Origin of the sequence: Confluentibacter citreus (assembly GCF_002807055.1) — a bacterium.
GTDB lineage: Bacteria > Bacteroidota > Bacteroidia > Flavobacteriales > Flavobacteriaceae > Confluentibacter > Confluentibacter citreus.
Map to the genome: position 1 here is coordinate 57672 of NZ_NIXN01000004.1, position 57671 is coordinate 115342.

Consider the following 57671-nt stretch of genomic DNA (forward strand, 5'->3'; position numbering starts at 1 on the left):
CTATAAATTGAATTATAAATAAACTGAGATTGTCAACATGACCATTGTAAAGACGGTTAAAATAATAACTAAGGGCATTACAAATTTTAACCATTTATCAAAACCAACTTTTACAATTGCTAATGTCGCTAAAATTAACCCTGTAGGACTTATAAAGGCAAACAATCCCATGCCGTATTGATAAGCATTTACAATGGCTTCCCTGCCAATACCAACACCGTCAGCCAACGGAGACATAATAGGCATGGTTAACACGGCCATCCCAGAGGAGGATGGAATAAAAAAGGACAATCCACCATAAATATAAAGCATAGAATTAATAAAAATACCTTTGTTCATGCCGCTTGTTGCATTGCTTGCGTAATATAATAAGGTATCACTAATTTGTCCATCCACCATTAATATAGTGACGCCTCGGGCGATTCCAATAATTATAGCGACACCTAGTAAATCACTCGCGCCTTTTACAAAAGTTTCGACGAATTTATATTCATCTATTTTGGCAATAAAGCCTATTATAATGACTCCGACAAAAAAGACGGTTGTCATTTCCAGAAACCACCACTCTAGTTGAGATACACCATAAATCATAACAACAAAACACATGATAAAGGTGAATAAAATCATTCTTAATCGGTTGGTTAATCGTATTACAGAATGTGTTGAGTTTCCAAAATGTTTTTCAATCTCCTCTTTCTGACTGAAAATTATAGATTTAGAAGGATCCTTTTTAACACGTTGTGCGTAGCGAAGAATGTATAATATACAAATAAGAGTTCCTAAAACCAACATAACTATTCTGCCAGTTAATCCAACAGTCCAATTAATACCAGCTGCATCAGAAGCGATGATCGCACTAAATGGGTTTGTTGTGGAAAAGGTCGTGCCTACTGAAGATCCCACATAAATACACGCCAATGGTACCATGGCATCATATTTTGCAGCCAGAAATATAGGAATGAGAATGGGATAAAAAGCAATGGTTTCTTCAGCAAGACCAAAAGTGGTTCCTCCAATAGCTATTAATGTTGTAACAAAAATAATGAGTAAATATTCCTTTCCTTTTAATACGTTTGCTAACCATGCAATTCCAGATTCAAAAGCTCCAGTAATATTCATAATGCCTATAAGTCCACCAATGAACAAGACAAGAAAAATAATATCCGCCGCTTCAATAATGCCTTTAATAGGGGATTTTATAAATGCAACAATGCCTTGGGGTTTATCATCCACTTTATGATAGGTATTTGGAATGCTAATAGGTTTCCAAATATCTCCGCTAGTGAATTTTTCTATAGGAATTTTAATGTTTAGGGCATTTAGTGTTTCTTGGGTAGCAGCTAAAGTTTCTATTTTATCTAAGCCGGTTCGAGTAAATGTGTTTTCATCTTTATTATAGGCCAAAGAATCAAATTTTCCAGAAGGAATGAACCATGTAAGAATGGCTACGAGACCAGCAATAATAAAAAGTATGGTTTGTGCTGTTGGGAATTTTAATTTTTTCAATCTCTATAAGTTTTAATATGACTAAAGATAGTGTTATTTTTATTTCGATTATTAAGTTAATTAAAATGAAAGTAGACATACACGACAGCTGGAAACCGTATTTACAAGACGAATTTGAGAAACCTTATTTTAAAGATTTGGTAAATTTTGTTAAGAATGAGTATACAATTAATCAATGTTTTCCTCCTGGAAAACAAATATTCAACGCCTTTAATTATTGTCCGTTTGAAAATGTTAAAGTTGTTATTATTGGGCAAGATCCCTATCATGGCTACGGGCAGGCAAACGGACTTTGTTTTTCTGTAAATGAAGGTGTGAGTCATCCGCCATCGCTCATTAATATTTTTAAGGAAATAGAACAAGATTTAGGAATTGCTTATCCAAAAAGCGGTAATTTAATGCGTTGGGCCGAGCAAGGGGTGTTACTGTTGAATGCAGCATTAACTGTTAGAGCTGATTTGGCTGGAAGTCATCAAAATAAAGGGTGGGAGACTTTTACGGATTCAGTTATAAAAATAATAAACGACAAAAAGGAAGGAATAATATTTTTGTTATGGGGTGGTTATGCGAAACAAAAAGTCAAATACATTAATGATAATAAGCACAAAATTCTAGCATCAGGACACCCTTCTCCATTAAGCGCCAATAGAGGATACTGGTTTGGGAACAAACATTTTAGTAAGACTAACTACCTGTTGGGGCAAGTCTTTCAGAAACCGATTCAGTGGTAAGATCTGTGTTTAAAATCACAGTTTTCTTAATTTCTTGTTTTTGCTTTGTGATTTTATTACAACTAAATTTTAGTAATAATAAATTAAGGAGAACCAAAATTGAGAGGGTTACTGTAATTGAAAATAACATAGGCGTTGGGGTTAAATCTTCGACAAAATACAACTATTATGGGTAAAAACAAAATTTTAAACAAAAATAAGCTATATTATACTACAAACCAATACTTATTTGTAAGTATTTTTATTTTTTTTACATTATCAATAATTTAACGTACTATCTGAGGTTTTAAATGTTTTTAACAATTAAAATTAAGAATATGGTTTTTATCTGTTCTTTTTTAAGAAACTAAGTTTTTCCGTTTCAGGCCTTAATATTTTTGACAAATTTGTATTGAAAACAAAATATAGTTTATTTTTGAACAAACTAAAAAAATGGAGCAAGTCAACTGGATAATCGTTAAGGAATATGAAGACATCACATATAAAAAGTGTAATGGTGTTGCTCGTATTGCATTTAACCGACCAAATGTACGCAATGCTTTTAGACCAAAAACCACTAGCGAATTGTACGATGCATTTTATGATGCCGGTGAAGATGTTAATATTGGTGTTATTTTGCTTTCTGCTGAAGGTCCTTCTACTAAAGATGGAGTTTGGAGTTTTTGCTCTGGAGGTGACCAAAAGGCTAGGGGGCATCAAGGTTATGTGGGAGAAGATGGATACCATCGATTAAATATTCTTGAAGTTCAACGTTTAATTCGCTTCATGCCAAAGGTTGTTATAGCTGTAGTGCCTGGTTGGGCTGTTGGTGGTGGACATAGCTTACATGTGGTTTGCGATTTAACGTTAGCTAGTAAAGAACATGCTATTTTTAAACAAACAGATGCCGATGTTACTAGTTTTGATGGAGGATATGGTTCTGCATATCTCGCCAAAATGGTTGGACAAAAAAAAGCTAGGGAAATATTCTTTTTAGGAAGAAATTATTCTGCTCAAGAGGCTTTCGACATGGGTATGGTAAATGCTGTCATCCCTCATGATGAACTTGAAGTAACAGCTTATCAATGGGCCGAAGAAATATTAGCAAAATCTCCAACGTCTATTAAAATGCTTAAGTTTGCTATGAATCTTACAGATGATGGGATGGTCGGTCAACAAGTATTCGCAGGTGAAGCAACCCGTTTGGCTTATATGACCGATGAAGCAAAGGAAGGACGAAATGCTTTTTTAGAAAAGCGTAAGCCTAACTTTGAAAAAAAATGGATTCCTTAAATGAAAAATATTAAGCTATGGATTTCTAGTATGCGTCTTAGAACGCTACCATTATCTGTTTCAGGCATTATTTTAGCTTCTTTTTTAGCAGAATACAATGGATTTTTTAAATGGGACATATTTATATTTGCCATTTTAACAACCATAAGTTTTCAAATTTTATCAAATCTGGCCAATGATTATGGAGATGGTATTAAAGGAACAGATAATAACGATAGATTAGGCCCCGAACGCGCCATACAGAGTGGTAGCATTTCACCAGAAAATATGTTCAGTGCCATAAAAATTTCCATATTAATTTCCATTGTACTTGCCTTTATGCTTATTTTTTTGGCATTTGGGGTAAAGCATTTTTTATTGACCGTCATTTTCTTTTTACTGGGAATTGCTTCTATAGTGGCAGCAATTCGTTATACTGTCGGCAGCAATGCTTATGGATATAATGGGTTAGGAGATGTGTTTGTATTTCTTTTTTTCGGATTGGTAAGTGTTATTGGTTGTTATGTGTTGTATTCTAAACAAATTGACCATGTGGTATTTTTGCCAGCCTGTGTTATTGGGCTTTTAAGCGTCGCTGTTTTAAATCTTAATAATATGCGAGATATTGTCTCTGATAAAAAGTCTAACAAAATTACTTTAGCGGTTAGACTAGGGGCTAAAAGCGCCAAAACATATCATTTGACGTTAATTGCATTAGCTATTTTATTAGCAACACTTTTTGGAATATTATATTATACATCTATTTATAATTTAATTTTTATAATAGCCTACATACCATTAATCAAGCATTTTATTAAAGTATATAAAAATGAAGATCCGCAGGTGTTGGATGGTGAATTAAAAAAACTGGCACTAACAACATTTCTTTTGGCTATTCTTATGGGGATAGGTCATTTGTTATAGTTTTTTTGTATTTTTCTTTTTCTAAATTTTATTTTTTAAATAATGAAACACCCTAGAGAATTACATTCACATATGAGGATTGTTATTCTTGGTGTTCCTCCCGATAGCCATTGGGAGGATCAAATTAAGACAGTAAATATAAACAGATGAAAATAACATTTTACGGACATTCTAGTTTGGGCATCGAAGTAAATGATGTTACTATACTAGTAGATCCTTTTATAACAGGAAATCCTAAGGCAGCGCATATAAATATAAATCAGTTAGAAGCTGATTATATATTTGTGACCCATGCGCATCAAGATCATCTTTTAGATGTCGAAAATATAGCCAAACGAACAGGAGCAATAGTGGTCTCTAATTTTGAAATTGTTACCCATTTTGAAAAACTAGGTATTGAAGGACACCCTATGAATCATGGTGGGCAATGGGATTTTGAGTTTGGTAATGTAAAATACGTCACTGCCATACATTCATCATCATTTCCAGATGGCTCTTATGGGGGGCAACCTGGGGGATTTGTGATTGAAGGCGAACATAAAAATATATACATCGCTGGCGATACAGCCTTAACGTTTGATATGAAACTAATCGCCCTACAAACGAAGTTAGATCTAGCCATTTTACCAATAGGCGATAACTTTACTATGGGAATTAATGATGCCATATTGGCAAGCGATTTTGTGCAATGCGATAAAGTTTTAGGTTGCCACTTTGATACGTTTGGATATATAGAAATTAATCATGACGAGGCAAAGCAAACGTTTTTTGAAAAAGGAAAAGACTTGATGCTTTTAGAGATTGGAGAAAGTATTGAGTTATAAATGATAACAGCATCCTACAAAAAATACATTTTAAATTTTAAACAACCTAGTGGAACGTCTCGTGGAATTTTAAAAACCAAGGAAACCTGGTTTATAACGCTTCAAGAAGGAACAAAACAAGGCATTGGTGAATGTGGTGTTTTTAGAGGTTTGTCTATTGATGACAGACCAGATTACCAAGCGAAATTAGAATGGGCTTGCCAAAATATCCATTTAGGTTTAGATGTTCTTTTAAATGAATTAGTAGCATTTCCAAGTATTCAATTTGGTTTAGAAACAGCTTTTAAATCATTCCTTTCAGAAGATAAATTTGAAATATTTCCTTCCGAATTTACAAAAAGTAACGATTCCATTTCAATAAATGGATTGATTTGGATGGGTTCGGAAGCTTTTATGAAACAACAAATCAAAGAAAAAATAGAAGCTGGTTTTACTTGTATAAAAATGAAAATTGGCGCTATCGATTTTCAAGCAGAAATCAATCTTTTAAAATCCATAAGAAAAGAGTATACTTTAAAAGATATTGAATTACGTGTGGATGCCAATGGAGCTTTTTCATATTCCGAAGCATTGGAAAAATTAAAAGTATTATCAGAATTCTATTTACATTCCATAGAACAACCCATAAAACAAGGTCAGATTGAACATATGTCACTTTTGTGTGAACAAACGCCATTGCCCATTGCCCTAGATGAAGAATTAATTGGAATATTTGATGTAACACAAAAGGACATGTTGATACAAACCATAAAACCTCAATATATTATTTTAAAACCCAGTTTGGTTGGTGGTTTTAAAGGTAGTAATGAATGGGTTGACATAGCGGAGAAAAAAGATATAGGATGGTGGATAACCAGTGCCCTTGAAAGTAACGTTGGGCTAAATGCCATTGCTCAATATACTTATACTAAACAGAATAGTATGCCACAAGGACTTGGAACGGGTAGTTTATTTACAAATAATTTTGATTCGCCTCTTCTGGTTAAAAATGGTACATTGCACTACGATAACTCAAAAAAATGGACATTTAATTTATAAGAATATGTATATAGAACAAGCGTTTAAGGTGTTGCATGAATGGTGGCGTTATTTTGTAGGACTTATAATTGTGATATTAGCGGTTATAGCAGGTCAAATCCCATTCGCAGTAGCTGTTTTTATGAAATCATATGAAACGGGAGAAAGCTTGCAGGGCTTAGACAATTCAAAAGTAATGTCATTATTAGAACCAAATTTGAATCTTCTTTTAATGCTTTTGTCATTTGCTGTCGGTTTGGTCGCATTGCTTTTTGTTGCTAAATTTTTGCATAATCAAACGGTTGTACAATTAACAACAGCTAGAAGTAAAATTGACTGGAAACGCTTTTGGTTTTCGTTTTTTTTATGGGGAATTATATCAAGTGGCTTTATATGGTTCGATTACTTCATGTCTCCAGAGGATTATATATTGAATTTTAAATTAGTTCCATTTTTAATTCTTTTGTTAATAGTTGTCATTTTTATTCCATTACAAACCAGTTTTGAAGAATATTTATTTAGAGGGTATTTAATGCAGGGTATTGGAGTAGTTGCTAAGAACAGATGGGTGCCTTTACTAGTAACATCATTGGCTTTTGGCCTATTGCATATAGCCAACCCCGAAGTTGATAAATTGGGATACAGTATCATGATTTTTTATATTGGAACTGGCTTGTTTTTGGGAATTATGACTTTGATGGATGATGGTATGGAGCTTTCTCTTGGATTTCATGCTGCAAATAATTTTTTTGCTGCCCTTTTAGTGAGTGCCGATTGGACTGCCTTACAAACACACTCTGTTTTAAAGGACATTTCTGAACCGTCCCAAGCCATTTTAACCGAAATGATTTTACCTGTTTTTGTGGTTTTTCCTATTTTACTTTTCATTATGTCCAAAAAATATGGTTGGAAAAATTGGAAAAATAAATTATTTGGAAGTATTTTAGACCCTGAAAAAGAAACCTTAAAAAGTATAGGAAACCATGATGAAAATACCACCAACCTTTGATAAAGTACATTTAAAATTTAAGCTCAATTCTGGCAATTACCAGTTTGATGATTTGTATGATGTAGCTTATAGTTTTATCAAAGAAGGCGAGTATTATGAGGAGGTTTTCGGTCATTTTTTAATGGATTGGCTGGATAAAAAGGATTATATAATCATAAAAACGTCTGGTTCTACTGGTAAGCAGAAAACTATTGAGGTAAAAAAGCAAGCCATGGTAAACTCTGCCATTGCTACTGGTGATTTTTTCAATTTAAAACCAGGAAACAAAGCGTTACATTGTTTGCCGTCAAATTATATTTCCGGTAAAATGATGTTAATAAGGGCGATGATTTTAGGTTTAGAATTAGATATCGTTAATCCAACCTCCGAGCCCGTTTTTTTAAAAAATAAAAAATACGATTTTTGTGCCATGACTCCCATGCAATTGAGAAACACGCTCGATAGAACCCATAATATCGAGACGATTATTGTAGGTGGATCAAAGGTTACTAATTCTTTAAAAGAAGCCATAGCTAATCATCCTGCTAAAATTTTTGAGACTTATGGCATGACAGAAACCGTAAGCCATTTTGCTTTAAAGCAATTGAATAATTTTACAGACGAGCAGCGCAACAAACAACAACATTTTAAACTATTGCCAGGTATAACCATCTCTCAAGATGATAGAAATTGTTTAGTTGTAGAGGTGCCTTATATTTCTCAAGATAAGATAGTCACTAATGATATTGTTGAAATACATTCCGAAACTGAATTTGAATGGATAGGGCGTTATGACAATGTGGTTAATACAGGTGGCGTTAAAGTATTTCCAGAGCAAATAGAAAACAAACTAGCAGGCATCATAGACAAGCGATATATTATAGCTTCTGAGCCAGATGAGGTTTTGGGCGAAAAATTGATTTTGGTTGTTGAAGATAAAACCAATCAATTAGATCCATCCGTTTTTGATGGCCTTGAAAAATTCGAAAGACCAAAAGTTGTTTATAATCTAGAAAAATTCAACGAAACTGGTTTTGGTAAAATTCAGCGTAAAAAAACATTAGCCTTGTTAAATCTATAAAGTTTCGATAGCTAAATTATAATCATACTGTAAATCTTCATGTAAAGAAGCAACAATCTTTTTAACCAGAAGTATTTGTCTTTTGTAGATATTTTCCAGTTGTAAACTATTCTTGATACTGGGTTTAAAGTCTTTCATCTTTTCACAGAAATAAAGTAATAATTCCACTTCAGTCTCTTTTTTTTGGGAATACCGAATGTGTTTTTTTGTCTGCGTTAAAATTTTTCTAATGCTTTTTCTTATGTAGAAGTAACTATTTATGTTTATTTCTGAAAATCCATCATCCATAGATTTTTTTATACTTTCAATGTAAGCATATTCATCAGATGATTGAAACAAAAGATAGGAGAGAAGTTCTTTGTTTTCTTTTTTGAATCTTGATAAACGAAGGCAAATCTCTTGTAATTCATTAGAAGAAAGATGGTTTAGTTCTTGCTTAATATCTTTCAAGGGAATTGCCTTCATTATTTGTTTCCTATTCTTTTATTTACTTTTTATCTACAGAATATTTACCAGCACCAGCTAGAAAAATGGCGACAAAACAAATTAAGAACAGTAGTGCTTTCTCTTTAATATCAATGGTATCATTAGCATGAACAACAAATGCAGCAACAGCCATCGTGATTATAGCAGGGATCGCGGCTATTTTTGTTTTAAAACCAATGATTATGAATATTGGAGCAATAACTTCGCCTATTAAAGCGAATATTAACGATAAGGTAGCACCAACACCAATGGGGTCTGCAAATTGAATAGGGCTGGCAAATAACATGTTAATTTTAGGAATGCCATGTGTAAGCATTAAGCCGGCAGCTCCTACTCGTATAATTAATAAGGCTAAGTCGGGAAAATTTTTTTTCATATGGTTGTAGAGTTAATAATGTTAAAAATACACAAAACTTTTTAATGTGGACAGAAATTAAATAAAGCTGTGTTATCTTAATTTCGGAAAATTTTCAGGATTCGTCTCATGCATCACCTGGTAAACAGCTTCAAAAATGTCTTCAGCTGAGGGCTTAGAGAAATAATCGCCATCATCTCCAAAGGCTGGTCTGTGTGCTTTGGCAGTTAATGTTTTGGGTTGGCTGTCTAAATATTGATAGGCATTTTGGTTGTTTAAAATTTCATTCAATATATAAGCAGATGCTCCTCCAGGTACATCTTCATCTATTACCATCACTCTATTTGTTTTAGCTATACTTTTTACGATGTCGTGATGAATATCAAAAGGAATCAAAGATTGTATATCTATAACTTCGGCATCTATGCCAATAGTCAATAAATCTTTAGCAGTTTGTTCTACTATCCTAAGGGTGGAACCATAAGAAACCAATGTAATATCATTACCCTCTTTAATGGTTTCGACAACACCAATAGGCGTTTTGAAATTACCTAAGTTAGTAGGTTTGTTTTCTTTAAGCCTATACCCATTTAAGCATTCAACGACCAAAGCAGGATCATCACTTTGCAATAATGTATTATAAAAGCCTGCGGCTTTGGTCATGTTTCTTGGCACAAGAACATAAAGACCTCTAATCAAATTTAAAATACCTCCCATTTGAGAACCGGAATGCCAAATGCCTTCCAGTCTATGCCCACGAGTTCTTATGATTAATGGCGCTTTTTGGCGTCCTTTAGTTCTGTAATGGAGTGACGCTAAATCATCACTAATAATTTGTAAAGCATACAAAACATAATCCAAATACTGAATCTCTGCAATTGGACGGAGCCCTCTTAAGGCTAATCCAATACCTTGACCTATAATGGTTGCTTCCCTAATTCCAGTATCAGTAACACGGTGTTCACCATATTTTTCTTGTAAACCTTCCAAACCTTGATTAACATCACCTATTTTTCCCGTGTCTTCACCAAATATCAGTACTTCAGGGTATTTTTTTAATAGAGCATCAAAATTATCCCTGATAATAATCCTAGCATCAACCTGTTCGGATTCATTATTATAAGTTGGTTTTATTTCGGTTACGTTTAAAGCAGATTTATTGGTTTCACAATATAAATGGGAACTAAATTTAGGCTGTGCAAATTCAAAATAATTATTTATCCAAGTGTTAAGTTGTTGTTTTTCAATTGTGTTTTCTCCAATCGTATATCGCAAAGCCTTTCTGGCATTAGACAGTAAATCTTTTCTAGTTGGTTCGTTAATTGAAATCAATACATCTTTAATTTTTGATATCAATACACCATTAGCACTACTGGCAGCTACAGTTTTAAGCAGGGAAATAAGTTCTTGTTGTTCTTTTTGAATGGGTCTTAAAAAAACCTCCCAAGCATTTTTTCTACCTTCCTTAACATCTCTTTTTATAATTCTTTCAATACTTGTTAGGGTTTCGTTGGTGGCAATCCCACTATCAATAATCCATTCTCGCATCTTTTTATTGCAATCGTATTCCGCTTCCCATGCCAACCTATCTCTATCTTTATAGCGTTCATGAGATCCAGACGTAGAATGGCCTTGTGGCTGAGTTAATTCTTGCACATGAATAAGAACTGGAACATGTTCGTTTCTTGCTATTACCGAAGCTTCTTGAAATGTTTCAATACAATTCGCATAATCCCAACCTTTAACTCTTAATATCTCAAAGCCATTATTTTTTTTATCGCGTTGGAAACCTTTCAATATTTCAGAAATATTTTCTTTAGTAGTTTGATATTTAGCATGAACAGAAATACCATACTCGTCATCCCAAACACTTATTACCATTGGCACTTGTAGCACGCCTGCGGCATTTATGGTTTCAAAAAACAAGCCTTCACTGGTACTTGCATTTCCAATGGTTCCCCAAGCGACTTCATTGCCGTTTACAGAAAAATTGGACTGATTGATATCTTTTAAGTTCTTATATATTTTTGAAGCTTGAGCCAAGCCCAGTAAACGTGGCATTTGTGCAGCGGTAGGTGAAATATCGGCACTTGAGTTGTATTGTTTGGTTAAGTCTTTCCAATTGCCATTGTCATCAATGCTATGGGTTACAAAATGACCTCCCATTTGACGACCTGCAGACATAGGTTCTAACTCTAAATTGGTATTTGCATATAATCCAGCAAAAAGTTGCTCTACCGATAACTCGCCAATCGCCATCATAAAGGTTTGGTCCCTATAATAGCCAGAACGCCAATCACCTTTTTTAAAGGCTTTTGCCATGGCTAATTGGGGGACTTCTTTACCGTCACCAAAAATGCCGAATTTAGCTTTGCCCGTTAATACTTCCCTTCTTCCAAGTAAGCTACATTCCCTACTAGTTACGGCTATTTTGTAATCATTTAAAACTTCTGTTTTAAAATCTTCAAATGAAATATTACTTTTTAAATCTGGAACAGTATCCATAGAGCTAGAGTTTCGCTTCTGCGAATTTAACTAATTTTTATGGTACTAACAATTCAAAATACCAAGCTCATTATATATTCTTTAAAAAAAGTATTGAAATACATGAGTTACATGAAATAATTTATAAAAAAGATTGTTTTAGTTAAAAAACATTAAAAATTTAACAGTTTTAATACCAGCGCCTTCTAAATAATCCTAATAAAGATTGGGGATCTACAGTAAACTTAAACCTGATTTTTTGAGAATAATGAGGCTGTGCTAATTCCCAGCCTAAATTGGAATAAACAGGGAAATAAATTTCAAAATAATCGGTTACTAAATTGATTCTAATGCCCGAGTCATAAACAAATTTAGGGCTGCTGAATTTGTTTTTAACAATACCCAAGTCGCCATAAGCTAAAATATATTTCCAAAGTGTGGTACTTGTGTTTATTGTTGAAATCCATTGGTTTGCAAAAGATGGATCTAACTTCGATTTAAATCCTCCTTCGGCATCTATGTATTGTTGGCTAAAAATTCCAGTAGATTCAGATCGCCCTAGATAATTATAATCAAACAAATAATCTGTAGGTCTATCTAATGCGAAACTAAAATAGTTTGAGTTGGCATCATTTTTATTCATTAAAAATGCTCCTGTGAAAAAGCGTAAATTGAATTGCCGATTGCTTTCAAAGAGTTTTCTGTATTCATAATTAAAAGACACCTTGCTGAAGGTTTCTGCTATTTGAAAATCGGCTACCCACTTATTGAAATTAATTAAATTGTCATTTGAACTAATAAAATTAATATTAAATACACTATAATTAGGTTTTGATATATTCAGTAAATTAGACGTGTCTTCATCTCTTTGGATATCAATATATCTGAATTTCAGGGCTTTTATCTTGTTAGACCTAAAGTCATCATCTTCCCTGAAAAGAAGGGAGACGGAGGGCATTAATTGTCTAACAAATAAATCTTTAGCATACGAGTTGTATGCGCCACTTAAACCAAAACTCATGTAATATAAGTTGCTGTTTTCAATGTTGTGAATATAAAAAACAGACCCAGAGCCGGTAAAGGATTTAGAATTAAGTGAATATTTAGGTTGTATTTTATAGTTAAAAGGTCTTCTTAACAATGTGGCATTATATATTCTCGTACCTAATGTTATACCATCATAAATATTATTAAATTCCAATAGGGGCATAAAAAAAACTTGATTGTAATTGGGGTCTTCTACGTCTTTGAAGAGCCTAAATTGGAGTGGTTTGTTATTAAAAAAGAATCCTTTTAAAGATTTCCAGTTATCTCTTAAATTATACTCAGGAATAACTTGGTTGTAATTCAAAACCAATTTGTTGGCATCGTTTCTGGGTATTGTAATCGATTTTTCTTCTTTAATATTCTCTATCCAGGTTTTAGATACAATACTATCATTATTCAAAGCGTATAATGATATAGGCGCATTATTTTTCCTTTTATTTTTTATGGTCAACCAGATAGAATCTTCGGTCTTTTTTACTTTTTTTATTTTGAAATCTATCTTTTCGCGTGTTTTTATATAATCTTCAAAAAACCAGTCAATATTCTTTGATGTTTTAGATTTTATAAAAGTTTCAAACTCTTTGGGAGATGTAGGTTCTAGTCTTGTAGTCGCTAAATAATATTTTAAAGCATTTTTTACAATATCATGATTTACAAAATCATCAAGGTATTCAAAGCCAATCCCAGCTTTGTATTTGTTGGCAATATTTTTGTTGAACTTTAATAAAGAATCTTTGGCCATTGACAAAGGTTGGTCTCTATTGGTTCTAGCCATAAGCATATAGGCTAAATCGTATTTGTCATTGTATTTTAAATCGGCTGCATGAAAAGATCTTATGCCCCAAATGTTGGCAATGGATCCCAGAAATTTCATATCTGGGTAGTTTTCTTCAACATAATTAATCATGTAATACATTTGGATGCCATCTATAAGCCATTGGTCTTTTCTTGGATTGATTAGCAATGTGTTTTCCAAATAATTTTGCAATCCTATTTTTAAGAGTTTTAATTCATAATTAAAACTATCAGGGTAGGTGCGAATAAATTTTGGTAAAAAATTAAGTCCATAAACAGGCTCTTTTTCTATATCTATTTGAGATAATAGAAGTTTTTTGTGGGGATATTCTCCGAGATTATCCAACATAAATTTAGAAACTCTCTCTATCGTTAAAACTTTATCTATAAGACTTAAACCTTCATCATTAATATTGGTAACGAATGCTAAATTTTCGTTTTCAAAGGTTTCAAAAGTCTTAATTTTATTTATAAATAATTTGTTGTTAACCCTGTTATTTCCTTTTAATATAACCTTTTGTTTGTTAGATGTTTGGGATGACTCTTCTGTGTTTAATTCTGAAGTTAGATAATATCCTTTTGGGTACTCTATTTCTATCCTGATATCTGCTTTGGGAATAAATAAATCGTCTAAATTTTTATTGCTATAATAATGCCATTCGCCATCATAAACGGCAGGGGTAATATACCAATATCTTAGGTTTGCATCACCGGTAGGTGTCATACCATAGTCTGTGAAAGCGTCACTTGGAATTTTTACAACATATTGCAGGCTTATTGTATAGGCTTGGTTTGGTTCTAAAGGCGACATCAAATCAACTTTTATGACATCTATTTGGTTTTTAAGTTCGTTAAAAACCAAATCTCGATCGTTTTGTTTGATAGACGATATGATGGAGTAGCCTCGGTCTTTATCCTTGGCCAAATGAAAATCATTAATATATTCATCTGCCAATCGTTCGGCCAAAGCTGTTTTTTTATTTGAATAACTTTGGTTCCAATTGTTCAAATAAATGCTTTGTAATGTGTCTTGAGAGGTGTTTTGGTATGTTATGATTTGGGATATAGTTATTTGTCCGCTTTGCATGTCAAAATCAGCTTTAAGATCAATGTTATTTTGACCAAAAACTGTTATAGAAGAAATAAGAATAAGGAAATATAGAAAACGCAATTTCAATTTATAGCAATAACATTAAATAGATTATATTTTATAAGGCATGACAATATAGTAATTTAGTTGATTCTTTTCTTTAAGTTATTCACAAACATAAAATCACTATTAAAGTATTTAGAAATTAGGACTTAACGCCGATCCATTATAGAAAGAATTGAGGATGCTGACTACTTCATCTTCAGTATCTACTAGATGTATTAAATCCATATCCTTAGCACTTATGTTACCATTACTTTCTAAAAGAGTTGCTTTTATCCAATCTAACAATCCTTTCCAAAATGTTGTTCCCACTAGAATAATTGGGAATTTTTCAATCTTATGGGTTTGTATTAATGTGATGGCCTCAAACAATTCATCTAAAGTTCCAAATCCTCCAGGCATGACCACAAAGCCTTGTGAATATTTTACAAACATAACTTTCCGCACAAAAAAGTAGTCGAAATCCATGTTCTTATCAGAGTCTATATATGGGTTGTCGTGTTGTTCAAAAGGCAAATCGATGTTTAAGCCTACAGAAGTACCACCTGCTAAATTTGCTCCTTTATTGCCTGCTTCCATAATACCCGGGCCGCCACCTGTAATAACACCGTAGCCCGCTTCAACAATGCGTTTAGCTATTTTCTCTGCAAGGATATAGTTTGGGTCTTCCGACTTGGTTCTTGCTGAACCAAAAATAGAAACACAAGGACCTATTAAGCCCATCTTTTCAAACCCATAAACAAACTCTCCCATGATTTTGAAAATCGCCCAAGAGTCATTGGTTTTTATTTCATTCCATCTTTTGTGGTGTTTATCTTGTGTCATAGATTTTTAAATATTTTATTTTTAGACTAGTATTCCTATAAAATTAGAACATATCAATTTAATTCTTTTTTGAGAAATTTCGCTGTGTAACTTTTTTTGTGTTTTGCGACTTCTTCAGGTGTGCCTTCTACAATGATTTGCCCGCCACCTTTTCCGCCTTCATACCCAATGTCTATAATATGGTCAACGGTTTTAATAACATCCAAATTATGTTCTATAATTAAAACGGTATTACCTTTGTTTGCTAATTTATTAAGAACAACCATTAACACCCTAATGTCTTCAAAATGAAGTCCGGTTGTTGGTTCGTCTAATATGTAAAAGGTGTTTCCCGTATCCCGTTTACTTAGCTCAGTTGCCAATTTTATACGCTGGGCTTCACCCCCCGAAAGTGTTGTGCTTTGTTGTCCTAAAGTAATATAGCCCAGACCCACATCATTAATGGTTTTAAGTTTGTTATGGATTTTTGGAATGTGTTCAAAAAAATCGACAGCTTCATTAATGGTCATATTAAGCACATCACTAATGGATTTACCTTTATACCGAATCTCTAATGTTTCCCGGTTAAAACGTTTCCCCTGACAGGTTTCGCATTCTACATAAACATCTGGTAGAAAATTCATTTCTATAACACGTAAACCGCCACCTTGGCACGTTTCACAACGTCCGCCAGCTACATTAAAACTAAAACGCCCAGCTTTATAACCGCGAATCATCGCTTCGGGAATTTTTGCAAATAAGGTTCTAATTTCACTAAAGGTTCCTGTATAAGTTACAGGGTTGCTACGAGGCGTTCGCCCAATGGGAGATTGATTGATATCGATCACTTTATCAATGTGCTCCAAACCACTGATGCTTTTATAGGACATGGGTTTTTTCACACCATTAAAATAATGCGCGTTTAAAATAGGGTATAGGGTTTCATTTATTAATGTGGATTTTCCACTACCAGAAACACCAGTTACGCCAATCATTTTTCCTAAAGGAAGTTTTACGGACACATTTTTTAAATTATTTCCGGTGCAGCCTTTTAATTCTAAAAATTTCCCGTTGCCTTCCCTGCGTTTTTTCGGAATTTCTATTTGTTTGGTACCGTTTAAATAATCGGCAGTAAGTGTGTGATGCGTTAAAAGTTCTTTTGGTGTTCCAATACTGATTATTTCTCCACCATATTTACCTGCTTTCGGACCAATATCAATCACATAATCGGCACGCTCTATCATGTCTTTATCGTGTTCAACGACAATTACCGAATTACCTAAATCCCTTAATGAAATCAAAGAGTTAATCAGTTTTTCGTTATCTCGTTGGTGTAACCCAATACTAGGTTCGTCCAAAATATAAAGCACACCAACCAGTTGCGAACCAATTTGTGTTGCGAGACGGATACGTTGTGCTTCACCACCAGATAGTGATTTTGAGCTTCGATTTAAGGATAAATAATCTAAACCAACATCCAATAAAAATTGTAATCTAGCTTTGATTTCTTTAATAATTTCTTCAGAAATTTTTAGTTGCTTTTCAGACAGATGATTATGTAAATCGTTAAACCAATTGGTTAGTTCAACAATATCAGCATTCGCTAATTCTGCAATATTCTTGTTGTTTATTTTGAAATACAATGATTCTTTTTTCAGCCTGGAGCCATGACATTCTGGACAAACAATTTTATCCATGTAGTCTTTTGCCCAACGTTTTAAAGAAGTGGATTCTGCTGTTTTATATTGATTTTCAATAAAGTTGGCAACGCCTTCAAAATCAATTTTATAATCTCGTGTAACACCCAACGTTTTACTTTCCACCGAAAATTTTTCATTGCCACCATACAAAATCATTTGTTTGGCGACTTCAGGAATATCTTTGTAGGCATCGGTTAATTTAAAATTGAAACGTTGCGCAATGGCTTCAAACTGTTTAAATATCCAACTGTTTTTTTCGGGTCCGTGAGGAAGTAATGCACCATTCTTAATGGATAAAGTTTCGTCTGGAACAATTTTTTTTGTATTTACTTCATATAATTCACCGATTCCGTTACAATGGTCGCACGCACCTTTAGGGGAATTGAATGAAAAATTGTTAGGTTCAGGATTTGGATATGAAATCCCAGAAGTTGGACACATTAAATTTCTACTGAAATAACGCACTTCGTTTGTGTCTTGATCAATCACCATTAAAACATCTTCGCCATGGTACATCGCTGTGTTGATACTTTCCGTCAAGCGTTTATCATTATCGATGGTATCATCAATTTTTAGCCTATCAATAACGATTTCGACATCATGTGTTTTGTAACGATCTAGCATCATGCCTTTGGTGATGTCTTTTATATCCCCATCGGTTCTTACTTTCACAAAGCCTTGTTTGGCAATTTGTTCAAACAATTCGCGGTAATGTCCTTTTCGAGAACGAACAACAGGGGCTAGAATATTGATGCGCTTGTCTTTAAAATCAGTAATAATAAGCTCTTTAATTTGCTCATCGTTATAACTTATCATTTTATCGCCCGTGTTATAGCTATACGCATCACTGGCTCGTGCAAATAATAAGCGAAGAAAATCGTAAATCTCAGTAATGGTACCAACGGTAGAGCGCGGTGATTTACTGGTTGTTTTTTGCTCAATGGCAATAACAGGTGATAAGCCATCAATTTTATCTACATCAGGACGCTCCAATCCACCTAAAAATTGTCGGGCATAAGCCGAAAAAGTCTCAATATAACGACGCTGTCCTTCAGCATAAATAGTATCAAAAGCTAAAGACGATTTTCCGCTTCCTGATAAACCGGTAATAACCACTAATTTTTCACGAGGAATCGAAACATCAATATTTTTAAGATTGTGCACTCTGGCACCTTTTACTTCAATAAAATCCTCAAATTGGCTCATAAATTATAGGCAAACCTGCCTGTTCGGCAGACAGGAGTGCAAAGGTACAATTTTAGTTATTAAATTTATGTGAAGATTTAATTCTAATAAGAAAACCAGTCACTCTTCTAAAACTTCAAGATGTACAATTAAAAAGCCGGTTAGCTTGTGCTTTGTAATTTCCATAAAGGCTTTTTTCGATAAATCAATTTCCCTGTCTTTAACAAAAGGGCCTCTATCGTTTACGGTTACAATTACAAATTCGTTATTAACCGTATTTGTTACCTTGATTTTAGTTCCAAATTTTAGTGTTCTATGGGCAGCGGTGTATAAATTGTTATCAAATTTTTCACCACTAGCAGTTTTTCTACCATTAAATTTATCGTGGTAGTAAGAGGCATGTACATTCTCTTTATAAGGTATGTATGTTGTAAGTGAGGAATCTATAGCAATAGTGTCAGTTAAAACACTATCTACATGTATGTTATTAAAATGCGATGTTTTGTTGGTGCCTACTTTAGCAGCTGTATTAGAAAAACTGCTTATGAAAACAAGTAAGCACAAAAAACTTAGGGGTTTAATAAATAATACAGTAAGCTTCATGTTTTTATTTACTTATCAATTAAATGAGCTAATATAGTTTTAAATAGTAAAAAGTAAGTTTAAGAACGTAACCGTTTAGTTTTTGTTGTAATGGGTTGATATTTTTTTGATTATTTTTTTAAAAAAAAAGAAGCTACATAAAATATGTAGCTTCAATAAATGTTTGATTAAAAAATATTATCTGTTTGCTATCGAAATTTCACCAGAATTTAATGATTTTTCATAGTTTGCCCTTACTTTTTTTACGAATCCAAAGAATTGTGTATCATCTTTTTTCTCTAAAATAACGTAAGTGTTTCCGTTAGATTTTGTTATCACTTCTTTTACCACAACATGATTTCCATGAACGCTTTTGTAATTAGCCACTTTTCCTTTTTTGGCAATGATATTTAACTTTGGAAAGAAGACATGATTGTATTCACTTCCAGATGGTGTGTTAATTATCAAAACATCCCCCACTTGTGGTTCATTTTGGTTGGTTAAAGGGTTGTTGTTGGCAAATGTAATTCCAAAAGCAAAAAACAATAAAAAGCATATTTTTCTCATAATTTCTAAATTTTAAAGGGTTATTTTATTTATTTGATACTAAATTAGCTCTTAGATTGCGTATTTTAAAATCTGTTAAGATTAATTAACTTTTGTGTTTTTTAAGTATTTTTTATACAATACCCCATAGCTTTAGGGGTATATTTCCACCTTTAATTAAAGTTTTAATCGCATGTACTTTGTAGCAAATAGTCATTTGGTTTTTTTGGTTAATTAAAGTATAGTAACCCCTTAAAAAAGCAGGGTTAATACTTTATAAAAAAATATAGACTTTAACATATTGTTAATAATTAATTTATGATTTTTCTTTCAAAATAATCAGTTAAATATTATTGTTCCATTTTGGAGTTTTAAATGTCTTGTTTCATGAACTTTTTCTATAATTGCAGTAAAATGATATTAATTTAATTCAGCAAATATGAAATTATTAGGAATTGGCTCTCGGGTCAGCCATTCGGAATACGGAAAAGGTGTTGTTACTAATGTAACATCCCAGCATTATTGGGTAACATTTATTGAAAACGGATTGGAAACCATTGATTTGGATAGTGAATTAGAAGTTATTGAAGCAGCTGATGGCGATGTTGACACCGTTAGCTTTTTTGATATAGAAAGCAGTTTGGTAGATATCCTTAAAAAGTGGAGCGATGTTAGCGAAGTTGTGCCCATTGCGGATAAATATAAAGGCGGAAGACTTATTTTAGAACCTGCTGATACTAGTTTAAAGCCCTATGAGTTACCTATCGACACCTTTTTCCATAAAATCACTATGGTACGCGATAGATTGCGCGTTATGGAACAGCGCATCAATGCCAGTGACTTAGATGAACAAAGTAAAATAGATTTACAGCAATATATTACCAGAATTTATGGTAGTTTAACCAGTTTTAATATTCTCTTCAAATCTAAAAATCATCAGTTTGTGGGACAAAAGGGAAGTTAAAATATTTTAATTATTGAATTATATTATGGAGGCTAAACGTAAGTTTTGCCTTTTTTTATGTTTTACTCATTCAAAAGACGACTTCACTCATTATTGGTTTTATAATACCGTTGTTGGGTTTAGTTTTAAGCTAAACTTTTAAAATCGACTATTATGAAAACACTATTTACTTGCTTATTTGTTATGATTTCAATCATACAATTAAACGCCCAAGACCGATTGATTATTGGCAAGGTTACTGATTCTAGCGACGCTTCACCTTTACCAGGTGTCACCATTTTGGTAAAAGGCACTACAAACGGTACGGCAACAAATTTTGATGGACTCTACCAGATTAAAGCAAAAGACTCAGATGTCTTGGTCTTTAGCTATGTTGGTTATGACACTAAAGAAATGAAGGTTGGTACTTTAACGACAATCAATGTAGCTTTAAAAGCTTCAGCCCAAGCCCTAAATGAAGTAATTGTTGTTGGTTATGGGATTTCAAATAGTAGATCTTATACCCCGTCAGCTTCCCAAATAAAACGGCAAAAACAAAAAGCCTATCATAATCAATTAGCAGGACAAATACAAAAAACACCTATTACCCAAACATTGGCAGGAAAAGTGGCAGGTGTACAAATCACAAACCAAAATGATAGTAATAATGCTAGGGTTTTACTTAGGGGAATATCTACATTTTCTAATAATGAACCTTTGATAGTGGTTGATGGCATTGTGAGGCCTAATGATGATTTGTCTGGGGTTAATCCAAATAATATTCAAAATATAACCGTTCTAAAAGATGCGTCAGCAACTTCTATATATGGAAGTAGAGGTTCAAATGGCGTTATTATTATTTCAACTAAAAATAATTCAACCGAGATAAAAGAAGAACCCTTATATATTGTTGATGGTTTGCCCATAAAAAAAGAGAACAATTATTTAATTGAAAATTTATCTGAAACAGATATAGATAACAAGGTTTTTTATGATAAATCAGAAGCCAAGAAAAAATTCGGCCAAGTAGCTAAAAATGGATGTGTCGTAATTACAACCCACAACGGGAATTTTAGATTGAATAATGAAGAAAGTTATGCAGTTATAGAAGAAAATAATTTTGAAAGGACATCATTGTCACCATTATCAACCTTTTCAATCGATGTCGATAAAGCAGCATATAGCAACATAAGACGCATGATTAATAATGGTGAATCCATCGATCCAGATGCCGTTAAAATTGAGGAAATGATTAATTATTTTGAATATAATTATCCACAACCAACTGGCGAACATCCATTTTCAATCCATACCGAAGTAGCGAAGACACCATGGAATCAAGAAACTAAAATTGTTAAAATTGGTTTGCAGGGAAAAACATTTTTAAATGATGAATTGCCAGCTTCAAACCTCACATTTTTGATTGATGTTTCTGGATCTATGGCTTCAGATAATAAATTACCATTATTAAAATCGGCTTTTAAGTTATTGGTCAATCAACTCAGGGAAGAAGATAAAGTATCCATCGTGGTATATGCTGGGGCAGCTGGTGTTGTTTTAGAACCCACTTCTGGTAAGCATAAAGAGAAAATAATATCAGCACTCGATAATTTAAATGCTGGAGGTTCTACAGCTGGAGGGCAAGGTATTATATTAGCTTACAAGCTTGCTGAGGAAAATTTCAAAAAAAGTGGAAACAATAGGGTTATTCTTGCTACAGATGGCGATTTTAATGTGGGTGCATCCAGTGATAAGGACATGGAAAAACTAATTGAAGAAAAACGTAAATCCGGCGTGTTTTTATCCGTGTTGGGTTTCGGCTACGGAAATTATAAAGACTCCAAGCTAGAAATTCTAGCAGATAAAGGCAATGGTAACCATGCCTATATTGATACCATGCAAGAAGCCCAAAAAGTGTTTGGGAAAGAGTTTGGAGGTACTTTATTCACCATAGCTAAAGACGTGAAAATTCAAATTGAATTTAATCCAAACAAAGTTCAGGCATATAGACTTATTGGTTATGAAAACAGACTGCTGAATGATGAAGATTTTATTGATGACACCAAAGATGCAGGCGAATTGGGAAGCGGTCACACAGTAACGGCACTTTACGAAGTTATTCCAGTAGGGGTAGAAAGTAACTATTTAAAAGAAGTTGCAGATTTAAAATATACCCAACCGGAAGTTTCACAAAATCATTCAGATGAATTGTTTACGGTAAAATTCAGGTATAAAAAACCAGATGGCGATAAAAGCATAGAAATGGTACATATTCAAAAAGACGACCTCCAAATGCCGTCAGAGGATTTGGAATTTGTAGCTGCTATTGCCATGTTTGGCATGCAATTAAGGCAATCAAAATATCATAATAATTCAAAAATTGAAGATGCCATTAGTTTGGCCAAAAAGGGCAGAGGAGAAGACAAGGATGGGTATCGAGCAGAATTTATAAGGCTCATATCCTCATACAAAAACCTATAACTATTAAATGCGACTTTTTTAGTCGCATTTTTTTTTGTACTTTAAATCGCTTAAAACCAACTAAATATGAGAACACTGTTTACAGTCGTTTTTGCCTTTCTTTCCATTTCCTTGTTTTCTCAGGAGATGCCAGTTATTAAAGTGGGTAGTCATCGAATTCATATCACTTCATTCAACGTTAAAGTTGAAGTGGTTGGTAACATAGCAACTACAAGCTATGACATGTTGTTTTATAATCCAACGGATTTTGATTTAGAAGGTGAATTAACTTTTCCATTGGAAGAAAGGCAGGAAGTATCCAAGTTTGCAATAGAATTTAATGGAGAGTTCCGTGAAGCTCTAGTGGTTGAAAACGAGCAAGCTTCAATTAATAATCAAGGGGTAAACCCTATTGTGTTAAAGAGAATTAGAGATAACACTTATAAAGCTTTAATCTATCCTTTACCATCAAAAGAACACAAACGTGTGGTTTTGACATATGATGAAGAAATACTATTTAATGAAGGTTCAATAGATTATCATTTACCATTGAATTTTAATACAACCCTTGATCAATTTGTTTTCGAAATGGATGTTTTTGACCAAAAGTTGAAGCCTGAATTGATTAAAGGCTTTGCAGATGATTTTGAATTTAAACTATCAGGAAACGATTATTATGTAGAAACAGAAAAGGAGAATTATGCACCAAACGAATCTTTAATCGTTAAAATTCCGCTAGAACATACCTTTAATAAAATATCAACATTTGAAGATTATTTTTATATCTATCAACACACGGATATTGTTAAAACATCAGAAGTAACACTAATGTTTATAGGTGTTGAATCATCAAACAAAAATATCGAGTTATTCCCAAATATTTCAATGGAGGTTTCAAATGATTTTTCAATATCCGGCAAGGGGGCTAAGCCTAATGATACCCTGGTTCTTAAGTTTGGTCATGGAAATCAAACCCTTAACCGTGAATTTGTTATTCCAAGTGAAGGTTTCAACAATCCAATTGTCAAAAAAATCTGGGCAAAAAAAAAGCTGCGATATTTAGAGAGAGACAGTAATCAAAATAAAAAGGATATTATAGCGCACTGTAAGTTGTATAATTTGGCTAGCAATTATACGTCATTAGCAATATTTGAAACGGTTATGGATTATGTAACATATAAGAATAGCCCAAATGGAGCATTTAGGGAAGACCATATACTTGAAAATGGGAATGGTTTAACAAAAACAAATTCAGGAAATATATCAGGAACCATTACAGATAGTTCGGGTTTGCCTTTGTTGGGTGTAAATATAATGGTAAAAGGTACAACAACGGGAATACAAACAAATACGGACGGGTATTATACCATAAACGCCAAAAAGGGCGACATATTAGTATATAGCTATATTGGTATGCTTACTTTAGAAAATACACTTGAAAACACGACAATAATTGATGTTGTTTTAAATGAAGATCCTGAAAAACTGGAAGAAGTTGTTGTAAATGCAGATAAAATAAGTAGGGAACAAAAGTCTCGAACTTATTCGTCAACAACAATTACTAGTGATAAATTGATTAAGGGAGGATATACCGATATTATTCAAGCTTTACAAGGAACTGTTGCTGGTCTTGTCATCCGTGAGGATGATATTTTTTTGAGAGGAGGAATACAAATTATAGATCCTATTACCGGTATTCCTAAAAATGTACCTCCTTTATTTATATATGATGGTATGCCATTGGAATTTGAAGATATTAAAAACATAAATTTTTATGATATTGAAGAAATAGAAGTCATTAAAAGCGCTTCTCAATCTTTAAGATATGGACCACGAGCTATAGGAGGTGTAATCGTGATAACATCTAAATCCAAAAACTAGTTAAAAAATATTTATCTGGATGAAATCCAATAGACCCAAAAGAAAATAATTTAACAACAGAGGTGAAAGTTTAAATCAATTTATGATATGAAAAAAGTATTACTACCATTTATTTTAATTGGTTTTTCAATTATTGCTTTTTCACAGCAAAGCCCCAGTAATACTATTGGAAATAATGTCATTGAACCAACTTATAGACTTGTTAACATTACAGGAACCATCACAGACAGTTTGGGTATGCCATTATTCGGGGTCAATGTCATTATTAAAGGAACAAAAACAGGTACACAAACCGATAGTAAAGGGCAATATTCTATCAAAGCAAAAAAAGGAGATGTGTTGGTGTTTAGTTTTGTAGGTATGCACACCCAAGAATTGACTTTAGAAGACATCGCAGTTGTAGATATTGTCTTAAGGCAGAATACCGAGACATTAAAAGAAGTAGTTGTGAATGCTGAAAAAATTAGCATAAAAGAAAAAGCTAAAAGCTATTCATCATCTTTAATTACCAGTGACAAATTGATTAAGGGAGGATTTACAGATATAGACCAGGCTCTACAAGTCCATGGTCGTAATTGGAGAGGTGGTGCACCATTATTAATTTATGACGGCATGCCATTGGATTTTCAAGATCGTAATATTATAAATTTTTATGAAATCAGCACCATAGAAGTCATTAGAAGCGCTTCTGCTACTTTAAGATATGGGCCAAGAGCTACTGAAGGCGTTATTATAATAACTTCTAAAGCCAACAATAACTTTATAGAAGCCAACAACAATTATAAAGCACGTTTAAAGGCCAGTAAGTACCAAGGGATTATAAAAGTTAAGGAAAGTTTCTTGGAGGAACCGTACATAGAAGAACTTTCCATAGCCAATTCAGCCGAGGAGGCGTATAACCTATATCTCAAACAAAAAAACCAGTATGGCCACTTGCCAACTTATTATTTAAATGTTTATAATTATTTCAAAAAATGGAACAATAAGGAATATGAATTAAAAATACTGTTCAATGATGTCATAACAGATCTTCATAATCCCGAGCAGCTTAAAGCTTTAGCCTACTTACTGGAATCGGCCAAAGAATATAAGCTGGCAATAAATATATACACACAAGTTTTAAAATTGCTTCCAGATGATTTGCAATCCTATAGGGATTTAGCATTGGTTTATAAAAATATTGGTCTTGTTAACGAATCTAGCGCCATACTAAAAAGTCTCACAGTAGATGGAAGTAATTCCAATAAAAGCATTTTACAATTTCAGAATATTAATGATATTTTAAAGAATGACATGGGACATTTGAGCAACGAAAAAGTTGAAGCAACTTATGATGTGAGAATCGTGGCAGATTGGAACCGATATGACACTAATATTAATCTACATGTTATTGACCCAACTAGGGAGATATGTTATTACGAAAATCCAGTTACAAGACAGGGCGGACAATTGGCGCAAAACATGTCGCAAGGTGGGCCTGAGGAATTCACTCTTAAAAATGCTAAAAAAGGAAGTTATTTTGTGATGGTTAATTATTCACTAAAAGATGATTCAGAAATAACAGCCATGCCAACATATATAAAGTTAACCATGTATAAATATTATGGTAAGCCAAATGAAACAAAAGAAATAAAGATTATAAGATTAGCAAAACCCAATGATAAAGAAATTGTAGCAAAGATGGAAATTTAAGAATGAAAATCTATAATTATTTAAATGCGACTTTTTTAGTCACATTTTTTTTGTATTTTAAATCGCCTAAAACCAACTAGCTATGAGAACTTTATTTAAGATTGTTTTTATACTTTCTTCCATCACCGTCCTTTCTCAGGAAATACCGTCAAAAGATGCGGTTGATGGTACATTAGCTAATTCTACTGCCGAAAAAATTACAGGAAATGTTACAGATGGTTCGGGGACACCATTATTCGGGGTCAATGTCATTGTTAAAGGAACAAAAACAGGTACACAAACCGATAGTAAAGGGCAATATTCTATCAAAGCAAAAAAAGGCAATGTATTGGTATACAGTTTTATTGGGATGCATACCCAAGAAAAAACCGTAGAGAATGATACATCAGTTATAGATGTTATCTTAAATGAGAATACCGAAGCATTGAAAGAAGTAGTTATAAATGCCGAAAAGATTAGTAAAAATGAGAAAGCAAGAAGTTATTCTTCTTCAACAATTACCAGTGATAAATTGCTTAAAGGCGGATATACTAATGTCATTCAAGCTTTACAAGGAACTGTGGCTGGGCTTAGTTATCAAGGGCCTGATGATAAAAGTGGCCAATTTTATATAAGGGGCCAGTCATCTTTCAATCATGTTGAACCTTTATTTATTTATGATGGCGTACCAACAGAAAGAAGCGATATAATGAATATTAATATTTTTGATATTGAAAAAATTGAAGTCATTAAAAGTGCTTCTGCTGCTTTAAGATATGGCCCAAGAGCCATAGGAGGAGTCATTGTGATAACCTCTAAACTCAACGACAACTCTAAGGAAGGCAAAAAGAATCCTTTTAAGGCAAATCCAAAGGTAAGTAAGCTCCTTGACGGTTTAAAAGCTGAAGAAAGTATATTGGATGAACCATACATTAAAGAGCTTTCCAAAGCCAATTCGGTTGAAGAGGCATATAACCTTTATATAAAACAAAAAGACGATTACGCACATTTGCCAGCTTATTTTTTAAATGTTTATAATTATTTTAAAAAATGGAATAATAGAGATTATAAACTAAGGATACTGTTCAATGATATAATAACAGATCTTAATAAGCCAGAACAATTAAAAGCCTTGGCCTACCTATTGGAGGAGGCAAAAGAATACAAGCTGGCAATAAATATATATGCCCAAGTTTTAAGATTGTTCCCAGATGATATTCAATCCTATAGGGATTTGGCATTGGTATATAAAAATATTGGTCTTGAGCAGGAGTCTGTTACCATTTTGAACAGTTTGGTATCAGATGAAAACACTGTTAATGAAGGTGTTTTGGAGTTTTCGGATATAGATGATATTCTGTTGAACGATGGTGTAAATATAAGTTACGATCTAAGGATTGTAGCAGATTGGAACAGATATGATGCTAATATCAATTTACAGGTTATTGACCCCTCTCGTGAAATATGCAATTATGAAAACCCAAAAACAAAGCAAGGGGGCCAATTGGCACAGAACATGTCTCAAGGTTATGGGCCAGAGGAATTCACGCTTAAAAATGCCAAAAAAGGTAGTTACTTTATAATGGTTAATTATTCACTAAAAGATTCAGAAGAAACAACCAAACCAACTTATATAAAGTTGACTATGTTTAAGGATTATGGCAAATCAACAGAAACAACAGAAACTAAAGTTTTACAACTCACCGAACCGCAAAACGGTCTTGTTATCGCTAAATTGGATTTGTAAATTAAGGTAATTATAAAACCTTATTTCCTTACTTAAAAACAGGTCTTTTTAATTGATATATCAATGCTCCAGCGGCAATCAATAATCCAAGAAATTCTCTTGTGCCCTCTAAATAAGGTTTTTCATAAACCATTTCACCAAAGAGTTCTTCTTTATTATCTATTTTGAACCAATCAATAAAATAAGTCAGGTAAGTTAAGGAATAAACAAGCAACGCTATAATTAGTACCCATAACAACATTTTGGAAATCTTTTTATAATTAGCAATCAAACAGATACTAGCTATAATGCCATAAATTGTGAACCAAACCATAGGATCTGGGTCATTTAATTGAGCTAAAGCAAATAAAACAAACAGAATGAATAGAATGATATTTATGATTTTTCTGGATTTGTTTATGTTTTGGTCTGTGGTCATGGTTATTTTTTTTATTATTGTAGGTTATAAATATAAAAAATATATTTGGTCATTTTCAATGGATAATGTTGTTGAACTTCTAAAATATATAGTTTTTTATTTATCCTATATTCTAAAAACAAGTTATTTAAATATGATTTTAAGTAATTGCTGCTAACAATAAATTTTTTAAAAAATGATGCCAAAGACAATAAGGCGAAACCAAAAGAACATTAACCAACAATAAATATATATGAAATACACCACCACGCTAAACTATTTTTTGGCATTAGTAATTTGCTGCTTTACTTCCTGCAAGAAAGATGTTGCAGTAAGTGAGTCAGTTGTCATTCCAGAAGAAGAGCCTAAACAAATAGAATTTTTACCTTTTACCGAGGTTAATTTAAACGATTTGTCTTCTTTCAAGCCCACAACAAATAATTGGCAGATTGCTGGTAATGCTGTTGCCGACAGACTTAAAGAAAGAACCTTGACCTTTTCTGAGGGAACTGGAGTTTTAATCAATACGGGAGATAAAGATACTAATGGACATATTTTTTCATCTTTTGAGCATGGCGATATCGAAATCGAGTTAGATGTTATGATGCCTGTGAAATCAAATTCCGGTTTATACTTTCAAGGCAGATATGAAGTGCAGCTATTTGATAGTTGGGGTATTAAAGAACCACAGTATTCAGATATTGGAGGGATTTACCAACGATGGGATGGAACAAGAGGCCAAGGAAAAGAAGGATTTGAGGGGCAAGCACCAAAAACCAATGCCGCGAAAGCACCAGGTTTATGGCAGCATTTTAAAATCATTTTTCATGCACCAAAGTTCGATGCCACTGGAAATAAAATTAAAAATGCTTGGTTTGAAGAAGTTTGGCTGAATGGTGTTTTGATACAATCTAATGTTGAGGTTTCTGGACCCACGCAAGCAGCAGCTTTTGAGAATGAAAAACCTAAAGGTGCTTTGATGATTCAAGGCGATCATGGTCCTGTTGCTATCAAAAATATTCAGTATAAACTCTATGAAGACAAAAAATTTATATTTTCCAATATAGTAAACAAAGAATTTGAAGGTAATTACCAGAGTCTTATAAATATGGACAGCATTAAACTGGTAAGTGAAAAAGAAGTTAAAAACATTGATTTATCAGAGCTTGCGTTAAGCAATTCAAGAAAAATAGTGTCTTATTCAGGAACTATGGACATACCATCTGCTGGAGACTATCTTTTTGGAATGGGATTAAATGGAGGTGGTTTATTGTTGATTGATAACGATACCATTTTTAATTTGAATGAAGATTATGGGTATGAATTTCAACAGAGATTTGCAGAGTTAACGTTGCAAAAAGGCTCTGTGCCATTTGTTTTGGTTTACAATAAAAAATTCCCATGGAGAGGAGAACTTGATTTAAAAGTAGAAGGCCCAGGAATACAAAAGTATTCCCTTCTAGAACCAATAACCGACACAAGGCCGAGAAGACCGCAACCAGAAAGAATTCTCATCGAACCTAAAGAAGGCATTATTGCGCAACGAACCTTTATCATGCACAAAGACATAAAAAAGGTATTTAGCATTTCGGTTGGCAGCCCAATAGGTGTTCATTATGCATTCGATTTATCTAGAGGATCATTATTAATGGCTTGGGATGGTCAATTTTTAGATGCCACACCTATGTGGGATTCTAGAGGTGAAAGCCAATTGGTAGAGCCAAACGAATTTCATGTGGCAAGTCATGGAGGTTTTGAATTCGCTTATCTTGAAAGTGATGATTCCAACTGGCCAAGTATGGACGACGATATTGGTTTTAAACAATTGGGTTATGAGTTCAATCAAGAAGGCATCCCCATGTTTTTAAGCCAAATTAATGGAACAAATATTACCAATACATTTAAACCGTCTGGTGAGCGTAAAATAGAAAGGAACATTCTTGTAAATGCTGATAAAACTATTTGGCATAAACTAGCGGAAGGAGAACATATTGAATCATTGCCAAACAATACCTATATAATAAATGATGAAAGTTATTATGTTGAAGTATCTGGAAACAGTAAGTTAAAACCAATTATTAGAAACATCAATGGTATGGATGAGCTTATCGTGAAAATTCCAACAGGAAAGCAAGCTATTAACTACAGTATTATCTGGTAATCTTAAAGAAAATAATCATGCAACATATAAATAAGATATTAAAATTAGTAGTGGTTTTTTGTTTGTGCCAAGTATCTTTCGCACAGGTATCAAATGATATACAGAAGAAAGAATCCGAATTCTATAAAATAATCACGGTGCCAATTCCTAAAGATGTTATTCTTGAGGTTGGTGGTTTATCATTTACAGATGATGATAAATTAGGAGTTTCAACACGAAGGGGAGACGTTTGGTTGATTGATAAACCTTACAGTCAAAATCCAACATATAAACGATTTGCACATGGTTTGCATGAACCATTAGGTTTGGCTTATAAAAATAACGGATTTTACCTATCTCAAAGGGGAGAACTTACGCGTTTAGAAGATAAAAATAATGATGGCGTGGCCGATGTATATAAAACTGTTTATTCATGGCCTTTATCAGGTAATTATCATGAATACTCATACGGGCCAAAATTCATGAAAAATGGCGATATGCTTGTCACCTTAAACCTTGGTTGGATTGGTCATGGTGCTAGTTTAGTGAAATGGCGAGGATGGATGTTGAAAATTACTCCAGAAGGTAAAATGACCCCAATAGCAACCGGATTGCGTTCGCCAGCGGGTTATGCCATTAATGGTGATGGTGATATTTTTTATACTGAAAATCAAGGAGATTGGGTAGGTTCTGGTAGAATGACACATCTGGAAGTTGGGGATTTTGCAGGAAACCCTGAAGGATTAAGATGGACGGGAGAATCTGAATCTCCAATAAAAAATTTAAAATTTGAAGATATTGAAGCAGAATCTGGACTGACTTTATATGAGTATGCCAAAAAAGTACCAGCATTAAAAGCACCAGCAATTTGGTTTCCACATACTATTTTAGGGATTTCAACATCAGATATGATTTACGATACCAGTAAAGGTAAGTTCGGTCCGTTTGAGGGGCAAATATTTGTGGGTGATCAAGGACACAGTAAAATCATGCGTGTTTATATGGAAAAAGTGAACGGCGTATATCAAGGAGCTGCTTTTGGGTTTAAGGAAGGGTTTTCTTCTGGCATTTTAAGAATGATTTGGGGAAGTGATAATAGTATGTTTGTCGGTATGACAAGTAGGGGATGGTCTTCAACAGGTAAAGATGATTATGGATTACAACGTTTAGTTTGGACAGGGAAAACACCTTTTGAAATAAAAACCATGAACGCTTTAGCCGATGGTTTTAAATTAGAATTTACGAAACCAGTAAACAAAAAAATGGCTGAAGATGTCGCCTCTTATAAGTTAACAACATTTACATACTTGTATCATTTAACTTATGGTAGTCCTATTATAGACCAACAAAATGCCATGATACATAAAGCAGAAGTGTCTGAAGATGGGTTATCTGTTAAATTAACGGTACACGGCATGAGATTAGGTTTTATACATCAATTGGAAATTCCGAATTTAAAATCCTCTACAGGAGAATTGCTTTTGCATAGCACTGGTTATTACACTTTAAATGAAGTTCCGGGAGGTGTTTTAAAATCATCCCAAATGAATGAGATGAAAACATCAGGAAAAGTTGTTAACCAACCTAAAAGAGTTACTAAAATCCCAACTGCTTGGGCTGGAAAAATTGATAAAAAATTATTAATTGGAACAGTTCCTGGATTAAAATACGATGTTAGTGAAGTAGTTGTTGATAGAAATAGTAAAATAGAACTGACTTTAAATAATAATGACGATATGCTCCATAATGTTGTTATTACAAAAACAGGAGTAGATACACCTACAAAAGTAGGGGAAATGGCATTAAACTTAGGCTTAGATGGCCCTGATCTTAATTATGTTCCAAATTCAGATTTAGTGTTGTTCCATACAGGGATTGTTGGTCCGGAAACTTCTGAAAAGATTTATTTTCAAGCACCTAGTGAACCAGGAACTTATTGGATTGTTTGTACGTTTCCAGGACACTCAATGACAATGAGGGCAAAATTCATTGTAAAATAGAGTTTATAATTATATTATATATCATAAGTAAAAGGGCAGCATAAAGTTGCCCTTTTTTATTTCTGCATTTTAAAATAATAATCTAATGAATGTTTACCGGAACCATATAATAAGAAAAACGAACAAATGGATAAAGTAATAATTGCTAATGTTAAATTACCAGTATTCATTTCTCCCATGAAATTGATTAGAACAGCTCCAATTAAAATTGGTATTTGGGCAATAATAGCCCATCTAGTTAATAATCCAAAAGCAATTAAAATCCCACCAAGAAAATGCGCTGGGACAACATAGTGAACAATGATCATGCCCCCAGCCATATTTTGAAAAGGCTTAAATAACGACATGAGCATGGTAGTATCAGACATAAAATGAATTCCTTTAATGAATAAAAATATACCTAAAGCAACTCGAACTAAATCAAGTGGCAAATAGGTATGACTATTCGCCCACTTATTAAGGGTTTTTATTGTATCCATGATTGAAGTTGTTGATTTTCAATAGAAAAGATACAAAAAATAATAATATAATTAAAATTATACCTGCAAAACTCCCATGTTAAAAGACTTTTCAACAGGCGCATGGTTTGCGGCTTCAATTCCCATGCTAATCCATTTTCTGGTATTCAACGGGTCAATAATGGCATCGGTCCAGATGCGGGCGGCAGCGTAATATGGCGATACTTGATTATCGTATCTGTCTTTTATTTTATTAAAAAGCTGTTCCTCTTTTTCGGGAGTGATTTTTTCGCCCTTTTTCTCAAGCGAGGCTTTTTCAATTTGAAGTAATACTTTTGCAGCTGAGTTCCCGCTCATAACCGCTAGTTCGGCACTTGGCCATGCGACAATAAGTCTGGGATCATACGCTTTTCCACACATGGCATAATTACCCGCGCCATAGCTATTGCCAATAATCACAGTAAATTTAGGCACCACACTATTACTAACAGCATTTACCATTTTAGCGCCATCTTTAATAATGCCACCATGTTCACTTTTGCTACCAACCATAAACCCTGTGACATCCTGTAAAAATACTAACGGAATTTTTTTCTGATTGCAATTGGCTATAAATCGGGTGGCTTTGTCTGCACTATCATTATATATCACACCACCAAATTGCATTTCGCCTTGTTTGGTCTTTACAAGTTTACGTTGATTGGCAACAATGCCAACCGCCCAACCATCCATTCTTGCATAACATGTTATAATGGTCTTGCCATAACCTGCTTTGTATTCATCAAATTCGGAGTTATCCACTAAACGCTTGATAATGTCGTGCATATCATATTGTTCCACACGGCTTTTTGGTAAAATACCATAAATATCTTCGGGGTTTTCTTTCGGTTTTTCTGGGGTAATTCTATTAAAGCCCGCTTTGTTATAATCACCAATCTTGTCAATAATATTTTTAATAGTATCCAATGCATCGGCATCATCTTTAGCTTTATAATCGGTAACTCCAGAAATTTCACAATGGGTTGTGGCACCACCTAATGTTTCATTATCAATATTTTCGCCAATGGCGGCTTTAACCAAATAACTTCCCGCTAAAAAAATACTACCGGTTTTATCAACTATTAAAGCTTCATCACTCATAATAGGCAAGTAAGCGCCACCGGCAACACAACTGCCCATAACGGCAGCAATTTGGGTAATACCCATACTGCTCATAATAGCGTTGTTTCTAAAAATACGTCCGAAATGCTCTTTATCTGGAAAAATCTCATCTTGTAAAGGTAAATATACGCCAGCACTATCAACCAGATAAATGATTGGTAATCTATTCTCTATAGCAATTTCTTGGGCTCGAAGATTCTTTTTAGCTGTTATTGGAAACCAAGCACCTGCTTTTACGGAGGCATCATTAGCAACCACAATACATTGCTTGCCTTTTATATAACCTATTTTAACAACCACACCGCCAGAAGGACATCCGCCGTGTTCTTCATACATGCCTTCACCTGCAAAGGCAGCAATTTCTATCGATTTAGAGTTGGAGTCCAGCAGATAATTCACACGCTCATGAGCCGTCATTTTGCCTTTCTCGTGTTGTTTCTCTAATGCTGCCTTACCACCACCTAAATGCACTTTAGCTAGTCTTTTGTTAAGCTCTGATACAAGCAGTTTGTTGTGATCCTCATTTTTATTGAAGTCGATATTCATTTACAGTTTCTTTGTTGCTAAAGTACAAAAGTTGATTTTCTTGTGAAATACTAATCTTTATATTAAATATAGCCTTTAAAGTCTTAATGAAATCATAAAATATATTACATGGAAATATATTCCTTGGAAAATAAAATTATTATTTCTACATTTGTATAATAATTAAAACATATTAGATGAAACACTGATGAAAATCATATTCTTACAAGCAAGGATAATTAATCAGGGTGTTACATCTGACCGAAATTTAAAATAACATAAACAGATGAAAAACATAATAGCTTTTGCAGGTAGTAACAGTAAAAACTCAATAAATAAAGACTTGGTTACGTATGCATCGACCTTAGTTGAAAACGCAAACATTAATATTTTGGATTTAAATGATTTTGAATTACCTCTATATGGTATTGATTTAGAACATGAGCAAGGTATTCCTGAAAATGCCCATAAATTTTTAAATTTAATAAAAGAATCCGATGGTATTTTGTTGTCATTGGCAGAACATAATGGAGCTTATTCCGCAGTTTTTAAAAACTTATTTGATTGGCTAACAAGAATTGAAGGAAAGATGTTTTATAACAAACCCATGTTGTTAATGGCAACGTCACCTGGAGGTAGGGGAGGTTTAACTGTTTTGGAAATAGCGCAGGGTAGATTTCCATTTCACGACGGCAACATAATTGAAGTTTTTTCATTGCCTTTTTTTGGAAATAATTTTGCAGATGGAAAAATTATAAATGAGGATTTTAATGGTCAATTAAAAAATGCCATTGAGCAATTTAACAAACAAATATTATTATGGAGGTAAAGCATTTTGATAACGAAAAAAAAGGAGCGTTTTATATTGAAATAGAAAACATCAAGGCGGCTGAAATGACATATACGCATGCTGGCCCCAACAAAATAATTATTGATCACACCGAGGTTAATGATGCTTTAAAAGGACAAGGTATTGGTTATAAATTAATTGATGCAGCCATAGCCTATATTCGTGCTAATGATTTAAAAGTTATTCCTTTATGCCCTTTTGCAAATGCTTTTTTTAAAAAAAGAGCTACAGAATATTCAGATATTTTAGCTTAAATTAAATAGACATGGGAGATATAAGTAAAGATATAAATTCAAAATTTGCCAACAATAGAGTTAAAGCGCTGTTGAATATTTTATATACAGCAAACTGGATTTCTAGTTATCAAAATGAATTTTTTAAATCTTATGGAATCTCTCCACAACAATATAATATCCTTAGAATTTTAAAAGGTGCCGGAGAACCTATAAATGTTCAAATCGTAAAAGATAGAATGATTGAGCGTTCACCAAATGCCACACGTTTGATGGATAAGTTATGTGCAAAAAAATACATTGAAAGATTAGCCTGTCCAGAAGATAGACGCGTTGTGAAAATAGTAATTACCAAACAAGGTAAAGATCTTTTGGAGTCCATTCCAGATAATTTAGATAACGATTTATTAAAAAATTTAAACGAAGAAGAAGCCGAGCAGTTAAGCAATCTGTTGGATAAAATGCGGTAATTAACAAACAGATTTCCGCCTTAGCGGAAAGAAAAAAATAAAAAGTATATGAAAACAATAATTCATAAATCAGACAGTAGAGGATTTGCAAACCACGGTTGGTTACAAGCGAATCATTCATTTAGTTTTGCAAATTTTTATAACCCTGAAAAAGTACATTTCGGAGCATTGCGTGTATTAAATGATGATGTTGTTGCTCCTAAAATGGGTTTTGGAACACACCCTCATAATAACATGGAAATCATTACCATTCCGTTAAAGGGCATATTAAAACATAAAGATAATATGGGAGATGAATGGATACCCGTTAAACCTGGTGAAGTTCAAATAATGAGTGCTGGAACAGGGGTGCAGCATTCTGAAATAAATGGTTCAGCAGATGAGCATTTAGGGTTATTCCAAATTTGGGTGATGCCAAACAAACAAAATGTAAAACCGCGTTACGACCAAAAAGCGTTTGATGTTTCTGAACGGAAAAATAAACTTCAAGTATTGGTGACATCTATCGATGAAGACTACGAAGGAAGCTTAAAAATACATCAAGATGCCATCATATCTCGGATAGATTTAGATAAAGGAAAGACATTTGAGTATACAATCAAGAGCAAAAACCATGGCGTTTACGTTATGAATATTTATGGCAAAATAATTATAAATAACAATCCTTTGGAAACTAGAGATGCTATAGGCGTCTCCGATACAGATTCATTTGAAATAAATGTAGAAGAAGATTCTAGTTTATTATTCATCGAGGTACCTATGGTTTTTTAGTAAGTAATAAAGGGCATTCTGTATTGAGTGCTCTTTATTAAAAAAGAGAAATCTAAATACTAGTTTTAGATTCAATTTTTACAGAAAAAGACGAATACGACAAAATAGCGTAAATGAATAAGCTTACCCCTAGCATTTCTAGAGTTTCTTCAGCTGTATACATCAAACAAAAGGTTAAAGTTCTTTTTCCATTAAGTTGATGTTCCCATCCTTCAAAGGATTCAATTACAACTGCTCCCAAAATAAATATAAAACCAGAAAGCATGAATAGATATAAAGTTTTCTTAGGCAGTCTCATTAAAAACTTATAGTATACTAATGATAATATAATTAAACCAATACCATAAGGAATAATCCAAGCATAGTAAAATACGCCGCTGGTTGGTTTAATCATTTTAATAATGGGTATTAGATGTTCATGTATTTCGATCATTTCATCAATAGATAAAAAGACAAATATGGCAGATAAACCAAACCATGGGCTATATTTTGCTCTGTCTTTTCTATCTTTAATTCCTAATATTCCTAATAATACTGCACTGAAAAATAAGATAATTGATGAAAACATGGTTGGGATACTTTTTTCTGTATCAAAATCAAATTTATCTGAAATACCCCTAACAATTTTTTGATTATCATAATCTAAAATGAAATTCAGTTTAGTGGCAATAGAAAAGATATTTGCTATTAATAGAAGAATAATTATAATTACCAAGGTCTTAAAAAAAAACTGTGGTTTTAAATTTATGTACATATATGTTGTTAAATTATAATTGGTCGATGGTTAATTGGTCTAATTTATTGAACAATATATATTATTTTAACGTTAAATTAACGTTGTGTTAATAAAATACTATTGATAGTTAAAATTTTAAGATTAAAGTGAGTAAACGAGTAAGATTATATAAAGATTAAAATGAATTCTTTTGCAATGTCTTTGATTACTCTATAGGACGAGAAGATTTATATTTAAGAAAATCAACAATATGGTTAGATATGATCTAAAATGGCAGCCTACTATTGAGTTGGAATTATAAATAGTGTTTATGACAGAATAGTCTTAAATAAAATTAGCTTTGGAAACAAGGGGTACTATTGGCGTATTAGGTAAGGATTCATTTGAAATAAATGTAGAAGAAGATTCCGGTTTATTGTTTATTGAAGTGCCCATGACATTTTAAGATAATTTTTAAAAAATTTAATAAAAGCATCCTCTCGAGGATGCTTTTTAAGTTATAATTTATTCATATAACCGATTTTTCATACTATTCAAAGTTTATATTTTACTTGTCGGTGTTATTTTAAATATTTTTGAAGCATTAAAATTAACCCCAAATTAATAAAGATGATAAAAAAAGAAATTTTACTGGTTATACTAGTCGCTAATGTTTTTATAACATATGCTCAAACCCCAGAATTAACAAAAAAAGATTCAACGATAGTAAGTTCATGGATTGCAGGTATTGGTTTTAATGCTGTCGATGATTCAGGCGATCAATTTAATAGATTGTTTGATATAAAAGACTCTTGGAATGCTGTGCCTTACCCTTCTAGATTAAGTATAGGAAGATATTTTAAAAATGGATTAGGAATTGAAGCCATTGCTTCCTATAACAAATACAAAAAAGATAAAATTATAGATGGCTTGCCTATTGCAAACGATCAAGATTATTTTTCTATAGATAGTAGGTTGAGTTATGATTTAAACAAAATTATAGGCGAAACAGGTTGGTTTGATCCTTATGTGGGAGTAGGAATTGGTTATGCAAATGTTAATGATATTTCTCGGGGAACATATAATGGAGTATTAGGTTTTAGAACTTGGTTTTCTGACCGCATTGGATTGGATGTGAATTCATCTGGAAAATGGGCTATGAATTCAAATGCAACAAATCATTTACAGCATGCTGTTGGCGTTGTTTATAGATTTAACATTGAAAAAGAATTAAATGAAGAAGGAGAAGCTAAACTGGAACTCATTGAAGCATTAGAGAAAGAGGCCGCTAGGGTTAATGATTCTATAGCTTTAGCAAATGAAAATAAGTTGTTAGCTGAACGATTAGAAAGGGAAAAAGAAGCAGCAAGACTTGCTCAACTTGAAAAAGAAAAAGAAGAAGCGAGAGCTAAGGAAAAAAGTGATATTAAAAATAAAATTGACGCCCTAGAAAAAGTTTATTTTGCTTTAAATTCGTCCACTTTATCATCTTCATCAAAAAATACATTATCTGGTTTAACTTTAATATTAAACGAACATCCTAAATTACAACTAGAGATCAGTTCCCATACGGATTCTAGGGGCTCAGCTGTTTATAATCAAGGACTTTCTGAACGTAGATTAAAAAGTACCATAGATTATTTATTAAATAATGGTGTAGGGACAGATAGGGTTATAGGAAAAGCCTACGGTGAAGAAAAATTAATTAATGAATGTGATGATAACACTAAATGTTCTGAAATAAAACATAAAGAAAACAGAAGGTCGGAATTTGAAATAGTTAATTACTAGAAAGAAATTTTAAATTACAGTCTATATAAATTTTTTTAAGAATTATAATTAAGCATCCTTTATAGGATGCTTTTTTATTTAAAAATACGATATTTGTGTTTCAAATTGCGCAAAGGATCTTAGCGGTATCCTTTTTTAGTTGTTGAAGTACATTTTGATTAGGTTTACTATAACAAATAAAAAAGATTTAGCGAAAAGCCTGGCCACGCCTTTAGCGTGGATGCGCCCTAAACAAAATTTTAATTATGGCTATGAATAAAAACACAGTCCTAGCTTGGGCTACAACAATTATGATTTTAGTTGGTTTACTTTTAATAGGTATGGGAGCATTTAGATACGATGATGTAGCCGGCTGGGGATTCGCCGCTGTAGGTCTGGGTTTTTTTGCAATTGCTTGGGTTTTTAATGCTTTAAAAGGTAGGGTATAATGAGTGACGATAAAAAAGTAATCTTTTCAATGACTGGTTTAACCAAGACCTTTCAAGGGGCGAATACACCCGTATTAAAAAATATTTATTTAAGTTTCTTTTACGGAGCTAAAATTGGGATTTTAGGGTTAAATGGATCTGGTAAATCTACATTGCTTAAAATCATAGCAGGTGTTGATAAAAATTATCAAGGTGATGTTACGTTTTTGCAAGATTATTCGGTTGGGTATTTAGAACAAGAACCTAAATTGGATGATAATAAAACCGTTATGGAAGTGGTTCGTGAAGGTGCTGCTGAAACCGTTGCTATACTTGACGAGTATAATAAAATAAATGATATGTTTGGCTTAGAAGAAGTGTATTCCAATCCTGATAAGATGGAAAAACTAATGAATAGACAAGCCGAACTTCAAGATCAAATAGATGCTTCTAACGCTTGGGAACTAGATACCAAACTAGAAATTGCCATGGATGCTTTGCGTACGCCAGATAGTGATAAAAAAATTGGTGTTTTATCTGGAGGAGAGCGTCGTCGTGTGGCGTTATGCAGATTATTATTGCAAGAACCTGATGTATTGTTATTGGATGAGCCAACCAACCATTTGGATGCCGAATCGGTGCATTGGTTAGAACAGCATTTGGCAGAATATAAAGGAACCGTTATTGCTGTAACGCATGATAGATACTTTTTAGATAATGTTGCTGGTTGGATATTAGAACTTGATAGAGGCGAAGGTATCCCGTGGAAAGGCAATTATTCATCTTGGTTGGACCAAAAATCAAAACGCTTGGCTCAAGAAAGTAAAACAGCTTCTAAACGTCAAAAAACGCTAGAACGTGAGTTGGAATGGGTTCGGCAAGGTGCAAAAGGTCGTCAAACTAAGCAAAAAGCACGTTTGAATAATTATGATAAATTATTGAGTCAAGACCAAAAACAGTTGGATGAAAAGCTTGAAATTTATATTCCCAATGGTCCAAGACTTGGAACAAATGTTATCGAAGCGATTGGCGTAAGCAAAGCCTATGACGATAAGTTATTGTACGAAGATTTGAATTTCAAATTACCGCAAGCAGGTATTGTAGGTGTAATTGGTCCGAATGGTGCTGGTAAAACAACCATTTTCAGGATGATTATGGGCGAGGAAACTCCAGATAAAGGCGAGTTTAAAGTAGGGGATACTGCTAAATTGGCTTATGTAGACCAAAAGCATTCCAATATAGATGTTGAAAAATCCATTTGGGAAAATTTTAGTGATAGTCAAGAATTAATCATGATGGGCGGAAAACAAGTCAATTCCAGAGCCTACTTAAGTCGTTTTAATTTCTCTGGAAGTGAACAAAACAAAAAAGTAAAAATGCTTTCCGGAGGAGAACGTAACCGTTTGCATTTGGCCATGACGCTTAAAGAGGAAGGTAACGTATTACTTTTAGATGAACCTACCAACGACCTTGATGTGAATACATTACGAGCTTTGGAAGAAGGTTTAGAAAACTTTGCAGGTTGTGCCGTTGTTATAAGTCACGACCGATGGTTTTTAGATAGAATATGTACCCATATTTTAGCTTTTGAGGGAGATAGCCAAGTATACTTTTTTGAAGGTGGTTTTTCTGAATATGAAGAAAATAAAAAGAAACGCTTAGGTGGCGATTTAATGCCGAAACGCATTAAATATAAAAAATTGGTTCGCTAAAAGTTAGTTTAAGTAACAATAAAAAAGCCTGCAATTGCAGGCTTTTTGTTTTATTGGTACATATGTCCGTCCGTGAAATCGTTATACTTTTCTTCTTCCTCTTTTGCTAACTTTTCACTTATTTTATCTAGTCGTTCATTTTCTTTTTTAAGTTTATATGATTTTCTAACTCCTAAGATAAGTAGCACAGCAAAAAAAATAACAACTATAGTTAATACGGTAACTATTTGTGTTTGTTCAAATAGGAGAATTGATAAAGATGGTGTTAGATTATAGTTTAACATCAATAATAATAGATAAGGTTAATAGCCTACCAAATATACTGCTTTTTGTTTATTATGCAATTCAAAAGGATAGATGCATAAATATAAATGCTTCTATTTCTGGTTGTGTATAATCTTTAGAACTAATATCAGATTCACTTTCACATGAAATTTTAACCATAATTTTATAAATATAAATTTCCGATTTGGTATTTTTTAGCGACATTGCTAATTAAAAACAAACGCTTAGCATTAATATGTTAATCCACATGAAACAAAAAGAAACACAGATTTTCAAATGATAGCAAGTCACATTAAAAACTTAGTAAGTAAGTTACTTTCCGATAATTATTACATCTTAAAAAAAATAACGTTTGATTATAGACTTAGTAACGGAACATGGGTAACTCAATCAAGGGAAGTATATGATAGAGGTGACGGCGCAGGTATCTTGCTTTACAATAAAGAAAAGCAAACTGTTATACTAACCAAGCAATTTAGAATGCCCACTTACATGAACGATAACAAAGATGGCATGTTGGTGGAGATTTGTGCGGGGATGTTAGATAAAGACCATCCCGAAGCTTGCATTATAAGAGAAACTGAAGAAGAAGTAGGTTATAGGTTAGAGAAAGTAAAAAAGGTATTTGAAGCGTATAGTTCACCAGGGGTTATGACCGAAAAAATGTATTTTTTTGTTGGTGAATATACCGATGCCATGAAAGTCAGTTCAGGTGGAGGTTTGGATAGCGAGCATGAAGATATTGAAGTGCTGGAAATTCCTTTTAAAAAGGCTGTGGATATGTTAAACAATGGAGATATTATGGATACCAGAACCATCGTGTTATTGCAATATGCACAAATTCATAAACTATTGGAATAAAACAGATTAAATTATCTTTTTAATGACTCTAAGCTTATGGGTATGGGTTTTTTTATCGATATTATAAATGCCATAATGGTCTAAACGGTCTATCCTCACTTTACCATGCGCATGGATGATATAATTATCGCTCATAATAATCCCCACATGAATAATAGTACCTTCATTATTATCAAAAAAGGCCAAATCACCAGGTTCACTTTCTTCAATAAAGCTTAAAGCTTCACCTTGGGTGGCTTGTTGGGAGGCATCACGCAAAAGTTTGTAGCCATTTAGTTTGTAGACCATTTGGGTAAATCCAGAACAATCTATTCCAAACGGTGTTTTACCTCCCCATAAATAGGGACTGTTTAAATATAAAAAAGCGGTTTCTATAAGATTGTTTTTATGCAGAACACCTTCAATGATGCTGCCATCATGTGAATGATTGAGTATTGATAGAGCATTCAATGAAGAACCTAATAAGATAGGGTGCAATTGATGGTTTTCATCTTGAATGAATTCCACCAAGTCTATTGATAATTTAGGACTGGATGTGTCAAGTACTTTATATTGAGTTTCATCAATGTCTTTGTATTGTTTATTATCAATCCAACCTTCATAACCATCAAACGCCAATCTGATTTTACTCCAAGATTTACGTTGTTCCAATACCTTGAAGAAATCGCCGTATAAAACTTGTGAAACTAGTTCACTTTTATCCGTAGGTTCCAATCTTAAGGGAACGATGCTTAAATTACAAACGCCGTATTGCATGCTACAAATTATTTCCTAGAATGGTTTTTGTTATTGGACATAATAGAGCAATTTGAAAATTTAATTTTAAAAAAGACAAGGATTGTATTAAAAAGTATATCATCAAAAAAGTTAGTTACGCTCAATAATGACAGCAGAAGCACCCCCGCCACCATTACAAATGGCTGCCGCTCCTATTTTTGCATTATTTTGCTCTAATACATTTAGTAAAGTAATTAAAATTCTAACTCCAGAACATCCTAATGGATGTCCTAAAGACACAGCACCTCCATTCACATTCACATTTTTATCTGTAAGTCCTAATAGTTTCATATTAGCCAAACCAACTACTGAGAAAGCTTCGTTAAACTCAAAAAAATCAACATCATTTATGGAGATTCCAGCTTTTTTTAACGCTTTAGGCAATGCTTTTGCGGGTGCTGTAGTAAACCATTCGGGTTCTTGGGCAGCATCGGCATAGCCTTTTATGGTCGCTAAAATTTTCAGACCTAATGCTTCAGCTTTTTCTTTGCTCATTAAAATCATGGCACCGGCACCATCATTTATGGTTGAGGCATTAGCCGCAGTAACAGTACCATCTTTTGTGAATGCAGGACGTAATGATGGGATTTTACCCAAATCAACATTCTTGAATTCTTCATCCACACTAACCATAATGGGCTCACCTTTGCGTTGTGGCACTTCAACAGGCACGACTTCATTATTGAATTTACCAGCTTCCCATGCTTCGCTAGCACGTTTATAAGATTGTATAGCGAATGCATCTTGATCTTCACGAGAAAATTCATATCTAACGGCACATGCATCCGCACAAACACCCATGGCATTTTGGTCGTAGGCATCTACCAATCCATCTTTTTGCATGCCATCGATTAATTGGGTAGAACCAAATTTAGTACCTGTTCTAGCATATAAATAATGGGGAATTAAACTCATATTTTCCATGCCTCCGGCCACAACGATATCATTATCGCCCATGGCTATACTTTGAGTTGCCAACATCACGGCTTTCATACCAGAAGCGCAGACTTTGTTTATGGTTGTGCAAGGTACGGTATTAGGCAATCCCGCATAAATGGCGGCTTGTCTTGCAGGAGCTTGTCCTGAACCCGATTGAACCACTTGTCCCATGAAGACTTCATCAATCAATTCTGGATTTAGATGAATCTTCTTCAACGCCCCTTTTATGGCAACAGCACCAAGTTGTGGGGCAGGAATGGTTGATAAAGCACCCATAAAACTACCAATTGGTGTTCTGGCTGCAGAAACAATAACCACGTCTTTGCTCATTATCTAAATACTTTAGTTTAATGAGCACGAAATTAATGATTTTTTAGCAGAAACAGGAAGCATTACTCCATTATAAAAGTTAAAAGAAGCCCTAGAATTTATTACATTTGAAGACATAATCATATTAATGCAAGACTTTATAAATAAATTATACAAAAATCATTCTTTAATTTACAAAGGATTACTTTTTATATGTACCACGTTTTTAATTGTTTACCTATTTCCTAAAAGTGGGAAGTTCAAGTACAATTTTGAAAAGGGAAAACCTTGGCAATCAGAAAACTTATATGCGCCTTTCAATTTTGCTGTGAAAAAATCTGATGAAGAAATAGCTGCCGAAAAACAAAACATCATCGATCATTCTATTGCTTATTTTAATGAAGACACGGCGATAGAAAAGAAAGTAACTGATTTGTTTAATGTTGAATTTAAGAAAGCGTTTTCAGATTCATTACCAAAATCTACAAGGGATAATATATATGTAACAGGGAATAAAATTATTTCAGAATTATACCATTTTGGTGTTTTAAATGAAGATTACAACTATCCTGATGATAGAGTTGCCGTTATTCTTGACGGACAGGTTAAAAAGCATAACACACAATTTTCTAACTTAATCAAGCAAGATGAAGTAAAAACCACCATTGTGAAACTACTTTCAGAGAACCGTTTGGACACCTATGAAACCATGTTCATATCCTTATTTTTCGATCTTGTTGAACCTAGTTTGACGTTAAATGAATCGTTTACTAATAAGGCACTAAATGATGACCTTGATAAAATTTCGTATTCAAGGGGAAGTGTGGAAAAAGGAACTTTAATTATATCGAAAGGGGAAGTTGTAGAAGGTAATAAGTATCAGATATTAATATCGTTAAAAACGGAATTTGAATCACAAGTATGGACAAAATCTAATTATAATTGGATATTATTCGCTTATACACTATTGGTTTCGCTAGCACTATTAATGTTGCTTTTGTTCTTAAGAAAGTATCGATTAGATATCTTTGATAATAATACAAAAGTCACTTTTATATTCTTCAATATCCTTTTAATGGTAATGCTTACCACATTAGTGGTTAATTACAATTCTAAATTTATTTATATTGTGCCCATCTGCATTTTGCCCTTGGTATTAAAAGCTTTTTTTGATGCCAGACTGGGCATGTTTGCTCATGTTATAACGGTGTTGCTATTAGGGTCTATTGTGCCTAATAGTTATGAATACATGTTTCTTCAAATTATAGCGGGCATCGTTACTATACTAACGGTTTCTGAGTTGTATAAACGTGCTAATTTGTTTATTTCTGTAGTACAGATAACCCTTGTTTATATCATTGCATATTTTGCCTTTTTTGTAATTCATGAAGGAACTGTAGAAACTATTAATTGGGAAACATTCATTTGGTTCATTTTATGTGGTCTTGCCACGTTATTTGTACAACCACTTATTTATGCGTATGAGAAAATTTTCGGGTTGGTTTCTGATGTGTCTCTTTTAGAATTGTCTGATACAAATTCCAAACTATTAAAAGAACTATCAAATGTGGCGCCTGGTACGTTTCATCATTCATTAAGTGTTGCAAACTTAGCAGAAGCATGTGCAAGTGAAATAGGGGCTAATGCCATGTTGGTTAGGGTTGGTGCCTTGTACCATGATATAGGAAAAATGAAAAGCCCAACTTATTTCACCGAGAATCAAACTACGGGAATCAATCCGCATGAAGAACTATCTCCCAAGGAAAGTGCTAAAATTATTGTAGACCATATTATAAATGGCTTAGAGATAGCCAGAAAATACAATATTCCAGATAGGATTATGGATTTTATAAGGACGCACCATGGTACTAGTGCTGTCTATTTTTTTTATATGAAAGAAAAAGAGATTAATGAATATGTAGAAAGAAAGTATTTTTGTTACCCTGGCCCGAGACCATTTAGTAAAGAAACCGCTATTTTAATGATGTGCGATAGTGTGGAAGCTGCTTCAAAAAGTTTAAAAAACCCAACATCCATTAAAATTGATAGCTTTGTTGAAAGCATTATCAATAAACAAATTGAAGACGATCAATTTTTGAATGCAAACATTACTTTTAAGGAAATAGAATCCATAAAGAAAGTATTGAAACACAAGCTAGCAAACATTTACCATTTGCGAATTGAGTATCCCGAATAGTTATTTAAAAAAAGGATAAAAATAGTTGCGTTGTAAAAGATGATGCGTTACATTTGCAACCGCAATTTTATTGCAAAAGTTCTTTTAAATTCGGAGAGGTGCCAGAGTGGTAATGGAGCAGATTGCTAATCTGTCGACGCGTAAGTGTCGCCAGGGTTCGAGTCCCTGTCTCTCCGCAAAAAGAAAGATAATAATTTCGGGGTGTAGCGTAGCCCGGTTATCGCGCCTGCTTTGGGAGCAGGAGGTCGCAGGTTCGAATCCTGCCACCCCGACCAAAAAAATCCAACACGAAAGTGTTGGATTTTTTTATTTATGGAGTTTTCAAGGTTTACCTGAGGAAACGAGCAATAAAAATTCAACAGCAAATCTCATTTGCTGTTGAATTTTTATGAGCAACACACAGAATGTATTGATTTGACTTTCGTTTTTGATGTTCTCTTATTATGAAGTAGTCTTACCAAATCACAACTATTTTTTCACCTTTTTTCAACACAATGTCTTTTTGTGTGTTATTGTAAACCAAAGTCGTTTTTCCTGATATTTTAGCCGTTACTTCTGTTTTTATTAAGGTGTTGTTTTTCCATTCCATGGAGATTTCAAATCCGCCACGGGCACAAATACCTTTTATGGATCCATTTTTCCATGCATCAGGCAACGCAGGTAATAAATAGATTTTATTATTAGTGGATTGCATAAGCATTTCAATAACAGCAGCGGCACCACCAAAATTGCCATCTATTTGAAAAGGAGGGTGGGCATCAAAAAGGTTCGGATAGGTGCCACCGTGTCCTTTGTGTGTTCCTTCAGATTTATCAGGGTCCACATATTTAAGCAATTCCCTGTACATTTTATAGGCACGATTGCCATCCCACAGCCTTGCCCAAAGATTGATACGCCATCCTTTGGACCAACCCGTGGTTTCGTCACCTTTTATTTCTAAAGTGGTTCTGGAGGCATCCGCTAAATCTGGAGTATTATTTACAGTAATATGATTTCCGGGATAGAGACCAAAAAGATGGGATTGATGGCGGTGTTTTGGGTCTTCATCTTCCCAATCATAATACCATTCTTGTAAATTGCCTTTTTCCCCAATGGTATAGGGATGTAAATTGTTTTTAGCTTTAACGACTTGGTTTAAAAATGCATCATTAATATCTAACACACTGGAAGCGCTAATAAAATTATTAAATAATTCCCTTATCATAGCTAAATCGGCCGTTGCACCATACAAAGTAGCTCCATGATAACCTGTTGGGGTAATATATATGTTTTCTGGTGACGTTGAGGGGGAGGTTATCCAATGCCCTTTATCATCTTTCACCATCCATTCCAAACAAAATTGTACGGCACCCTTCATTAAAGGATAGGCTTCTTCCCTTAAATAATTTTCATCTTGAGTAAAAGAATAATGCTCCCATAAATGTGTAGCAAGCCAAGTGCCACCCATATTCCAATTCGCCCAATTAGGGTCACCGCCACCAAAATCGCCAACGGGATTACTTAATGCCCATATATCGGAGTTTTGGCAAGCTGCCCAACCATTGACGCCATAATATGTTTTGGCCGTAACCGCTCCCGTAACTGCAACATTTTTTATAAAAGTCAATAAAGGTTTATGTAATTCTGAAAGGTTGGCAATTTCTGCAAGCCAATAATTCTCTTGGGCATTGATATTTAAGGTGTAATTACTGCTCCATGGTGGACGCATATAAGGATTCCAAATGCCCTGTAAGTTAGCCGGAACACCTTCTGTTCTTGATGAAGATATTAGCAAGTACCTCCCAAAATTAAAGTATAGAATTTCTAAATTTTTATCTTCCATGCCATCTTTGTAACGTAATAGCCTTTTATCTGTTGGCAATTTGGGAGCATCGGAATTTCCTAAATCCAAGGCAACCCGGTTGTATAATGCTTGGTAATCCTTTACGTGCCTTTCTTTTAATGAGGAATATGATTTTTTATAAGCTTTCTCAAGATTTTTCAGAGCCAATGCTTTGTTATCAACACCTTCAGTCGCTGGATTTTTATCAAAACCATTAAAACTGGTCGCTATGGAAACATAGATAGTAGCTTCCGTACAATTTTTGAGCTCTATGGAATTACCGGTGTTTATTACATTCCCATCTTTGTTTGAAACTTTAAAAAGGGTTGTAAAACGAGTGCCTTTTTTCTCATCAAAAAGGATGGCATTTGGCATATCTCCTCTATAACTTGGTTCTGCATGATAAGGTGCATAACCATCAACTTTCATGATGTTTTTTTCCTTTGTGATATTGTATTTTAAAAGACTTTCAAACCCAATGGAACAATTAATGGATTTTTTCTTGTTACTTGTTAGGTGAATAACCATGATTTGGTCTGGGTAGGATATAAAATATTCACGCTGAAATTTAATACCATTGCTTTCATAAGATACTTTAGAAATAGCCTTACTAATATCGAGTTCTCGATGATAATTTTTAAACGTTTCTTGGTCTTTGTAATTTAGGTACATGGTTCCCAAGGGCGCATAAGATTGGGAATACTGACCTTGAATAAAACGGTTGAGCGAGTCGGCAAGCTTATAATTCTCTTCACTTAAAACTTTTCTAACAGGGTTTACATATTTATAAGCTTCAGGATTATTATTAGCATTTACGGGTTCGCCAGACCATAATGTGGCATCGTTAAGGTATATTTTATCTGAACTAACACCCCCAAAAACAGAAGCTCCCATTTTACCGTTGCCTAAAACTAAAGTCTCCTCAAAGTAATCGGCAGGTTTATCGTACCACAAGAGATTACTTGATTGCGAATAACAGAGACTAGAAACAGATAAAAGAATAATTAAGGTGGAGAATGGTTTAATCATATTAAAATAGTATTCAATTTGATGATAATTTATAACTAAGATTTGACGCTTCAAGCAGAAAGAAAATCGAAGATATATATTTAAAGAATCTTTGTCAAAACTTTTAAAGGCTTAAATGCCCTAAATCAAAATATGTCCATGCATTTGGATAATATATCTATGCCGACACTATATGTTCTCTATAATTTTACTATCTCTATTGATTTGCAAATGTTAATTTTGAAATCTTTAGTTTAGTTGGGATCGATTAGGGGAGGTGTTTTTTACCTCCCCTTTTTCCAGATATTTGAATTGGTTGATAAAAAATGGACAGCTTTTTTATTAACAACACAATGGTAAATACCTGCCTTATAAATTCATTTTTAAAAAGTAATAAAATAACATTTACCCTATGAAAAAAATCATTTTCTATCTGCTAGCAATAATCTTTTGTCAAAACACGTTCAGCCAAAACGATTGGGAAAACCCTGAAATGTTCCAACAGAATAGGGAAAAGGCTCGAGCTACTTTTCGCCCGTATTCAAATACAAAAAATGCTTTAGACAATAATATAGAAAATGAAAACTTTATAAAATGTTTAAACGGAAAATGGAAATTTAATTTCACGGACCATTCCGATAAAGGAGTCCCAAATTTTGAGAAAACGGGATTTGATGACAGCCATTGGGATGAAATACCGGTACCTGGAAACTGGGAACTCTACGGATATGGCTATCCAAACTATACCAATATAGAGTATCCTTTTGAGAAAAACCCTCCATTTATAAAAGCGTCGCAAAACTCAGTTGGCTCTTATATAACCTATTTTGAGGTTGATGAAAGCTGGTTGAACCGTGAAGTTTACATTCAATTAGGCTCCGTAAAATCCGGTTATTACCTATGGATAAACGGAACTAAAGTGGGCTACAACCAAGATTCTAAACTTCCTGCAGAATTCAACATCACGCCCTATTTGAAAAAAGGGAAAAATAAATTGGCCGTTAAAGTCTTTAAGTTCACCGATGGCAGCTACCTGGAAGATCAGGATTTTTGGAGGTTATCGGGCATACAGCGTGATGTTTACCTTTATGCTAGACCAAAAACCCGCATAAGTGATTTCTTTTCAAAAGCCTTATTAGATGCGAATTATGAAAACGGTGTCTTTAGTTTAGAAACTGAAATAAAGAACACATCCACCAAAAAAGTATCCAATTTAAAATTACAATATCAAATTCTTGATGCTGAAGGTAAAGAAGTTTTATCAAACGAAAGTATATTCAGCATTAAAGCTTTAGCTGTAAACGACTTAATTTTTACTGGTGATATCCCTAAAGTGAATGCATGGTCTGCTGAAAGCCCGTACTTATATACTTTGGTATTAAATCTAAAGGACAGTAAAGGAAAAACCATAGAGGCGACTTCCATCAAAATTGGTTTTAGAACCACAGGGATTAAAGGTGGCCAGCTATTGGTAAATGGGAAGCCCATTCTTTTAAAAGGTGTGAACCGCCATGAACATAACCAATATCATGGACATGTCGTGAATGAAGAAAACATGGTGGCGGACATCAAAATGATGAAACTGAACAACATTAATGCCGTTCGAACCAGCCACTATCCCAACGATCCGCTTTGGTACAAACTATGTGACCAATATGGTCTATACATTTATGATGAAGCCAACGTGGAATCTCATGGTATGGGTTACAATCCTTCAGAAACTTTGGCAAATAAACCAAAATGGAAAGCGGCGCATGTAGAACGTATTACAAACATGGTAAAAAGAGACAAAAACCATCCTTCCATAGTTATTTGGAGTATGGGCAATGAAGCAGGTGATGGCCCTAATTTTTTGGCGGGTTATAAAGCTATTTTGGAATTGGATAAAAGCCGACCCATACATTACGAGCGTGCCGAACGCATGTCGGATGTTACAGAGCAACATACAGATATTATTGGTGAAATGTACAGGTCCATAGAAGATGTTGCAAAGTGGGTAGGGACAGATGCAGAGCGTCCTTTTATATGGTGCGAGTATTCCCATGCCATGGGCAATAGTTCTGGAAACTTTAAGGAATACTGGGATTTGGTGCGTGCCAACAGACAAATACAAGGTGGTTTTATATGGGATTGGATGGATCAAGGCATTGTAAAATACAGCGAGAATGGTACCAAGTTTTGGGCCTATGGAGGACATTTTGAACCAGAAGGCGTACACCATGATGATAATTTCTGTTTTAATGGTTTGGTGAATCCAGATTTAACACCGCATCCCGGACTGTTTGAAGTGAAAAAAGTGTATCAGAACATACATTTTAAGGATTTGAAAATTTCTGATGGAACGATTACCGTTTTCAACGAGTATTTTTTCTCGAATTTGGATAATTACTCGGTTCGTTGGGAATTGATGGAGAACGGTAAAGTCATCCAATCGGGCGCATTCACACCAATTGGTATTTCTCCTCAAACTGAAAGAACATTCAACCTTGGCATCAAGGATTTCAATCCTGAAAAAGGGAATGAATATTTTTTGAATATCTACGCATTGCAAGGAAAAGAAACTGAAATGATTCCATTTGGGCATGAGGTAGCTTCAGAACAGTTTTCGTTGCAACTATCAGATTTACAATTTATTAATCCAGTGGCGATAGGTAAGTTTCAAGTAGAAGAAAGTCAAGAAGGCATTGTGGTTAAAGGAGGAAATTTTATTATAAATGTTTCTAAAAAAACGGGAGCTATCACGTCATACAAATTGAATCATTATGAGTTGATGAACGACCCATTGGTTCCAACATTTTGGCGCGCTCCAACGGATAACGATTTTGGCAATAAAATGCAAGTGAGAGCCGAGGTGTGGAAAGAAGCCATGAACAACGCTATGTTAGAAAGCATCAACCATAACATCATTTCCACAACGGAATTAATCATCAATACAACATTAAAATTACCCACGGTTGAAGGCACTATAGATATGGTTTACAGCATTTATGGCAATGGGGAAATTAAAGTGGACTACACCTTTAAATCCGATAAAGCCGACTTGCCTGAAATCCCACGCATTGGAGTGGTGTTTAGAATGCCCAAAGAATTCGATAATCTAGAATATTATGGTCGTGGTCCTTGGGAAAATTATATAGACAGGAATACAGCGGCCTTTGTTGGCATCTACCAATCGAAAGTAGCTGACCAATATTTTGTGTATGGCAGACCACAGGAAAACGGACATAAAACGGATACCAGATGGTTGAGTTTAACCAATCAATTTGGAATGGGTTTTACAGTTAAGGCTCATAACACGCCTATTGAATTTAATGCCTTACACCATGCTACCGAAGATTTTGATGAAGGAAAAATAAAAGTTTTAAGAACTCCAATTGATGTCAAGAAAAGGGATTTTGTAGAAGTACATATAGACCATAAAATGATGGGTGTTGGCGGTGATGATAGCTGGGGCGCAAAACCACATGCACCTTATATGTATTATGCAAATACAGTTTACCAATATTCGTTTTCAATGGTTCCAAAAATGTAATTAAAATGATGAAGTATTTTAAACGTTCTAAAGCATTTTTTCTATTATTTCTGGTTTTATTTGTTAAAAATGTGGATTGTATAGCACAAAAAGACCCTGTTTTAGAAATCACATTACACACAAATAAAACATTTCAGACCATACATAATTTTGGCGCTTCAGATGCGTGGTCCATACAGGCTGTTGGTAAATATTGGAGCGAAGATGTAAAAAACAAAATAGCATCTCTATTATTTAGTACCTCAAATAAACCAGATGGAAGTCCGGAAGGCATTGGGTTAACCGCATGGCGATTTAATATTGGAGCAGGGAGTACAGAACAAGGCGAAGATAGCCAGATACTTACGGATTGGAGAAAATCTGAAAGTTTTTTAAACGCAGATGGCACCTATAATTGGAACAAACAATCTGGGGAACTTTGGTTTTTAAATGAAGCTAAAAAAAGAGGGGTTAGAACATTTGTTGGTTTTGTAAATAGTCCGCCCGTTTTCTATACAAAAAATGGTAAAACATTTTCAGATGATGGGCTTTCCGCAAATATTAAAAGTGAAAATTATAAAAAGTTCGCCGATTTTTTATCGGAAGTTGTAAAAGGCGTAAAAAGTAAAACAGGCGTTGATTTTGATTATATAAGTCCATTTAACGAACCTCAGTGGGATTGGAAATGCTGTAAACAAGAAGGGTCTCCTTGGAACAATGATGAGATAGTTGAGGCAACGAAAGCGATAGATGCCTCTTTTAATACACATAATATTTCAGCTAAAATAGAAATTACGGAAGCTGGCCATTTGGATTTTTTGTATTCGGAAAAAAACAGACCCAACCGAGGAAATCAAATCGCCTACTTTTTTGATAAAAATTCGCCCGGTTATATCGGGGATTTAAAATCAATCGCTAAAAAAATTGCGGGCCATAGTTATTTCTCTACTTGGGATTTAGAAACCCTAAAAAATACAAGACACCTATTAAGCAAGGAAATCCAAAAAGTTGATCCTTCTTTGGAATTTTGGATGTCGGAATATTGTATTCTTGAGGATAATGAAATTATTAAAGGCGGTGGCCGCGATTTGGGCATTGATCCCGCATTGTATATAGCCAGGGTCATTCATTCCGATTTGGTTTTGGCAAATGCTTCGGCATGGCATTGGTGGTTAGCGGTTAGCCCTTATGATTTTAAAGACGGTCTCATTTATATAGATGATAATAAGTTGGGAGGCAATTATTATGAATCTAAAATGCTTTGGGCACTTGGTCATTATTCAAGATTTATAAGGCCAGAAATGAAGCGAATTCATACATCACGCTCTGATAAAAAATCCCCTGAAGAAGCTCTTGAAGGTGTTTTACAATCGGCATACATGAATGAAGATGAGATAGTCCTTGTTTTGGTCAACCAATTTAAAGTTTCAAAGGATATTAAAATTTCAGGAATTCCAAAAGAATTTAAAACCATGGAGGTTTACCAAACAACCGATGTATCAGATATAAATTTAAAAAAGGTTTCAACTCTTGGAATTGATGAAGTCATCACACTTCCAAAAAAATCATTAACAACGTGTGTGTTAAAAAGATAATCACCTAAATTATAGAACAATGCTTAAAATTTCAAAAAAAGCAAACCCATTAAAAAAGCCATTTTATTTTTTAATCCTTTTATTACTCGTTTTCAACTGCAAACAAAAAAAGGAAAATAATATTAAAGAGTCTTTAACAACCAAAATTGAGAACCCGGTAATCCTAGGATATTTTGCAGATCCTTCCATGGTTACTTATGAAGGCAAATATTATGTGTATGCTACTATAGATCCTTGGGGCGGCGATGAGTTAGCGGTTTTTGAGTCCTCAGATTTTATTAATTGGGAACAAAAACACATTAACTGGCCAACTAAGGAAGCATGTACAAGTTCAACTTCAAATGGAAGCATGGTATGGGCACCATCTGTAATACAAGCAAAAAACGGAAAGTTTTATATGTATGTTTCGGTAGGTAGTGAGATTTGGGTTGGAGAAAGTGAAAACCCATTAGGACCATGGAAAAACGCTAAAGAAAATCATTCACCTTTTATAAAAGGCGATATGTTTCCAGAATATCACATGATAGATGCCGAAGCTTTTATAGATGATGATGGCCAGGCTTATTTATATTGGGGTTCTGGTTTAAATTGGGAAAACGGACATTGCTTTATAGTGCCATTGAATGATGATATGGTGTCTTTTAATGAAAATGAGATAAAGGATATTACGCCACCACATTATTTTGAAGCACCTTTTATGTTAAAGAAAAATGGCAAATATTATTTAATGTATTCTGAAGGGAAATGTACCGATGCAACTTACATGGTAAGATATTCTACAAGTAATATGCCTTATGGTCCATGGCAAGAGGGGCCAAACAGCCCGATACTTTCAACATCTAAAGATTCTACAACATTAGGGCCTGGACATCATACGGTTTTTAATGTAAACAATCAAGATTATATTTTTTATCATAGGATTAAGGATAACAATGATACCCTTTTACGTGAATTGGCTATAGATAGCTTGAATTTTAATGCTGAAGGCGATATTTTAAAAGTTATTCCCCGAGGAGGTGTAAGTAAGTTTACATATGAATAATTTTATAAAAACATTTTGAGAGCATGAAGAACGCGATGTTTAATAAATTCCTCAGGATTTTTTCTTAAAAGCAGTATGTTTTTAAATAAAGAGTAATTTGTCTATGCTTTTGAGTAATGTGTCCATCTTACAAAAGGTCTTCCCTTTTAATTTTACAAATAGTTAGTATAAAATTTGTTAATAGCAAATGGTTTCAATTTGAAACTGCAATGTTTAAATGAATGGAAACCCATATTTTAAATTAAGATGTTGGTTATTAAATTCAAAGTTTAGTTGGTTTGATAGGGAGATGATTTATTCTAAAATAATTTATTCTCCCTATTTTTTTTCACTTTTTCCAATAACAAAAGTGCTACATTAATTAATAAAGTTTAAGCTTCAATCTAATTTTTCACAATGAAAAAAAAGTATTTAAAAATTCAATACCGTAAGTCATTTAAAATTTTTGTTCCGCTTTTATTGATGTCATTTTTTTTGATATTCACTATATCATGTAAAAATACAAAAGAAACAAAAAGTAAAAGTGCCTATGAGGTCATAGAAAACCTTATTGGTGAACGCGCCAATGATTTTGAACTCATTATTGTTGAAAACCAAGATAAAACGTCTTCAGATTGGTTTGAAATTGAAGCAACAGCAAACAAAGTAACAATCAAAGGAACAACACATACGGCCATTTGTTATGCAGCTTATCATTTTCTTAAGGATGTTGGGGCAGTTTTGGTTAGCTGGGAAGGCAATAGAATAAATTGGCCTAAAACATGGCCAATTTATTCTAAAAAAGGTGCAACACCTTTTAAATATAGAGAATATTTAAATGCCTGCACGTTTGGATATACCACACCTTGGTGGGACTGGGAGCGGTGGTCGCAAGAAATAGATTGGATGGCACTTCATGGAGTCAATTTTCCAACGGCACTTGAGGGACAAGAAATTGTTTGGCAACAGTTATGGAAAGAATATGGGTTAACAGATAGCCAATTGCAAGAGCATTTTGCAGGGCCTGCATTTTTACCATGGCAACGCATGGGTAACATCAATAGCCACGAAGGACCATTACCACAAAAGTGGATTGATAAAAAATCGGACATTCAGAAAAAAATACTGCAAAAAATGAGGGCGTTAGGGATGCATCCCGTTGTGCCAGCTTTTAGTGGCTATGTACCAAAAGCATTTGCGGAAAAATATTCAAAATCAAAAATAAGCGAATTAAGTTCTTGGTCTGGTGGTGGTTTTGAAAGCACGTTTTTGTTGGATCCTAAAGATCCGCTATTTAAAGAAATAGGAAAACGGTTTATAGAATTATATTCAGAATTGTACGGACAATCAGATTTTTATTTAGCCGATTCATTTAATGAAATCGAACCTCCTGTATCTGAAGAAAACAAGTATGAAGAATTATCAGATTATGGAAAAACTATTTATGAAACCATTAATGAAGCAGCACCTGGGGCAACTTGGGTGATGCAAGGGTGGCTTTTTGGTAACGATAAAGATTATTGGACAAAAGAAGCCACGATGGCTTTTTTAAGTA

Annotated in this window: 45 protein-coding genes and 2 tRNA genes (2 of these 47 cut by a window edge); 30 read left to right on the forward strand and 17 right to left on the reverse strand. The window is 33.7% G+C overall.

Annotated features, from left to right (window positions below):
• Nucleotides 1-22: the end of an SMP-30/gluconolactonase/LRE family protein gene (locus CDH49_RS09550; RefSeq protein ID WP_100615295.1), read on the forward strand. 845 nt of this gene lie to the left of the window's left edge; only the last 22 of its 867 coding nucleotides appear in the window; its start codon lies beyond the left edge, outside the window; it ends in the stop codon at nucleotides 20-22.
• Here CDH49_RS09550 and CDH49_RS09555 read toward each other — a convergent pair.
• A complete protein-coding gene (locus CDH49_RS09555; protein ID WP_100615296.1) occupies nucleotides 13-1506 on the reverse strand; it encodes a YfcC family protein in 1494 nt (497 codons plus the stop codon). The genes CDH49_RS09550 and CDH49_RS09555 overlap by 10 nt on opposite strands.
• Nucleotides 1507-1571: 65 nt before the next feature.
• Here CDH49_RS09555 and ung point away from each other — a divergent pair, with 65 nt between their 5' ends.
• From ung to CDH49_RS09590, 7 genes are all read left to right on the forward strand, one after another.
• Nucleotides 1572-2237, forward strand: a complete 666-nt coding sequence (ung, locus tag CDH49_RS09560; protein ID WP_100615439.1) for a uracil-DNA glycosylase — start codon at nucleotides 1572-1574, stop codon at nucleotides 2235-2237.
• 432 nt (nucleotides 2238-2669) lie between these two features.
• Nucleotides 2670-3509: a 1,4-dihydroxy-2-naphthoyl-CoA synthase gene (locus CDH49_RS09565; RefSeq protein ID WP_100615297.1), complete on the forward strand. Its 840-nt coding sequence runs from the start codon at nucleotides 2670-2672 to the stop codon at nucleotides 3507-3509.
• A complete protein-coding gene (gene menA / locus CDH49_RS09570; protein WP_193434726.1) occupies nucleotides 3510-4412 on the forward strand; it encodes a 1,4-dihydroxy-2-naphthoate octaprenyltransferase in 903 nt (300 codons plus the stop codon).
• A 146-nt stretch (nucleotides 4413-4558) separates the two neighbouring features.
• Nucleotides 4559-5236: a metal-dependent hydrolase gene (locus tag CDH49_RS09575; RefSeq protein WP_100615298.1), complete on the forward strand. Its 678-nt coding sequence runs from the start codon at nucleotides 4559-4561 to the stop codon at nucleotides 5234-5236.
• Complete coding sequence (locus tag CDH49_RS09580; protein WP_100615299.1) at nucleotides 5237-6274, forward strand: o-succinylbenzoate synthase; 1038 nt, start codon at nucleotides 5237-5239, stop codon at nucleotides 6272-6274.
• 4 nt (nucleotides 6275-6278) lie between these two features.
• The gene (locus CDH49_RS09585; RefSeq protein ID WP_100615441.1) at nucleotides 6279-7262 is read left to right on the forward strand and encodes a CPBP family intramembrane glutamic endopeptidase; all 984 of its coding nucleotides are present in this window, start codon (nucleotides 6279-6281) and stop codon (nucleotides 7260-7262) included.
• Nucleotides 7237-8322 (forward strand): AMP-binding protein, encoded by a 1086-nt coding sequence (locus CDH49_RS09590; RefSeq protein ID WP_317044388.1) that lies wholly within the window; start codon nucleotides 7237-7239, stop codon nucleotides 8320-8322. Before CDH49_RS09585 ends, CDH49_RS09590 begins: the two co-directional genes overlap by 26 nt.
• On the opposite strand, the gene CDH49_RS09595 is transcribed toward CDH49_RS09590, so the two are convergent.
• The 8 genes from CDH49_RS09595 to CDH49_RS09630 form a co-directional block, all read right to left on the reverse strand.
• Nucleotides 8317-8787 (reverse strand): hypothetical protein, encoded by a 471-nt coding sequence (locus tag CDH49_RS09595; RefSeq protein ID WP_100615300.1) that lies wholly within the window; start codon nucleotides 8785-8787, stop codon nucleotides 8317-8319. The genes CDH49_RS09590 and CDH49_RS09595 overlap by 6 nt on opposite strands.
• A gap of 22 nt (nucleotides 8788-8809) precedes the next feature.
• The gene (locus CDH49_RS09600) at nucleotides 8810-9184 is read right to left on the reverse strand and encodes a DoxX family protein (protein ID WP_100615301.1); all 375 of its coding nucleotides are present in this window, start codon (nucleotides 9182-9184) and stop codon (nucleotides 8810-8812) included.
• Nucleotides 9185-9256: 72 nt separating this feature from the next.
• Complete coding sequence (locus tag CDH49_RS09605) at nucleotides 9257-11668, reverse strand: alpha-ketoacid dehydrogenase subunit alpha/beta (protein ID WP_100615302.1); 2412 nt, start codon at nucleotides 11666-11668, stop codon at nucleotides 9257-9259.
• Between the two features lie 169 nt (nucleotides 11669-11837).
• Complete coding sequence (locus tag CDH49_RS09610) at nucleotides 11838-14576, reverse strand: gluzincin family metallopeptidase (RefSeq protein WP_239970634.1); 2739 nt, start codon at nucleotides 14574-14576, stop codon at nucleotides 11838-11840.
• Nucleotides 14577-14777: 201 nt separating this feature from the next.
• Nucleotides 14778-15467 (reverse strand): LOG family protein, encoded by a 690-nt coding sequence (locus tag CDH49_RS09615; protein WP_100615304.1) that lies wholly within the window; start codon nucleotides 15465-15467, stop codon nucleotides 14778-14780.
• A 53-nt stretch (nucleotides 15468-15520) separates the two neighbouring features.
• Entirely contained in the window at nucleotides 15521-18352 is a 2832-nt protein-coding gene (uvrA, locus tag CDH49_RS09620) for an excinuclease ABC subunit UvrA (protein WP_100615305.1), read from the reverse strand.
• Nucleotides 18353-18451: 99 nt separating this feature from the next.
• Nucleotides 18452-18934, reverse strand: a complete 483-nt coding sequence (locus tag CDH49_RS09625; protein WP_100615306.1) for a septal ring lytic transglycosylase RlpA family protein — start codon at nucleotides 18932-18934, stop codon at nucleotides 18452-18454.
• A 177-nt stretch (nucleotides 18935-19111) separates the two neighbouring features.
• Complete coding sequence (locus CDH49_RS09630; RefSeq protein ID WP_100615307.1) at nucleotides 19112-19480, reverse strand: hypothetical protein; 369 nt, start codon at nucleotides 19478-19480, stop codon at nucleotides 19112-19114.
• 418 nt (nucleotides 19481-19898) lie between these two features.
• On the opposite strand from CDH49_RS09630, the gene CDH49_RS09635 reads away from it, so the two are divergent.
• The 5 genes from CDH49_RS09635 (at nucleotide 19899) to CDH49_RS09655 (ending at nucleotide 28161) form a co-directional block, all read left to right on the forward strand.
• Nucleotides 19899-20423, forward strand: a complete 525-nt coding sequence (locus CDH49_RS09635) for a hypothetical protein (protein ID WP_100615308.1) — start codon at nucleotides 19899-19901, stop codon at nucleotides 20421-20423.
• A 153-nt stretch (nucleotides 20424-20576) separates the two neighbouring features.
• Entirely contained in the window at nucleotides 20577-22883 is a 2307-nt protein-coding gene (locus CDH49_RS09640; RefSeq protein ID WP_100615309.1) for a vWA domain-containing protein, read from the forward strand.
• A 66-nt stretch (nucleotides 22884-22949) separates the two neighbouring features.
• Nucleotides 22950-24743 carry a carboxypeptidase-like regulatory domain-containing protein gene (locus CDH49_RS09645; RefSeq protein WP_100615310.1) on the forward strand — a complete coding sequence of 598 codons (1794 nt, stop codon included), beginning with the start codon at nucleotides 22950-22952 and terminating at the stop codon, nucleotides 24741-24743.
• Nucleotides 24744-24830: 87 nt separating this feature from the next.
• Nucleotides 24831-26435: a carboxypeptidase-like regulatory domain-containing protein gene (locus CDH49_RS09650; RefSeq protein ID WP_100615311.1), complete on the forward strand. Its 1605-nt coding sequence runs from the start codon at nucleotides 24831-24833 to the stop codon at nucleotides 26433-26435.
• Between the two features lie 82 nt (nucleotides 26436-26517).
• Entirely contained in the window at nucleotides 26518-28161 is a 1644-nt protein-coding gene (locus CDH49_RS09655; protein WP_100615312.1) for a TonB-dependent receptor plug domain-containing protein, read from the forward strand.
• A gap of 28 nt (nucleotides 28162-28189) precedes the next feature.
• Here CDH49_RS09655 and CDH49_RS09660 read toward each other — a convergent pair whose 3' ends face one another.
• On the reverse strand, nucleotides 28190-28579 hold the full coding sequence (locus CDH49_RS09660) for a transmembrane 220 family protein (protein WP_100615313.1): 390 nt from the start codon (nucleotides 28577-28579) through the stop codon (nucleotides 28190-28192).
• Between the two features lie 232 nt (nucleotides 28580-28811).
• On the opposite strand from CDH49_RS09660, the gene CDH49_RS09665 reads away from it, so the two are divergent.
• The gene (locus CDH49_RS09665; protein WP_100615314.1) at nucleotides 28812-30719 is read left to right on the forward strand and encodes a 3-keto-disaccharide hydrolase; all 1908 of its coding nucleotides are present in this window, start codon (nucleotides 28812-28814) and stop codon (nucleotides 30717-30719) included.
• Between the two features lie 17 nt (nucleotides 30720-30736).
• Nucleotides 30737-32698, forward strand: coding sequence for a plastocyanin/azurin family copper-binding protein (locus tag CDH49_RS09670; protein ID WP_100615315.1), 1962 nt, complete (start codon nucleotides 30737-30739; stop codon nucleotides 32696-32698).
• A gap of 56 nt (nucleotides 32699-32754) precedes the next feature.
• On the opposite strand, the gene CDH49_RS09675 is transcribed toward CDH49_RS09670, so the two are convergent.
• Nucleotides 32755-33177, reverse strand: coding sequence for a DoxX family protein (locus tag CDH49_RS09675; protein ID WP_100615316.1), 423 nt, complete (start codon nucleotides 33175-33177; stop codon nucleotides 32755-32757).
• 57 nt (nucleotides 33178-33234) lie between these two features.
• The gene (locus tag CDH49_RS09680; RefSeq protein WP_100615317.1) at nucleotides 33235-34863 is read right to left on the reverse strand and encodes an acyl-CoA carboxylase subunit beta; all 1629 of its coding nucleotides are present in this window, start codon (nucleotides 34861-34863) and stop codon (nucleotides 33235-33237) included.
• Between the two features lie 265 nt (nucleotides 34864-35128).
• Here CDH49_RS09680 and CDH49_RS09685 point away from each other — a divergent pair, with 265 nt between their 5' ends.
• From CDH49_RS09685 to CDH49_RS09700, 4 genes are read left to right on the forward strand one after another with little or no spacing between them, the layout of a single operon-like run.
• Nucleotides 35129-35671: an NADPH-dependent FMN reductase gene (locus CDH49_RS09685; RefSeq protein ID WP_100615318.1), complete on the forward strand. Its 543-nt coding sequence runs from the start codon at nucleotides 35129-35131 to the stop codon at nucleotides 35669-35671.
• On the forward strand, nucleotides 35662-35946 hold the full coding sequence (locus CDH49_RS09690; protein WP_100615319.1) for a GNAT family N-acetyltransferase: 285 nt from the start codon (nucleotides 35662-35664) through the stop codon (nucleotides 35944-35946). The genes CDH49_RS09685 and CDH49_RS09690 overlap by 10 nt, the downstream gene beginning before the upstream one ends.
• A gap of 11 nt (nucleotides 35947-35957) precedes the next feature.
• The gene (locus CDH49_RS09695) at nucleotides 35958-36395 is read left to right on the forward strand and encodes a MarR family winged helix-turn-helix transcriptional regulator (RefSeq protein WP_100615320.1); all 438 of its coding nucleotides are present in this window, start codon (nucleotides 35958-35960) and stop codon (nucleotides 36393-36395) included.
• 48 nt (nucleotides 36396-36443) lie between these two features.
• Nucleotides 36444-37166 carry a pirin family protein gene (locus tag CDH49_RS09700; RefSeq protein WP_100615321.1) on the forward strand — a complete coding sequence of 241 codons (723 nt, stop codon included), beginning with the start codon at nucleotides 36444-36446 and terminating at the stop codon, nucleotides 37164-37166.
• A 52-nt stretch (nucleotides 37167-37218) separates the two neighbouring features.
• Here the strand turns inward: CDH49_RS09700 and CDH49_RS09705 are convergent, their stop codons facing one another.
• Nucleotides 37219-37920 carry a peptidase M48 Ste24p gene (locus CDH49_RS09705; RefSeq protein ID WP_100615322.1) on the reverse strand — a complete coding sequence of 234 codons (702 nt, stop codon included), beginning with the start codon at nucleotides 37918-37920 and terminating at the stop codon, nucleotides 37219-37221.
• Between the two features lie 591 nt (nucleotides 37921-38511).
• On the opposite strand from CDH49_RS09705, the gene CDH49_RS09710 reads away from it, so the two are divergent.
• From CDH49_RS09710 to ettA, 3 genes are all read left to right on the forward strand, one after another.
• Nucleotides 38512-39672 (forward strand): OmpA family protein, encoded by a 1161-nt coding sequence (locus CDH49_RS09710; RefSeq protein WP_100615323.1) that lies wholly within the window; start codon nucleotides 38512-38514, stop codon nucleotides 39670-39672.
• A gap of 245 nt (nucleotides 39673-39917) precedes the next feature.
• Nucleotides 39918-40100 carry a CAL67264 family membrane protein gene (locus CDH49_RS09715; protein ID WP_100613011.1) on the forward strand — a complete coding sequence of 61 codons (183 nt, stop codon included), beginning with the start codon at nucleotides 39918-39920 and terminating at the stop codon, nucleotides 40098-40100.
• Nucleotides 40100-41791, forward strand: a complete 1692-nt coding sequence (ettA, locus tag CDH49_RS09720; protein ID WP_100615324.1) for an energy-dependent translational throttle protein EttA — start codon at nucleotides 40100-40102, stop codon at nucleotides 41789-41791. Before CDH49_RS09715 ends, ettA begins: the two co-directional genes overlap by 1 nt.
• Nucleotides 41792-41841: 50 nt before the next feature.
• Here the strand turns inward: ettA and CDH49_RS15795 are convergent, their stop codons facing one another.
• Nucleotides 41842-41979, reverse strand: coding sequence for a hypothetical protein (locus CDH49_RS15795; protein ID WP_239970636.1), 138 nt, complete (start codon nucleotides 41977-41979; stop codon nucleotides 41842-41844).
• A 373-nt stretch (nucleotides 41980-42352) separates the two neighbouring features.
• Here CDH49_RS15795 and CDH49_RS09730 point away from each other — a divergent pair, with 373 nt between their 5' ends.
• Nucleotides 42353-42937 (forward strand): NUDIX domain-containing protein, encoded by a 585-nt coding sequence (locus CDH49_RS09730; protein WP_100615326.1) that lies wholly within the window; start codon nucleotides 42353-42355, stop codon nucleotides 42935-42937.
• A gap of 6 nt (nucleotides 42938-42943) precedes the next feature.
• Here CDH49_RS09730 and CDH49_RS09735 read toward each other — a convergent pair whose 3' ends face one another.
• Nucleotides 42944-43693: a C40 family peptidase gene (locus tag CDH49_RS09735; RefSeq protein WP_100615327.1), complete on the reverse strand. Its 750-nt coding sequence runs from the start codon at nucleotides 43691-43693 to the stop codon at nucleotides 42944-42946.
• A gap of 111 nt (nucleotides 43694-43804) precedes the next feature.
• Entirely contained in the window at nucleotides 43805-44983 is a 1179-nt protein-coding gene (locus CDH49_RS09740; RefSeq protein WP_100615328.1) for an acetyl-CoA C-acyltransferase, read from the reverse strand.
• Between the two features lie 127 nt (nucleotides 44984-45110).
• On the opposite strand from CDH49_RS09740, the gene CDH49_RS09745 reads away from it, so the two are divergent.
• The 3 genes from CDH49_RS09745 to CDH49_RS09755 all read left to right on the forward strand — a co-directional run bounded on the left by CDH49_RS09745 (nucleotide 45111) and on the right by CDH49_RS09755 (nucleotide 47434).
• Nucleotides 45111-47159 carry an HD family phosphohydrolase gene (locus tag CDH49_RS09745; RefSeq protein ID WP_100615329.1) on the forward strand — a complete coding sequence of 683 codons (2049 nt, stop codon included), beginning with the start codon at nucleotides 45111-45113 and terminating at the stop codon, nucleotides 47157-47159.
• A gap of 92 nt (nucleotides 47160-47251) precedes the next feature.
• Nucleotides 47252-47335: transfer RNA gene (locus CDH49_RS09750), tRNA-Ser, on the forward strand.
• A 21-nt stretch (nucleotides 47336-47356) separates the two neighbouring features.
• Nucleotides 47357-47434 (forward strand) — tRNA-Pro (locus tag CDH49_RS09755).
• Nucleotides 47435-47613: 179 nt separating this feature from the next.
• Here CDH49_RS09755 and CDH49_RS09760 read toward each other — a convergent pair.
• Entirely contained in the window at nucleotides 47614-50010 is a 2397-nt protein-coding gene (locus CDH49_RS09760; protein ID WP_100615330.1) for a glycoside hydrolase family 95 protein, read from the reverse strand.
• Nucleotides 50011-50401: 391 nt separating this feature from the next.
• Here CDH49_RS09760 and CDH49_RS09765 point away from each other — a divergent pair, with 391 nt between their 5' ends.
• The 4 genes from CDH49_RS09765 to CDH49_RS09780 all read left to right on the forward strand — a co-directional run.
• Nucleotides 50402-53521, forward strand: a complete 3120-nt coding sequence (locus tag CDH49_RS09765) for a glycoside hydrolase family 2 TIM barrel-domain containing protein (protein ID WP_100615331.1) — start codon at nucleotides 50402-50404, stop codon at nucleotides 53519-53521.
• A gap of 5 nt (nucleotides 53522-53526) precedes the next feature.
• Nucleotides 53527-55095 (forward strand): glycoside hydrolase, encoded by a 1569-nt coding sequence (locus CDH49_RS09770; protein ID WP_239970637.1) that lies wholly within the window; start codon nucleotides 53527-53529, stop codon nucleotides 55093-55095.
• A gap of 19 nt (nucleotides 55096-55114) precedes the next feature.
• On the forward strand, nucleotides 55115-56137 hold the full coding sequence (locus tag CDH49_RS09775; RefSeq protein WP_100615332.1) for a family 43 glycosylhydrolase: 1023 nt from the start codon (nucleotides 55115-55117) through the stop codon (nucleotides 56135-56137).
• 396 nt (nucleotides 56138-56533) lie between these two features.
• Nucleotides 56534-57671, forward strand: the 5' portion of a protein-coding gene (locus tag CDH49_RS09780) for an alpha-N-acetylglucosaminidase (RefSeq protein ID WP_100615333.1). The gene runs 1049 nt beyond the window's last position; only the first 1138 of its 2187 coding nucleotides appear in the window; it begins with the start codon at nucleotides 56534-56536; its stop codon lies off the right edge, out of view.

What these genes read in the sequence shown, in the direction of transcription:
- CDH49_RS09585 (WP_100615441.1), top strand. Translation starts at nt 6,279, where the DNA reads ATGTATATAGAACAAGCGTTTAAGGTGTTGCATGAATGGTGGCGTTAT.
- CDH49_RS09630 (WP_100615307.1), bottom strand. Translation starts at nt 19,480, where the DNA reads ATGAGAAAAATATGCTTTTTATTGTTTTTTGCTTTTGGAATTACATTT.
- CDH49_RS09680 (WP_100615317.1), bottom strand. Translation starts at nt 34,863, where the DNA reads ATGAATATCGACTTCAATAAAAATGAGGATCACAACAAACTGCTTGTA.
- CDH49_RS09590 (WP_317044388.1), top strand. Translation starts at nt 7,237, where the DNA reads ATGATGAAAATACCACCAACCTTTGATAAAGTACATTTAAAATTTAAG.
- CDH49_RS09670 (WP_100615315.1), top strand. Translation starts at nt 30,737, where the DNA reads ATGCAACATATAAATAAGATATTAAAATTAGTAGTGGTTTTTTGTTTG.
- CDH49_RS09770 (WP_239970637.1), top strand. Translation starts at nt 53,527, where the DNA reads ATGATGAAGTATTTTAAACGTTCTAAAGCATTTTTTCTATTATTTCTG.
- CDH49_RS09635 (WP_100615308.1), top strand. Translation starts at nt 19,899, where the DNA reads ATGAAATTATTAGGAATTGGCTCTCGGGTCAGCCATTCGGAATACGGA.
- CDH49_RS09595 (WP_100615300.1), bottom strand. Translation starts at nt 8,787, where the DNA reads ATGAAGGCAATTCCCTTGAAAGATATTAAGCAAGAACTAAACCATCTT.
- CDH49_RS09580 (WP_100615299.1), top strand. Translation starts at nt 5,237, where the DNA reads ATGATAACAGCATCCTACAAAAAATACATTTTAAATTTTAAACAACCT.
- CDH49_RS09740 (WP_100615328.1), bottom strand. Translation starts at nt 44,983, where the DNA reads ATGAGCAAAGACGTGGTTATTGTTTCTGCAGCCAGAACACCAATTGGT.
- CDH49_RS09645 (WP_100615310.1), top strand. Translation starts at nt 22,950, where the DNA reads ATGAGAACACTGTTTACAGTCGTTTTTGCCTTTCTTTCCATTTCCTTG.
- CDH49_RS09610 (WP_239970634.1), bottom strand. Translation starts at nt 14,576, where the DNA reads ATGCAAAGCGGACAAATAACTATATCCCAAATCATAACATACCAAAAC.
- CDH49_RS09715 (WP_100613011.1), top strand. Translation starts at nt 39,918, where the DNA reads ATGGCTATGAATAAAAACACAGTCCTAGCTTGGGCTACAACAATTATG.
- CDH49_RS09625 (WP_100615306.1), bottom strand. Translation starts at nt 18,934, where the DNA reads ATGAAGCTTACTGTATTATTTATTAAACCCCTAAGTTTTTTGTGCTTA.
- CDH49_RS09760 (WP_100615330.1), bottom strand. Translation starts at nt 50,010, where the DNA reads ATGATTAAACCATTCTCCACCTTAATTATTCTTTTATCTGTTTCTAGT.
- CDH49_RS09705 (WP_100615322.1), bottom strand. Translation starts at nt 37,920, where the DNA reads ATGTACATAAATTTAAAACCACAGTTTTTTTTTAAGACCTTGGTAATT.
- CDH49_RS09730 (WP_100615326.1), top strand. Translation starts at nt 42,353, where the DNA reads ATGATAGCAAGTCACATTAAAAACTTAGTAAGTAAGTTACTTTCCGAT.
- CDH49_RS09575 (WP_100615298.1), top strand. Translation starts at nt 4,559, where the DNA reads ATGAAAATAACATTTTACGGACATTCTAGTTTGGGCATCGAAGTAAAT.
- CDH49_RS09600 (WP_100615301.1), bottom strand. Translation starts at nt 9,184, where the DNA reads ATGAAAAAAAATTTTCCCGACTTAGCCTTATTAATTATACGAGTAGGA.
- uvrA (WP_100615305.1), bottom strand. Translation starts at nt 18,352, where the DNA reads ATGAGCCAATTTGAGGATTTTATTGAAGTAAAAGGTGCCAGAGTGCAC.
- CDH49_RS09690 (WP_100615319.1), top strand. Translation starts at nt 35,662, where the DNA reads ATGGAGGTAAAGCATTTTGATAACGAAAAAAAAGGAGCGTTTTATATT.
- CDH49_RS09765 (WP_100615331.1), top strand. Translation starts at nt 50,402, where the DNA reads ATGAAAAAAATCATTTTCTATCTGCTAGCAATAATCTTTTGTCAAAAC.
- ettA (WP_100615324.1), top strand. Translation starts at nt 40,100, where the DNA reads ATGAGTGACGATAAAAAAGTAATCTTTTCAATGACTGGTTTAACCAAG.
- CDH49_RS09605 (WP_100615302.1), bottom strand. Translation starts at nt 11,668, where the DNA reads ATGGATACTGTTCCAGATTTAAAAAGTAATATTTCATTTGAAGATTTT.
- CDH49_RS09565 (WP_100615297.1), top strand. Translation starts at nt 2,670, where the DNA reads ATGGAGCAAGTCAACTGGATAATCGTTAAGGAATATGAAGACATCACA.
- CDH49_RS09660 (WP_100615313.1), bottom strand. Translation starts at nt 28,579, where the DNA reads ATGACCACAGACCAAAACATAAACAAATCCAGAAAAATCATAAATATC.
- menA (WP_193434726.1), top strand. Translation starts at nt 3,510, where the DNA reads ATGAAAAATATTAAGCTATGGATTTCTAGTATGCGTCTTAGAACGCTA.
- CDH49_RS09745 (WP_100615329.1), top strand. Translation starts at nt 45,111, where the DNA reads ATGCAAGACTTTATAAATAAATTATACAAAAATCATTCTTTAATTTAC.
- CDH49_RS09655 (WP_100615312.1), top strand. Translation starts at nt 26,518, where the DNA reads ATGAGAACTTTATTTAAGATTGTTTTTATACTTTCTTCCATCACCGTC.
- CDH49_RS09685 (WP_100615318.1), top strand. Translation starts at nt 35,129, where the DNA reads ATGAAAAACATAATAGCTTTTGCAGGTAGTAACAGTAAAAACTCAATA.
- CDH49_RS09640 (WP_100615309.1), top strand. Translation starts at nt 20,577, where the DNA reads ATGAAAACACTATTTACTTGCTTATTTGTTATGATTTCAATCATACAA.
- CDH49_RS09615 (WP_100615304.1), bottom strand. Translation starts at nt 15,467, where the DNA reads ATGACACAAGATAAACACCACAAAAGATGGAATGAAATAAAAACCAAT.
- CDH49_RS09735 (WP_100615327.1), bottom strand. Translation starts at nt 43,693, where the DNA reads ATGCAATACGGCGTTTGTAATTTAAGCATCGTTCCCTTAAGATTGGAA.
- CDH49_RS09775 (WP_100615332.1), top strand. Translation starts at nt 55,115, where the DNA reads ATGCTTAAAATTTCAAAAAAAGCAAACCCATTAAAAAAGCCATTTTAT.
- CDH49_RS09695 (WP_100615320.1), top strand. Translation starts at nt 35,958, where the DNA reads ATGGGAGATATAAGTAAAGATATAAATTCAAAATTTGCCAACAATAGA.
- CDH49_RS09675 (WP_100615316.1), bottom strand. Translation starts at nt 33,177, where the DNA reads ATGGATACAATAAAAACCCTTAATAAGTGGGCGAATAGTCATACCTAT.
- CDH49_RS09700 (WP_100615321.1), top strand. Translation starts at nt 36,444, where the DNA reads ATGAAAACAATAATTCATAAATCAGACAGTAGAGGATTTGCAAACCAC.
- CDH49_RS09710 (WP_100615323.1), top strand. Translation starts at nt 38,512, where the DNA reads ATGATAAAAAAAGAAATTTTACTGGTTATACTAGTCGCTAATGTTTTT.
- CDH49_RS09665 (WP_100615314.1), top strand. Translation starts at nt 28,812, where the DNA reads ATGAAATACACCACCACGCTAAACTATTTTTTGGCATTAGTAATTTGC.
- CDH49_RS09650 (WP_100615311.1), top strand. Translation starts at nt 24,831, where the DNA reads ATGAAAAAAGTATTACTACCATTTATTTTAATTGGTTTTTCAATTATT.
- ung (WP_100615439.1), top strand. Translation starts at nt 1,572, where the DNA reads ATGAAAGTAGACATACACGACAGCTGGAAACCGTATTTACAAGACGAA.